This is a genomic window from Vibrio sp. CK2-1 (assembly GCF_021726515.1).
Taxonomy (GTDB): domain Bacteria; phylum Pseudomonadota; class Gammaproteobacteria; order Enterobacterales; family Vibrionaceae; genus Vibrio.
On sequence record NZ_JAKKCJ010000002.1, the window covers coordinates 344,037 to 401,707 of the forward strand.

Here is a 57,671-nt window from a genome sequence, read left to right on the forward strand (position 1 = left end):
TTAGGTTCTCATTTATATCAAAGTTATCAAATTGATAAGCCAGCCATTCCTAAAGAAGAATGGTCGGTTGCTTTGCCTTTCCTATTGAAAGATCTCATTACCGAACGTGTTAATGAGATTGTTGCCGATGGGGTTGAGCTCGCTGATAGTAATAAAATACAAGCCTATGTTGTCATTAAGCGTTTTGTTGAACAACTCAAGCAAGTACTTGATCACCGCAGTGTTAAATTATTAAACATCACTCCTGAAGATGAAGTGTGGGCGCACGCGCGTTCTGATGTACCTGCTTATATGCTGCTGCATCGTTCACAAAACAGTGAATTTAAAATTGGTGCATTTGTTAATCAAAGTTCTGCATTTCAAAGAACCGTGCGTGGCGTGGAATCACCAATAACGGGTGAATTCGCTAGTTCATTACAAATTGATGCTTTGGCACTTGAGCTACAACGCTCAATGGACTACCTATCTGCGCAGTTAAAACAAGTTCAGATTAATAAGCTGTTTCTTTGCTGTGATGATGAAAATACCGAAGAGCTACGAGAAGCGCTACAAGAACGTCTAAATGTAATGGTTGAGCCGTTACTGCTGTCTGATGTGACGCAAAAAAGCGGTGAAGTATTAGTTTATGAAGCTTATCAGTTAGGGCTGAAGGGCGTTAATTTATACCCTGCGCACTTACAACCAAAGAAAGAAGTCTTTAATTTAGATTTAGTTGCAGTGAGTTGGGCATTGCTGTTCTTGCTGATGATGGTGATTTATAGCGTTTATAACTATAAGAATAATCAGCTAGATAGCCAAATCGCCGTAGCCAATGGTCAAGCAACCGAATTAACCAATGAAGTGGCGGTACTGAATAAAAAACTTGCCGCTCACAAACCGTCGCCAGCAAAACTCGCGGCAGTTGAGCGTTTACGTGATGATGTCAAAACCAAACAAGCCTCACTTAAAGTAATTTCGAGCTTTGATTCGCAACTTCAAGTGGGTTATTCCGGCATTATGTCTGGCTTAGCGTCAATTGATAGACACGACATCTCACTTACTAGCATTGATATTAAAAATGGCAAAATGAATATTCAAGGTTTAGCGAAGTCTCCAGAAGTGATTCCAAGTTGGGTACAGCAGTTTAAAAATGAGATGAACTTAGTTGGTCGAACCTTTGAACGCTTATCGATTGGTCGTGATGAAAATAACGTAGTGATCTTCTCCTTACGTTCTAAAGATGGGGATGATAACTAATGGAGCAAATCAAACAACAATGGGCATTGCTGAGTGCTAAGTTCGACAAAATGTCTGAGCGAGAAAAATGGCTGACCACGGTTGCAGGCTGGGTCGCGATTTTATTCTTGCTCTATACCTTTATGGTTGAACCTGCTCAAGTTGATAATAACGCCAAAACAGTCCGCTTAGCCTCGTTAAAAGGACAGATTGGTCAGCTACAAGGTGATATTGAAGTTATCAAACATAAGCTTAAGCAAGATCCGGATAAAGACGTTGATAAAGAATACAGCGTGTTATTAACCGAAAGTCAGGATCTTTCACTGCGTTTATCTAATGTGGTCGATAGCCTAGTAACGCCAACGGGCATGGCCGAACTACTAGAACAAGTACTAGAGAAAACGCATAAGCTGAAATTAGTGGCGTTGACTTCACTACCAAGTGAGCCTATCACTCGTGAAGATTCCGATGAAGACATTGGCTACTACATTCACCCAGTGAAAATTGAATTAACCGGCAACTACTTCGATATTTTAGAGTACCTTGCCGAATTAGAGCAGATGAAAGTGAAGTACTACTGGCGCAGCTTTAATTATCAAGTGATTGAATATCCACAAGCTCAATTGCAATTAGTGGTGTATACCTTAGGGGCTAAAGAGGAGTTTATTGGTGGCTAGAACCTTTATATTAAGCCTTCTTTTGATCGTTTCAGGCAGTGTGTTTGCACAAGATGACGATCCAACCGCTCCATTAGATTGGATGACAGGTAAAGTATCCGCTAAGCCTGGGCCTGTGTATTACCGTGTACCATCGTTGCAAAGCATTGTTTGTAATGATGGCGGTGGTCAATGCCGAGCGATATTAAATAATAAAATAGTGAGTAAAGGAGAATCGGTAAGTGGTTACCGTGTGGCTGATATAAGCCGTGAATACGTCACTCTAACTCGAGGGTCTAAAACATGGAATTTAGAGCTCTTTTCTCAGATAAAATATTAAGGTTTCAAGGTTAACTTATGCGTAAACTCATTTTAAGTATCATGATTGCCTCGTTAGCAGGTTGTTCTATGGGGCACAGAGATCCCACAGAAATTAAGCACGCGCTAAACGAAGCAGTTAATGAGAATAATAGTAGCTCAGTTGATGACTTACCTGATTCTGTGCAAGCGGATCTTATGCCAGACGTTGATGGCTCTCGCAATAGTGCTAACTCTTCTGTTAAGCGTTTCCGTGTACAAGCACAAAACGTGAATGCCAAAACATTCTTTGCGAGCTTAGTACAAGGCACCGATTACAGCGTTGTTGTACACCCTGATGTGGCAGGCCAAGTTACTTTAAACCTTTCAGATGTCACCTTAGACGAAGTGCTTAATTCCGTTCGTGATATTTATGGCTATGACGTGATTAAAACGGGCAAAGTGATTCAAGTCTATCCAGCGGGTTTAAGAACTGAAACCATCCCTGTTGATTACTTGCAATTTAAACGTCGCGGTATGTCTCTAACCACCATTACTACCGGCTCGGTAACATCAGAATATGATGATGACGATAATGATAGTGATAGTAGTTCATCAAATTCAACCAGCAGCAGTAATAACTCTGATAGCGATGATTATGACAGTGGCGACGGTATGTCTACCGAGACTAACGCAACTGGCGGTACTCGTATTGAAAGTACTACCCAAAGTGATTTCTGGCCGCAGTTACAAAAAGCGCTTAAAACCATGGTCGGTAACGGCAGTGGTCGTAGTGTGATCGTTTCACCTCAAGCGGGTGTTGTGACTATTCGTGCTTATCCAAATGAATTACGTGAAGTGAAAGCCTTCCTAGGTGCTTCAGAAAAACGCCTACATCGCCAAGTAGTACTTGAAGCGAAAATCATGGAAGTGACATTAAGTGATGGTTACCAACAAGGTATCAACTGGTCAAATCTAAGTGGTTCGATTGGTGGTACAACCATTACGGGTGGTACATCGGGTTCAGGTATTGTTCCCGGGCTAAATACCATTGGTGATTTGCTTGGTGGCGGAACCAACATGGTAATCAGTGATGGTAACTTTAGCGCAGTCATGAACTTTATGGCGACTCAAGGCGATCTAAACGTACTATCTAGCCCACGTGTAACGGCTTCGAATAACCAAAAAGCGGTCATCAAAGTAGGTGAAGATAAATATTACGTCACTGACGTTGATGGCGAAGTCGGCAGCGGTGATAACGCTAACGTTTCTCAAGATGTTGATTTAACGCCTTTCTTCTCGGGTATTTCATTGGATGTAACGCCTCAAATTGATGATAAAGGCAACGTGATGATGCACGTTCACCCTGCCGTTATTGATGTGACGACTGAGAACACCTTAATTGACCTTGGTTCTAACGGTGGCATATTAGAGTTACCACTAGCGAAAAGCTCAATTCGTGAGTCTGATACGGTTGTACGTGCCAAAGATGGTGATGTTATCGTGATCGGTGGTTTGATGAGTACCGCTACAGTTGAACAAACCACTAAGGTTCCATTCCTAGGTGACGTTCCAGGACTAGGGCACTTATTCCGTAACACCAATCAATTAACTAAGAAAACAGAACTGGTTATTCTACTTAAACCAACCGTTGTAGGCGTGAACACTTGGTCTCAAGAAGTTGAGAAATCTCGTGACCTACTACAAGAATGGTTCCCTGATTCTGAATAATGGTTTATCAATCTTTCTTCGGTTTGAGTCAGGCACCTTTTAGCCTGACTCCGACAACAGCGCTATTTCACGGTTTAGAGCCTCATTATGAAGCGATTCAAACTGTGCTTAGTGCTGTCGAAATGGGCGAAGGGATTGTTAAGGTGACGGGTGAAGTTGGTACAGGTAAAACCTTAGTTTGCCGCATGTTGATCAACCAGCTAAAAGATAATGTTCATTTAATTTATTTACCAAACCCTGTTTTAACTGGGCATGAATTAAAACAAGCGGTAGCGCATGAATTATCGCTACCCAGTGATATTGATTCAGTCAGTTTGGTCGATGCGATTCATCTGAAATTGTTAGAGATACATCAAAGTGGTCGCACAGTGGTAGCGCTGATTGATGAAGCTCAGGCATTGAGTGATGAAGCGATAGAGACATTGCGTTTATTTGGTAATTTAGAAACTGAGCATCGCAAACTATTACAAATGGTGATTTTAGGACAACCAGAGCTTGATGAACGCTTGCAGCAGCATAGCCTACGTCAGTTTCGTCAACGTATTACGTTTAGCGCGCAATTAAGGCCGTTAAGCATGAGCGAAACCGTTGCCTACATCGAACACCGAATGATTCAAAGTGGTGGTGAAGCCGAAGTGTTTAGCCTTCACTTAAAAAAATCCATATGGAAAGCGACACAAGGCATTCCACGAATGATTAATCAAGTGTGTCATAAATCGTTATTAATGGCTTTTATGGAACAAAACAAACAGGTGCAAAATCACCATGTGTTTAGTGCGTTACATGACACCTTTGATGTTAGAAAACCAAAATATAAGACACCATATTTATGGGGTTGGAGTTAAAAATGAGTACCATTAATAACGCTTTATCAAAATTAGCGGAACAGCAGTCAGCGCAAAATAAGTCAGCACAACCTGAATCAGCAACGATTCAAAATACTACTGACTCTTTAGTTCGCGCCAAAGTTGCTCCGATTAAATCATCACGTTTAGTTTGGGCGGTTGGTGGCTTTACGCTAAGTCTAGGTCTTGGGGCTTGGGCGGTAAGCAGCGCGCCAAATCCAATTCAAACTTCGGTGATGGTAGAAAATGATACTCAATTAGTTCAACCAGCCGCGGTGACATCAACACCGACTATGCCTAGTAATACGAGCAAAGTAGTTGATCCTGTTCATACGACCATTTATGAAGCGCCAAAAGTGGCGGCAGCACCAGCTCCAACACCGAAAGCGGCTCAATCGACAGTAAAAAACGTTGCAGTAACGAAACCAGTAGCAACTAAATCTGTAGCGGCTCAACCTGCAACGAAAAAAGTCAATGCACCCGCGCCTCAGCGTACTTCTGTTGCGACTAAACCTTCTAACGATGGCATGTTGTTAGCATCAAATAATACTTCATCAGCGGCAACTCAAGAGACTGGCGAATCTTCAATGCAAGTTCACCAAGTTGAATTAAGTCACCGTCAAATGGCGGACAAAGCCATTGAGCGTGCCAATAAAGCGTTAGAAGCGAATGATTTTTCTGGCGCAAGTGCAGAGTTCCAAACGGCGTTACGTTACGTACCTGAAGATGAAAATACACGTCGTAAGTTAGCGGCCTTGTATTACGGCAATAATCAAGTTCGTAAATCTGCAGAATTGCTAGAAGAAGGCATCAAGATTAACAAAAACAGTACCGATTTACGTATGTCTTTGGCGGGGATTTTATTAAAAGAAGATCAAGCGGAAGCCGCATTAAGCACTCTAGGCTACATCCCTGATGATGTGACAGACAAGTACCTAGCGATGCGTGCAGCACTAGCACAAAAATTAAAAAATAATGAATGGGCACTGCAAAGTTACCAAATGCTGTCTCAGCGCGATCCTGAAAATGGACGCTGGTGGCTTGGGCTAGGTATTCAACAAGAACGTAGTGCACAGCTAAAAGAAGCGAAAGAGTCCTACACCAAAGCTTTAACTATGGTTGGTCTGTCATCGCAATCTCAAGCGTTTATTCGTGATCGTATCAATGTTCTGACCACTCTAGAGCAAGGAAATTAATCATGGCGCAAGTTAAATTACGCAAACGTCTTGGTGACTTATTAGTTGAAGAAAACGTTATTTCGCAAGATCAGCTCGATACCGCACTAGGCTCTCAAAAATCAACTGGCCGAAAGCTAGGGGATACCTTAATTCGTTTAGGTTTCTTGACTGAGCAGAAAATGCTGGCGTTTTTGTCTCAACAACTTGCGCTACCATTAATCGATTTAAACCGTGCGCATATTGATGTGCAAGCCGTTCAATTGCTACCCGAAGTACACGCTCGCCGTCTGCGTGCTTTAGTCATTGGCCGTAACGGTAACGCACTACGTGTTGCCATGAGTGATCCTGCTGACCTTGCAGTACAAGAATCGCTATTAACTCAATTAAATAATTACTCACTAGAGTTTGTGGTTGCCTCTGAAAAGCAACTATTGAACTGTTTTGACCGCTTTTATCGTCGTACTAAAGAAATTGCCTCTTTTGCCGAGCAATTACATGCGGAGCACCAAGGTAGTACTGCATTTGATCTTGCATTTGAAGATGATGAAAGTGAAGAAGTTACCGTAGTAAAACTGATCAACTCATTGTTTGAAGATGCGATTCAAGTCGGCGCTTCAGATATTCATATCGAACCCGACTCCGATGTACTACGCCTACGTCAACGTATTGATGGCGTATTGCATGAAACCTTATTGAATGAAGTGAACGTCGCTTCTGCTTTGGTTTTACGTTTAAAACTGATGGCTAACATGGATATTTCAGAAAAGCGTCTACCACAAGATGGTCGCTTTAATATTCGTGTACGTGGTCAATCGGTGGATATTCGTATTTCTACTATGCCAGTGCAATTTGGCGAATCAGTGGTAATGCGTTTATTAAACCAATCATCGGGTATTCAATCCCTTGATGAATCAGGTTTATCGCCAGAACTGTTAGCGCGTTTACGACAACAATTACGTCGTCCACATGGCATGATTTTGGTTACCGGCCCAACCGGTTCAGGTAAAACCACTACTTTATACGGCGCGTTATCTGAATTGAATGAGCCGGGTAAAAAGATCATTACGGTTGAAGATCCGGTGGAATACCGTCTACCTCGTGTCAACCAGGTGCAAGTTAACTCTAAAATCAATCTAGAATTCTCAACCATTCTGCGTACTTTCTTGCGTCAGGATCCCGATATCATCCTAGTGGGTGAGATGCGTGACCAAGAAACGGTAGAAATCGGCTTGCGTGCCGCATTAACCGGTCACTTAGTTTTATCAACACTGCACACCAATGATGCCGTAGATAGCGCACTCCGTATGATGGATATGGGCGCGCCGGGTTACCTAGTCGCCAGTGCGGTTCGTGCCGTAATGGCGCAGCGTCTAATTCGTAAAGTTTGCCCAGATTGCGGTGATAACCATTACCCAGATGCGGCGACAGAACAATGGATCGCGACCCGTTTTCCAAATCAAGTCGGCGCGAGCTTTAAAAAAGGCATCGGTTGTCAAAACTGTAATTTAACAGGTTACCGTGGTCGTATTGGTGTGTTTGAATTCCTAGAGCTTGACCAACCTATGATGGATGCATTGCGTTGTAATGATGCCGTCGGTTTTGCCGCCAAAGCTCGTCAAACTGAAGGTTACAAACCGCTACTTGCTTCGGCAATGGAACTGGCTCTACAAGGTATTGTGAGTTTAGATGAAGTCATGGTATTAGCAGAAGGGGATTCTTCCGCTAACCAAGAACCGATTCTGCTGTAAGGAATATTGAATGCCAACTTATCAATATCAAGGCAGAAACTCGCAAGGCAAACAAGTCAGCGGACAAGTCGATGCCCCGACCGAGGAACTGGCGGCTGAGTCGTTATTTTCTCGTGGAGTCGTGCCGACCTCGATCAGCAAAGGCGGTAAAGCGAAGAAAGAATTTGATCTTGCCGATTTATTCGCTACAGCAGTGCCACTTGAAGTGTTTATTATCTTTTGTCGTCAGTTATATAGTTTGACCAAAGCCGGTGTGCCGTTATTACGTGCGATGAAAGGCTTAACCCAAAACTGTACCAATAAGCAATTAAAAGAAGCACTAGAAGATGTAGGCATCGAATTAACCAATGGTCGCAGTTTTTCTGCTGCTTTACAGTTACACCCAGCGGTATTTACGCCATTGTTTGTTTCGCTTATTCACGTTGGTGAAAACACCGGTCGTTTGGATGAAGCACTATTGCAGCTCAGCCGTTATTACGAAAAAGAAGTCGAAACCAGAAAGCGTATTAAAGAAGCACTACGTTACCCGAGTTTCGTAATTGGTTTTATTGGTATTGCGATGGTGATATTAAACACCATGGTCATTCCAAAATTTGCTTCAATGTTTGAACGTTTTGGGGTCGATCTACCACTACCGACACGCATGTTGATCGCAACATCTAATTTCTTTGTCGATTATTGGGTACTGTTACTCGCGATTTTTGTTGGTGCGATCTTTGGTTTTAAATCTTGGGTTAGCCGCGCATCTGGACGAGAAAAGTGGGATAGATTCAAACTACGTATGCCGCTTGTTGGCAGCATTGTAAACCGTGCACAAATGTCACGATTCTCTCGAACCTTTTCTTTGATGCTTCGGGCTGGTGTACCGATCAACCAATCATTAGCATTGGCCGCAGAGGCACTCGGTAACCGCTTTTTAGAAGTACGATTATTGGAAATGAAAGCAGCGATTGAAGCGGGTGGTAATATTTCAACCGCCGCCGTCAACAGCGATATCTTCACTCCACTGGTGATTCAAATGATTGCCGTCGGTGAAGAAACCGGTCGCATCGATGAACTACTACTTGAAGTGGCTGACTTCTACGAACGTGAAGTCGATTATGATTTAAAGACCTTAACCGCCCGTATCGAACCAATTCTGCTAGTAATAGTAGCAAGTATGGTTCTAATTCTAGCATTGGGTATTTTCTTACCAATGTGGAATATGTTGGATGTGATTAAGGGGGGGTAATTTGTTATTCGAGTCTCGAGTCTCGTGTCTCGGGCGCTGCGCTGCTCGTATTTCGGAAAAGAATAAAAGCGGTTCCTAGTTGCTAGTCCCTAGTTTCTAGGAAAAGCAAAGACGTAACTCGTTTCTCGGGCGCTGCGCTGCTCGTGTCTCGGGAAAGCAAAAGCGCGGATCGAGCAACTAGAAACGAAGTGCTCGAGCTACGAGCCACGAAAAAAGAAACTAGGAATCTAATATTAGGAACTTAATAAAACCCATGAGTGATACCAACAAACGTCTAAAATTTTTCATCTGGTGTTCGGTGGTGTTTTGCATCATGGCGGCTTGGTTGTATGTGTGGGAAATTAAAACTGAACCGGAAGCGGAACGCACGGCATTTACTGTTGCGCAAAGGCAAATATTAAGTAGTGCCAATACTTATCGCCAAGATTGGATGTTAGATAAGCAGCCGGAAAGCGAAGTAATTGATAACTTTTTAGTTAATTTTACATCGTCAGGTTGGCCGATTACACTCAAAAACGGCGAGGTGAACTGTAATAAGTGGCTGCCGTTACTGTGGCCTGATAGTAAAGTCTTCGGACAAAGCTATACAGTTAATAGGGTTAATGCTGGTAAGAACCACGCACATTGTGAATATGTATTCCCTCATGGGCAAACCATTCACGTACAGTTATTGAATGGCGCACTGCATGTTGATGTGAAAGAAGTTACTCAATAAAGTTTTGTTTTATTTTATAATGCGTAAGAAATATCTGATGTATATTACGCCTCTTGATTTCAATGGTACTATTCCAACAGCGGTCTATTAAGATATGAAAAAACAGTTTGGCTTTTCTTTGTTGGAATTAATCATTGTGATTGTGGTAATTAGCCTTATCGCAATCATTGCACTACCCAAATACCTCCACATTGTAGAAGAAGCAAAAAAAAGCAGTGTAGAAGGTGTGGCAGCAGGTTATACCGCCGCAGTGATGTCGGCACGCTCGCAATGGGAAGTAGCACAAAGACCAAAGCGTCAATCTGGTCGTCACAGTTATAATTATGTCGAATTGGATGGCTCACCATTATGGTTGACCGATAACTCAGCGACAGGCTTGAGCGGTTACACCAATGGTTACCCAATGTCAGTTCGCGAAGAATCAAAAAAATACACCACCACGATGACCAATCAAGGTTGTGTATTGTTGATGGAATACTTGCTACAAAATCCACCTCTTACTCAAGCGGTAGATGTAGCAGCAGAAGACAAGAAAGAGAATGTACGCTACTTAGCGAAAGCAGACTCAAATACTTGCATCTATTTTCAGCAAGAAGGAGCAAACCACTCCTTCACGTATGAAATGAAAACTGGTCGTGTGACCGTAAACTTACAACCATAATTTTTGTGGTTGCATTGTAAACTTAAAAACATAGAGAGTAATTACTATGAAAAAACAAGGCGGTTTCACCCTAATCGAATTAGTGGTTGTAATTGTAATCCTAGGTATTCTTGCAGTAACTGCAGCACCTAAATTCCTTAACCTTCAAGACGACGCTAAAGTAAGTGCTGTTAAAGGCCTAGCTGGTGCAATGAAAGGCGCAGCTGGTATTGTTTATGGTAAAGCGGCTGTAGCTGGTGTTGATACTGCACAGGATGATGCTGTTTCTTCTGCTGATGGCACGACAGTTGAAATTGCATACGGTTACCCTAAAGCGACTTCTGCTGGTATTGGTCAAGCTGTAGATGGTCTTGATACTGATTGGGTTAATAATCCAAATGCAGGTGGTACTAACACTTGGGGTTATAAAGATTTCGATTGTTACGTAGTTTATACCCAAGCAACTGGTGTATCTAATCCTGCATCTGTAACTATATCTGGCGCTGCTGCTAACTGTGATTTCAATACTGATAACTAATCACTAATTAGTATGTGATGTGTAAGGCCAGATTTATTCTGGCCTTTTGAATTTTTATAGCTGATGTTGCTTATTTGTTGGGCAGTATTATGATGCTTTATGTTTTATCTTCTTATGTGGTGAAAGCTAAATGAAAAAGCAAAATGGTTTTACGCTAATTGAATTGGTCGTTGTAATTGTTATTTTAGGTATTTTAGCTGTTACCGCAGCACCAAAATTCCTAAACTTACAAGATGATGCCAAAGTAAGTGCAGTTAAAGGTCTTGCGGGAGCAATGAAAGGGGCTGCAGGCATTGTTTATGGTAAGGCTGCTGTTTCTGGTGTTGAAACATCTCCAGATGAAGTGGAAGTATCAGCAGCTGACGGTACTTCTGTGATGACTAAATTTGGTTACCCTACAGTTGCTGGTATTGCAGATGCGGTTGATGGTTTAGATACTGATTGGGTTTTAGTCGCTTCAGCTGCAAATTCAGTTTCTTACGGATACAAAGATTTCGGTTGTGTTGCTAAGTACACTCAAGCGAGAGCTTTAGATAAGCCGGCTACTGTAAAAGTTGAAAATACAGCTATAGTTCCTGCAAATAAAGTTGCGAATTGTGAGTTTAATACAGACGCTGAATAATTGATGACGATCTAAAAAAACAGTTCCTAGAAACGAGTACCTAATTATTGGTCCCTAGTTTCTAGGAAATGCAAAAGAATAGACGTAACTCGTCTCTCGGCCGCTACGCTACCAGTTTCTCGAAAAAGCAAAAGCGCGGATCGAGCAACGAGAAACGAAGTGCCCGAGCTACGAAACTCGAAAAAAGTATCCAAAACTCGAATCCGCTTTTCGGCTCTCGAGCGAAGCGTCCTTGTACCCCGTCCCCTTCTCTAGGGACTAGGAACCAGTAAACTAGAAACCTAAAACAAAAACAGGTGCAGCAAATGCCTAAGCGTTATTCTTCACAACGTGGGTTTACGTTAGTTGAGCTCACCATCGTTATCGTTATATTGGGAATACTTTCCGTATTTGCCGCCAGTCGCTTTCAAGGCGCATCCTCTTTTTCTCCTTATGCCGCTCAAGCACAAGCGATTTCTGTTATTCGTCAAATCCAACTTGCGCGTATGCAGTCAAATACCGCAGATGGTGAAGAAAATCCACAGTACCAACTCTATGTATCTGATACGTGTCTAGGTTCTCCTGCAGCGTGCAGTGGTAATGAATCTCTGAGCAGTAAAGTGCAAATTGATGGGCAGGACTTAAAATTTACTATCACGCCTGAATCAGATCCTGATGGTATACAATTTGATCTGCTTGGGCGTCCTTTGCCATTGACTAGCACCGGAAGTTCCGACACTGGAACCTCATATCAAATAACCATTAAAGCCACAGGCAACGATGTTGAAAGCACGACAATCTGCATTAATTCGGAAGGCTATGTTTCTGGCGGAGACTGTAAATGAACAATAAAGGCATTAAACAAAACCGCCAAGCAGGCTTTACCTTAATTGAAAGTATCGTCGCCATGGTCGTGATGGGCATTGCGATGACGATTTTATTCTCAGTCTTTTTCCCGCGCGTAGAAGACTCAGGCCGTCCACAATATATCGTTCGTGCTTCTGCGTTAGGGCAGAGTGTGATGAATACTATTCTATCGCGCAGTTTTGATGAAGCTAGCGATCCTAGTGGCAGCATAATACGTTGTGATGATGGTGATAACCCGGATCTTAATGGCGATACTGCTCCAATATGTATTGGTGCTAAGGGACGTGACTCTGAAGATAGTGCTGCAGACTTTAATGATGTCGATGACTATATAGGTTGTTGGGAAACGGATAATAAGTGTACTGATTCAGAAATAGGATCTGAAAGTGCATACCTACTTTCCGATCTTATCCCTAATACTGACCAATATCCGCACTTTAAAGTCGTCGTTGATGTGATTGATGTTGCCAATAATGGTGCAGAGTCATTGACTAGTAGTGAATTACATACCATGAAAAAAGTCACATTGACGGTGTCGGCGCAAGGCTATGAAAGCATCCGATTAGTTGGTTACAAAGGGAACTACTAATAATGTTGCATTATAAAAAACAAACTGGCTTCACCTTGATTGAGCTCATTATCACTATTGTAGTGATTGGTATTATGGTGATGGGGATTGCTGGGTTTATTGAGCTTGGTACTAAAGGTTATGCCGATACGGTCGATCGCCAACAATTACAAAATCAAGCACGTTTTGTAGTCGAAAAACTCACTCGTGAAATTCGTCATGCGGTACCCAATAGCTTTTCTGTTTTTAATAATGGAACCGGTGAATGTTTGAGCTTTTACCCTATCGACTACTCAGGTGCCTATGTCATGTTGGAACAAGGTGAAGGCGTGAGTGACCGTTTTCGTTTTGTCATTGTAAATAGTATTAGTTCACCGGGTGCAAACAACCTAGAAAATAAAAAGATGGTAATAAACCCTGCCACTCCAGATGATCTTGATACGGCAAATAGTAATCAGAGTATTGTGCTTTCTGGGGTAGCAAAAGATGAAAGCAATGATTTTTACTCTATCGAGTTTGATGAAGAGTTTAATAGCGGTAATGTCGTTCCTTCTCCAGCCAGCCGTTTGTATATCTACAGTCATCAAGTGACTTATTGCCAGCAAGGGACACAATTAACGCGTCAAATTGATACTCAAGCTCCAATTCAAGTGGGTGAAGATGTAGAACTGGCTGATTTTGCCGATGGTACTGCTGATGGTGAAGATGCTTTATCTCGTAGTGCTTTGATTCACCTGCGCTTATTGTTCTTGCGTGGTGATGAGAGAAGTAACTACGAAAACGATGTTCAAGTATTGAATGTGCCATAGGTGGATAGCAAATGAATAATATGAAAAATGCACCTTCATCATTAAAGCATCAATCAGGCAGCGTTTTGATTGTGGTGATTTTTGTTGTTGTGGTGATGGGCCTGCTGGCTGCCACAATGGCACGTTTAGAATGGTCAAACCAAGATACCCAAAGCCGTGAAATTATGGGTAACCGAGCTTGGTTTATGGCGCACTCCGTCAATGAATGGGCATTAACCCAATTATTCCCTTTAGGTGAAACTGGTGAAGATGTCGGTGTATTACAAGGCCGTTGCAGTTCTATTTCTTTCCCAGAATCTAATGGATTTTTTACTGATACCGAATATCAAAACTGTGAAATAAAATCAGTAGAGTGCACTCCACAGGTACTCAATATTGCTGGTGGTGAAGATGAACCAACAAGTTATGGCTTTTTTAAAGTGGCCACAAAGGCAAGTTGTAGTGACGCTCAAGGTTTATTTAACGTCGAGCGTTCTCAAGAGGTAGTGGTCAAAGCACTCAAGTAATACCCCTTATTGAAATTTATAGAACTAGCTTGTTTAAAATCGGCGTACCCTCTTACTCTGAACAAACAAGCTAGATAACCCTTTTTGTATGTTGTAAAAGCGGGAATACCAAATGAACCCTTTCATTCTTAGCGCGATCACGATGAAAAATCTCGTGCTTAAAAAGTTGAGTGGTGGTGTGAAAAACTCACCAATAATATTGTTTTCTCTCGGAGTAAGTTTGTTGACACAAAATGCTTGGGCAGACAATGAGCAGTATGAACAATACTTCCCTCAAGCTTTACAATCATGGAAAGGGGCAAACAGCCATGTATCTTTTGAAAACTCTATGCAAGTGCAAGGGTTTACTGATGATTATGTGGCGAATAACCAAGGTGTCTATAATGATGGCAGTGGTGATGTTCCCGTTATACTTTTAGGTTTTGATGAGGTTGGGAATGGATTTCAGACTGCACATGCTGCGAGCTGTGCTGATGGTTTCGGGTGCGCTGTTGATTCTGAATATGTCGCCCCGAGATCAACATTAGATGCTATTGAAGGTCGAAAGGCGCCAACACCAGAACCCGTATTACCTCCTGCAACATTGCCAAAGGCTACATTGTCTGTTGAAAATACTGATACACCATGTAGTGATGAATCTTTATGTCATACAGAAATCGTTGATGGAGTTGTAAACCTTTATATTGATGCTGATTTAGCGTCATTACATATAAGTGTTTATAGTGGAACATTGCCGATTAATATTATTCTGTCGGGTAATCGTTATATTGGTGATATTCATTTGGAAAGTAATGAGACTGCAACACTAGTATTCAGCGATGATATGATTTTAACCACTGATACTATGGTTTGGGGGAATGGTGCGGTCGTTTCTTCTGGTTACAATGTACTGGTAAAAGTGATTAATGAGTTTTCTGCAATAGCCACTCCACGTTTAACAACTACTCATCCTATTTTCTATTATGCTCCAACAGGAACCATTTCTATCAGCGCAACTAGTGGCGGCGATTACTATGGTTGTTTATTGGCAGATACCATTCAATTAAACAATAAACTAACGATTAATGGTGCTGTAACTGCTCGCGTATTTGATGATTCAACAGGTTCAACAATTACAGGCAATGGCGCATGTGTAGCATCTATTCCAGATCCTGACCCAGAACCAGAACCACTTGATATGTGTACTTTATTTCCGAGTGCGGTTCAAAGTAATGACTTAGATTCTGATGGAAATGCTATTGGTAAAATCACTCTTACCAATGGTGATAAGGGAAATGCAAACCGTTTATATCTTACGAATAAAAGTACAGTTTTATTTGGCTCAAAAGATATCGACTTTGATGACCCTGACCACCCCAATGGTTGTGTGTACGGTAACAATGGTTCATTTGATGGCCAACCAGTAGAAGACTGTACCATCATTGAAAACCAAGGAAGTGCATTCCCAGATGGTATTCCTGAGTTTGATGCATTTGAAGCGACAGGAGACTCTGTTAAATGGGAGAAAGGTAGTGATGAGTTGTACCTTGAACCTGGTCACTATAGTAGTTTAACTATTTCTGGTAATAACGATGGTGAAACCAAAGGTGTTACTTTAAATGAAGGGGAGTACTGGATTGGTCAGATCAAGTTTGAAAGTGGTTCCAACCATTTCTTAAGAGTGAATGGTCGTGTTGTCTTGCATTATAACAAGATGGGAGCAACGGCAGACGGGGTATATGTAAATGCTAACCCCAATCGTAGAGATATGGTTTCTGAAACACCGGATAAGCTCGATCTTGAGACTTATTCACCAGAAAACTTAATTCTTATCGGGCATGGCAGTGAAGCTAGTTTTGATGATAACCAGCCATATATGTTTTTTAATGCTCACTGGTATATTTCACCTGAATCAAAAACAGGGTTTAAAATCTATGATGATAATAATCCGGTTCAGATAGTAGGTTCTATTTCTGCGGCAAATATCGAAATTAGTGACTCATCAGAAGATAACTATATTTATGCTAAAGGGGCTCTAGAGTGTGAAGTTGACCCTGTCACCACCCAAAATATTGCCATTGATATTGATAAAAATGTTGCCTTAACTTGTCAGACACCTGTCGCAACCATCACAGTGACAGATCAAGATGGCAATCCGCAGCAAGGTAATGTGAACGTCTCCATCTCTCCAGATTCAGGCGTCACACTTGGAAAACCAGATCCAGATGCGGGCAACGGAACCTTTAATGAATCTGATGGTACTTACACTACCAATGAGCAAGGTATATTAGAAATACCGTTGGAAGGGGACTCTGCAACGTTCACTACTTATACCGTTACGGCGTCTTTAGTGGACTCAGATGTAGATTCAGTCTCGGATACGGTCGAATATGTTCCCTTTGCTTTGAGTGCTGATGAGCAACATGTCATTGCGAATAAACCACAATCTGTCGATGTTAAAGTATTGACCTGTGATAGTGGTGAAGAAGTGGCGGTTAATTACTCAGGTACACCAACCATAAGTCATGAGCTAAATGAGCCTGCTGATGGTGTTGGTAAATTAACATTTGAACCAGATTTTAAAGCGGATGATAAAGGTGAAGTATCAACGGATCTGACCTTTACTGATTCAGGAAAAGTTACGGTTACTATGACCGATGACAACTTTAAATGTACCGAAGAGCAAGAAGATTGTCCTATAGACGGAAAGGCTGAACTGAAAGGCTCATTCACTGTTTATTCACGTCCATGGACATTTGCAATTTGTGATGCTGAAGGTTCCGCTATGGATGGCAATATTGATAGTTCCGGAAGTTTAGGCTTTAAAGCAGCAGGCGAAGAGTTTGATTTACATGTTCTTCCACTGCGCTGGGTTTCTGGGGAGACAGATCCTGTTGCTGGTGCCGAAAATATTGATGTAACCGAATTATGTGATAAACCGATTACACAAAACTATTTGTCATCAGACTCGCTAGATTCGACTATTCAATTAAGCTATGAGCTTGCACAACCTAGCCCAGATATTGGCCATGAAGGCTCATTGTCCGGAACTCAGTCTTTAGCGAATACTGATAGCAGTGGTTCTGGAGAAAGTGGTTATTATGATTTTTCTCAACTTGCTTGGTCGGAAGTTGGTGTATTAAAAGTAAGCATAGATGCCGAAGATAATTATTACGAAATGAATATCAACCAAGGTTATCGTAATATCGGGCGCTTTTATCCAGATCACTTATCTATTATTGATAACCAATGGATGTATCAGTCCGGTTTAGATTCATTTGCTTATATGAATCAACCAATTCATATGGACTATACGGTTGAAGCACAAAATACATCAGGAGGAGCAACTGAAAACTATGGTGACTTTGCTGATGATCTACAAGCAAAACTGAAATTAGTTGGAACGGATACTGATAATAATACAGACTTGGTTAACCGTTTTACTGCCGATGAAAAGCAAGACTGGGATGGTGCGGATTATTTTTATAGCACAGATAGCTTTGTTTTCTATAAACAGCAAACCGCTGATGATGCTTATACTACTGAGCCTGATGGTCCATATAGTGGTGACAACTCTGATTGGGGGATAAAGGTTACCGATGCAACCACTGATAATGTCGACTTTTATGCTTTCAATAATGACGATGAGCTAAATAAAGAAGAAAACGATAACTCATTCAGTTCTTTTTCTGGCCAGCCGAACTTCCGCTACGGACGCATGATATTAGATAGTGTGAGTAGTCCAATTGGTGGCCCAGTTTCAATTCCATTACGTGCTGAATATTGGAGTGGTAATGGCTTTAACGTTAATACAGAGGACAGTGGTAGCCAATTTGAAGCCAGTGTTTATTGTGCTATAGACGAGGAAACCACAGCTGCCAATGATAGTGATTATCTCACCGATACTAAGGGAGATAAGCTAGATAAGGTTGATGAAGGGAAGTCATCAGTGGTTAGAGCTGGTCAAGAAAGTGCCAAACGAGAAACTGTGCGTATTTTCATGCGCCAAGGTAATCAAGCTTCAGGAGAGTTTAATAATCCTCAACCTGAAACGACGTGTAATTGGCACAATGATATTTCAATGGGGCAACCTTGGATGCAATACAACTGGCGCAACAAAGGTGATGAAGACCCATCAACCGTGGTTAACTTTGGTTCATACCGTGGTAATGATCGGATCATCTTCCGTGGTGAAGAGCAGTTAACCGAAAACTAAAGCCTCGCTATCGGCAGCTCGCCTTATGAAAACGAAAGCCCTGATAATTGAAAAGTTATCAGGGCTTTTTTTGTCTGATAGATGTGAAGTAAGTGATGAGAATATGTAAGATAAAGTGGTATTATTAATAGGGTTTTTAATATTTTCCCAAGCGCCAAAAATTATGGTGATGGTTTGTGGGAGGTACTAGGTAGGAATGGATGCGTTATTTAACTAAATTAGTATTGATGGTTTTGCTGCTGTTGCCTGTTTCTGTGTGGGCGGCAGAGTGTTCCGTTAAAGGAAATGAGAATTTTGATATCACCATTAAAGTGCCTAATTATAATTCTGCTCAGACTTATACCGTTTATTATCAAAAACAAGGTAATAAAGATCCTGTTTTAATTTGGTCGAATAAGTCGACGGTAGATGGGGATTCACCTGTTATCTATGAATCTAGCTTTGTTGATGGGCTTAGTTATCAAATAAAGTTTTTTTATGATTCTTCTGCTAGCACCATAACTTATTATCATAAGCAGGAATCCGATGAGTATTGGAGTGAAGGGGAAACTCGCTCCGTAGTCCTTGATAATGGTCAATCTTTTTTTGTTGCGGATCACGCGAGTGAAGATGATTTAAATTGTGATAGTGGTGAGGTGACACCACCAGAGCCTAAGCCTGATGTTGATATTTGTACTTATTTTAATGAACCTGCACAAAGTTGGAAAAGTGGTAGTGGAGCTTTCTTCGGCTCTAATCAAAACAATGCAGAGACAAATTATCATTTAGGTGGTTGGACGAGAGCTTATACGAGCCAGTATGAAAGTAGTTTTATTTTTGGTGGAAGTGGCGAACAAAAATTACTTTCCATACCATTTGATCAATTAACGGCATCTAGGGCTAATGTTTCTTATCAAGCAAGTGGTAGTGAAGCTAGTGGCAGGTTAGATGTAACGTATGAAGATGCGAAGACTTTCTACCTAACAGATCAATTTGATTCTGGATATGATGAATGGAATTATTATGGCAGTTGTAATGGTCGAGAGTGCCGCATAGCATCTGGAGAACAACCTGTACCACCCAAAGTGGAGACCCCAGATCCTATTTCTCCTCAGTTTACATCAACAAAATCGTTAATTATCGGTCCGTGGAACTTTGATAGTGAATGTCCAGTAGATGGCTCAAGCCCATACTGTAAAAGTACGATTAATGGTGATGTTCGAACGATTGAAATACTTTCGGATATTAATAACTTACAAATAAATGGAGCGTCAGGTAACTCAAGAGTTGAGCTGAAATTTAACCCAACTACCCCAGATAGTGAATACGGGATTAAAATTAAAGAGTTCAATGTTACTACCGGTAATGTGGATGTGGTATTTGACGAAGATGGCACATATACCTTCGATATATTCCATTTATCTGTCTCGACAGCTTCAATTACTATTGATGCTAAAATTTTATTTAAAATTAAGACATTGTTCCAATTGAGTAATAGTGTTCCGTTAACTCAATTAGCTTTACCTGAAAACTTCGTGATCTATGGGCCTGATGCTATTGTTGATTTTGCAGGAGGCAATAAATTTTATTATGGGATGTTTTTAGCGGAGAACATTCAATTCAATAACCCTATTACCTTTTATGGTTCTGTCACAACAAATAATCTTATTTTACCGAATGACAATACAATTGTAGGGCTTGGGGCTTGTATTGATCCCCAACCATCCACCTCTTACACCCTAGACGTCACCCCAGATAATCAATTCGCTTTACTATGCGAAGCGCCAGAGATTACCTTCACAGTACTCAACGACGATGACAGCATAGCTACCGATTACGACGGCACCATTACCGCTAACTATCCAACAGGCTTAACGCCATTAGCCCCGACTACTGGAACGCAAAACAGTGAATATGTTTATACGCCCAATCAAGGCAAGGTAGTGGTTCCTGTAGAAGCAACCTCATTACAAAAATACACTGTCAATGCAGAGTTGACGGATGATTCCGATGCGAGTGATTCGGGCAATGTCCTCTTTGGACCATATAAATTCTCCGCTGAACCGGTAAAAGCGGTGGCTGGTCATCCCACTCAGTTTGATGTGCAAGTACTGGCTTGTAAAGATGATGAAGCCACTGTAGTAGAAGGTTATAACGGTGATAAAGATTTAACGGTTAGCGAAATTAATTTAACCAAACCAACAGCTAGTGATGGCGCGGTTGATGGTGGTTTAGAAGTGAGTGCGACGCAAAGTGGCGGCTATAGTAGCAGCGATGTCACGCTTAACTTTAGTGATGATGCCAAATCGCAAGCCTACCTAAGATATAACGAGTCAGGCTCACTGAACTTTACTTTGACTGACCCTGAGTTCGTTTGTCCGCCAGAGTATGATGGTTGTGAAGTGACCAACGATGACGGCACACCTGAAAGTATCACTAGCTTGCAAGGTATCGTCAATGTTGATGTTCGCCCTTGGACATTTGCGATTTGTGATGAGAACGGTGGAAGTGATTTACCTAACGGCAACTCTGATGGTGGTGATAAGTTTATCGCTGCTGGAGATAAGTTTTCTCTGCAAGTGAAACCTATCGTTTGGCAAGATGGCGGCTCACTAACCGGTGATATTGATGTAAGCGGTTACTGTAACGCTACTGTGACGCAAAACTTTTTGTTATCAAATGCTCAACCAGCCACTGTGTTAATGGCTAGTACCTTGGCAACACCAACACAAGGTCGTTTAGGTTCAGGAATTCAAGCGGATGAGGGTGGTAGTTTAGAGCGTGCGCATGATGCAGTATCGAACTCAGGAGATGATCATTACACTTATACCGATTTAACTTGGCAAGAAGTGGGTAGCTTAAATATTACAGCTGATATTAACAGCGATGATTACTTAGGCATGAACATCAATCTAGGTTACCGTGAAATTGGTCGTTTCTACCCACATCATTTTAGATTGGAAAATGACAATGTTTGGGATTATGCCGATGGCCATCATGATTTTGCTTATATGAATCAGCCCATTCCGATGGATTATCGAGTCAAAGCGAAAAGTGCAACGGATAGTGATACTGAAAACTATGGCTATTTTGATGAAACTCTACAAGCGGCTTTTGCTGTAGAAGCGATAGAAAAAGAAGTGGTTTTTGGCAATGAAATCGACGGTGATTCTTTAAATAACCGAATCTCTCAAGGGCCGAACCAAGCGGATAATACTTGGGATAAGGCGACTTATGAGTTTGATAGTAATGACTTTATGTTTTTAAAAATATTACTGAATAGCTCGCCATATTTAAGTGTACCGGACGGGCCATATAATAACGCCAACAGTGCCTTTGGTGTGGCGGTAGATACATCAAATAGTGTCTATACCAATGATGACCAAGTTAATTTCAATGAAGATTTTGTATCTACAGATACTTTCACTGCGCCATCTGGGTTAGATAACCTAGGGGTAACCTTTATGCATCAACCAAACTTCCGCTATGGTCGAATGGTCCTCGATGCGGTGAGTGGCCCGATTAGTGGCCCAATATCGGTTCCGCTACGAGTAGAATATTGGAATGAATCAAGCTTTGTGGTCAATACCGATGATAACGGCAGCCAGTTTAAAACTGATGTTTATTACGTGATGAGTAATGTTGAGAACAGTGGTGCAAAATTGACAAGCACAGCATCGTCTTCATTTATTACTGTTGAAAATGGTAAATCCAGCCGAGTTCAAGCTACGCAACGTCCTGCACAAAGAGAACAAGTACGATTATTTTTAAGACAAGGTAATGACTCTGGTGGCTACGGCAACAACTCTGAACCAGAGGACGATGATTCTTTGAATGCTACTAATGATGGCTGGAAGAACCCAGAAGATATCGATCAACCTTGGCTACAATTTAACTGGCGTGATAAAGGCGATGAAGATCCTTCAACGGTCGTTAACTTTGGCGCTTACCGAGGGAATGATCGAATTATCTTCCGTGGAGAGTCGAATTTGACGGGGAAGTGAGAGGGGGGCGGGTTTCTAGAAGATCGTCTCTCGAGCACTTCGTTTCTCGTAGCTCGTTACGCGACCCACGCTTTTGATTTTTCGAATGACGAGCAGTGCTACGAGTAACGATATTCTTTTCCTCGAAACTAGGGACTAACAACTAGAAACCGCTCTTTGCTTTTGATCTTTTCCGAGCTACGAGCAGTGCAACGCCCGAGCACCGAGTAACGATCACCAATCTTCCTTTCCTAGAAACTAGGGACTCGTAACTAGAAACCGCTCTTTGCTTTTGATCTTTTCCGAGCTACGAGCAGTGCAACGCCCGAGCACCGAGTAACGATCACCAATCTTCCTTTCCTAGAAACTAGGGACTCGTAACTAGGAACCGCTCTTTGCTTTTGATCTTTTCCGAGCCACGAGCAGTGAAACGCCCGAGCATCGAGAACCGAATCCCATCTTTTTCCTGACCTTGAGTTAACTTTATGTAAGAATACCGCCTATTCTTACTCTGTGTACGGTTAATGCTTGCCGACAGTGCAAGGCATTGGTACATTTAGCACAATTTTATTTCCTTCTATCGCTCTTAGGATAACGAAGAATATGTTCAAGAAACTTCGTGGTATGTTTTCAAACGATCTTTCAATAGATCTAGGTACAGCCAACACCCTTATTTATGTTAAAGGTCAAGGCATTGTTCTTGATGAACCTTCAGTTGTTGCTATTCGTCAGGATCGTACTGGTTCTGCAAAAAGCGTCGCTGCCGTTGGTCATGAAGCTAAGCAAATGCTTGGTCGTACGCCGGGTAATATTTCGGCTATTCGTCCGATGAAAGACGGTGTGATTGCTGATTTCTATGTAACAGAAAAAATGCTGCAACACTTCATTAAGCAAGTGCATGATAATAGTGTTTTAAAACCAAGCCCACGTGTATTGGTATGTGTACCTTGTGGTTCTACTCAAGTTGAACGCCGTGCGATTCGTGAGTCAGCATTAGGTGCTGGTGCTCGTGAAGTGTACTTAATCGATGAACCAATGGCAGCCGCAATCGGTGCTGGCCTTCGCGTTTCTGAGCCGACCGGTTCTATGGTTGTTGATATCGGTGGTGGTACGACTGAAGTAGCCGTAATTTCTTTGAATGGTGTGGTTTACTCATCTTCTGTTCGTATCGGTGGTGACCGTTTTGATGAAGCGATCATTAACTATGTTCGTCGTAACTACGGCAGCTTAATCGGTGAATCGACGGCTGAGAAAATCAAGCACGAAATCGGTTCTGCTTACCCTGGCGATGAAGTGATGGAAATGGAAGTTCGTGGTCGTAACCTTGCTGAAGGTGTGCCGCGTAGCTTTACATTGAACTCAAATGAAATTCTAGAAGCATTACAAGAGCCTTTATCTGGCATCGTATCAGCGGTAATGGTTGCACTCGAACAGTGTCCACCAGAGCTTGCTTCAGATATCTCTGAAAATGGTATGGTTCTAACGGGCGGTGGTGCACTACTGAAAGATCTTGATCGTCTACTAACCGAAGAAACGGGTATTCCAGTTGTGGTTGCAGATGAGCCATTAACTTGTGTCGCTCTTGGTGGCGGTAAAGCGCTTGAGATGATCGATATGCATGGTGGTGATCTATTCAGTGAAGAATAATTCCTTTGGGAGTTATTTATAAGAATAGATATGACAATTTAACTGCATGAAATTGATATTTGGCCGCGGCCCTTCTTTACAACTGCGTTTATTTTTCGCACTGATCTTATCAGCCGGCTTAATGCTGGCTGATAGTCGTTTAGATACTTTTTCAAATGTTCGATATCTACTCAATAGTTCGGTAGCGCCAATTCAATATGCGGCGAATTTACCAAGAAGCATGTTTGATGGAATGTACGAACGTTTAAATAGTATGAAAACCTTGGTGCAAACCAACAGTGCTTTAAAAAACGAAGTTCTTAGCTTGAGGAGTAACTTGTTGCTACTTGAGCAATACAAAGAAGAAAATGTTCGTCTGCGAGAACTACTCGGCTCTCCTTATGTAAGAGATGAGCGTAAAGTGGTGACAGAAGTGATGGCGGTTGATTCCTCACCTTATCGTCATCAAGTCGTGATAGATAAAGGTCGTACCGATGGTGTTTATGAAGGGCAACCTGTCATTAACGAAAAAGGTATTGTCGGCCAAGTGATCAATGTATCGGCTCATAACAGTCGCGTATTGTTATTAACCGATAGTAATAGCTCTATTCCGGTTCAAGTTCTACGTAATGACATTCGCGTGATTGCATCAGGCAGTGGCGATATCGACTCGATTCAATTAGAAAACGTGCCAACCAGTACTCATATTGAAACCGGTGATTTACTGGTGACTTCGGGCTTAGCGGGTCGTTACCCTGAAGGTTATCCGGTGGCTTATGTCACAAGCGTCAAAAATGATAACCACCTTCCTTTTGCTGAAATTGTCGCGAAACCTGTAGTGGAATTTGATCGTCTACGTTATTTATTGTTGGTGTGGCCCGATCAAGAGCGTCAAAAGCAAGCTCAAACCATCGAATTAACTGAAGACGAGGCGATTGGTAATGACTAATCACTTATTTAGAAGCAAGTTAATTATTTGGGTCTCCTTTTTTATTGCTCTTATTCTGCAAGCTGTACCTTGGCCTGGACCGCTCGAAATGATGCGTCCAAGCTGGCTTATTCTGGTTTCTAGCTACTGGATATTAGCTTTACCACATCGTGTGAATGTAGGAACCGCATTAATCTTAGGCTTACTTTGGGATTTGGTGATCGGTACCACGTTAGGTGTTCACGGTATCGTCATGTCGATTACTGCATACCTTGTTGCATTAAACTTCCAAGTATTACGTAACATGGCATTGTGGCAGCAAGGTGTGGTGATTGGTGGATTAACGGTATTGGCTGAGTTCATAGAGTTCTTCGGTGAATTTTTAATAAAAGATATTGATTTTAATCCTCACCTTCTATGGTCAGGTGTAGTGAACTGCATTTTATGGCCGTGGATGTTCTTACTTTTAAGAAGAGTGAGACGACACTGGCACATGCGCTAGGATATCATTGTGATTTGAAGCTGCAGTGCTATTAGTTGCACATCTATTCGCACTGCAACTTTGATACAAATAACTTTCACTGGCGAGGCCGCATGTCTAATTCTTCTGATTCACAGCATCTTAATTTTTACCTGGCTTCAGGCTCTCCGCGACGCAAAGAACTTCTCACTCAACTTGGTTACCAATTCAATATTGTGGTGCCTAATATTGAAGAACAAAAACAGCCTAGCGAATCTCCCGTCGATTATGTAAAACGCCTTTCTCGTGAAAAAGCCCAAGCGGGTGTTAAACTGATTTCATCAATGGCAGAAGCATCAGCACTTCCTGTTTTAGGGGCTGATACCATCGTGGTTGTCGATGATCACGTTCTCGAAAAACCAAACGATTATGCTGACTGTCTACGCATGTTGCAGGCGTTATCCAATCGACAACATCAAGTCATGACTTCTGTGACTGTCGCAACTTCTACTGATCATCACACTAAAGTTGTGATAACTGATGTATGGTTTAAGTCTTTAACTGAACAAGAAATTGAAACTTATTGGCAAACTGGCGAACCGTGCGATAAAGCAGGTGGCTATGGCATTCAAGGTATTGGTGGCCGTTTTGTTTCCCGCATTGATGGCAGTTTTCATGCTGTAATGGGGCTACCTTTATATGAGACCGATGAGTTATTGAAGCGATATCTTTAGAATTTATCTTAGCTAATTCATTTTTAGCGACCAAAAATTTATGAGGCACAATCATGAGTGCAGAATTACTGATCAACGTCACCCCTAGTGAAACCCGAGTCGCGATGATCGAAGGTGGACTATTGCAAGAAGTCCACATTGAACGCGAATCACGCCGCGGTATTGTCGGCAATATTTATAAAGGCAAAGTCAGTCGAGTATTGCCAGGTATGCAAGCGGCTTTCGTGGATATTGGTTTAGATAAAGCGGCCTTTTTACACGCCTCAGATATTGTTCCTCACACCGAATGTGTAGCAGAAAATGAAAAGAAGCAATTCCAAGTAAGAGATATTGCTGAATTGGTTCGTCAAGGCCAAGACTTGGTGGTGCAGGTGGTCAAAGACCCACTAGGTACCAAAGGCGCGCGTTTAACCACTGATATTACCTTACCTTCGCGTTACTTAGTCTTTATGCCAGGAGCCGCTCATGTTGGCGTATCACAACGTATTGATGACGAAGCAGAGCGTAACCGCCTAAAACAAACCGTATTGCCTTATTGTGATGAGAATGGTGGCTTTATTATCCGAACTGCTGCAGAAGGGGCAGATAGTGAAGAGTTAGCGCAAGATGCCGCTTTTCTAAAACGTTTGTGGAATAAGATCAACGAGCGTCGCAGTAAATATAAAACCAAATCGATGCTGTATGGTGAGATCGGTTTAGCGCAGCGTATTTTACGTGATTTTGTAGGCACAGAGATCAGCCGTATTCAGGTCGACTCACGTTTAGCCTATGATACGCTGTTGGAGTTTACCGCCGAGTTTGTGCCTAACTTAACCGACAAGCTAGAGCTGTATCATGGTGATAAACCGATTTTTGACATGTATGACACCGAGAATGAAGTCCAACGTTCATTAGATCGTAAAGTGGAATTGAAATCGGGTGGCTACTTGATTATCGATCAGACGGAAGCGATGACGACGGTGGATATTAATACCGGAGCCTTTGTCGGTCGACGCAACCTAGAAGAAACCATCTTCAATACCAACATTGAAGCGACTCAGGCGATTGCTCGTCAGCTTCGTCTACGTAACCTTGGCGGTATTATTATTATCGACTTTATCGATATGCTTGAAGATGAACATCGCCGTCGCGTCATTCAATCACTAGAACTGGCATTATCGAAAGACCGAGTGAAAACCAATATTAATGGCTTTACTCAGCTTGGTTTGGTTGAAATGACCCGCAAGCGTACCCGAGAAAGTATTGAACATGTTCTATGTTCTGGTTGTCCTACTTGTAAAGGTCGCGGTTCGGTGAAAACCGTTGAAACCGTCTGCTATGAAATTCTGCGAGAAGTGACTCGAGTTAACCGTGCTTATGATGCAGACAAATTTGTGGTGTATGCTGCGGTTGCGGTTGCGGAAGCCTTGCAAGGTGAAGAGTCACATGCACTCGGTGAGCTCGAAGTATTTATTGGAAAAGAAGTTAAAATTCATGCTGAGCCTTTGTATATTCAAGAGCAGTTTGACGTTGTAATGATGTAGCGGAGAAAAGAGTGACCTTGCCTAAGCGCCTGTGGCGGACTTTATTATGGACAATATTAACGATAGCGGTGGTATGGGCGGTTAGCGTTACTTTGCTGCGTCTGTTTCTTCCTAGTCTTGATCGCTATCGTGATGAGATTGAAGCTCAAGTATTGAAATCCACAGGTGTTGAGGTTCAATTTGAATCGATTCGCGGTTACTGGGGAAATATTACGCCAGCATTAGCACTGAAACATGTACAAGTCTTTTTGCCGGGTGAGCAAATCCCAATTGTCACCGTTGATCGCGCTAATGCCGAAATCGATTTGATCCAATCCTTAATTCATCTTCAACCTAAATTAGCGGATATCAAAATTGAAGGACTGCGTGCTGATCTTAGCCGTTGGCCTTTAATTCCTGAGAAAAATCAAAAACCAACCCCACAATCTGATGCTTCAGATAAATCTCTGAAAAACGTACAAAACTTATTCTTACGCCAACTCGGTGAATTTTCTTTAGTTGATTCTAGTATTCAGTACTTAGCGCTTAATGGTGAAATTCGTTTAGTCGATATCGAGCGTTTGCGCTGGGAAAATAACGAGAATCAACATCGAGCTGAAGGTGTGGTAAGTATTGCTGGTGCCAACCTAAACAAGGTTTCTGTGATCGCTAACTTTAGTGAGCAAGGGAACTTACGTTATCTCGATGGGCAATTTTTTGTCTCAGCCGAAAATATCCGTGTGACTCCATGGATGCCTCAGTATGTTAAAGAGTCGACCACCATCGATTCTGGTCGAGTCAGCTTAAATTCATGGTTAACCCTAAAACAAGGTGAACCAACCGATGCGTTAGTTGAGTTGAAGCCTTCTCATCTCATTTGGGGTAGTGAAGAGAATCAACATCAACTCGATATTGATCATGGTGTTGTGAATCTTAAACCGAGCGCTGACGGTTGGAAGATCTTAGGTTCTAACTTTTTAATTAAGACCAATGATGGCAAGTGGCCGCAATTTCAATTTGCCTTAGACTGGCAACCAGATCATCAAGCGCTGAATTTATCTCGTTTAGACATTGAAAACTTAACCCCTTTGCTGGGTGTGTTGAAAAGCCAAAATGGCTCAATGGAATGGCTGGATAAATTACAACCCGCCGGTTCGATTGAAGATATTCGCGTCAATATTCCTAAGCAAACAGACAAGCTGACCTATTCCGCTTCACTAAACAAAGTGGCGATGAAGCAGTGGGATCTACTACCAGGCATTAATAAACTTTCCGCGACCGTGACGGGCGATGCGAATAACGCTTCAATAAAGGCGACACTGCAAGATGATGTGGTGCCTTATGGCGATGTGTTCCAAGCACCTCTTAATATCGAGCAAAGTAAGATCAATCTGGTATGGCAAAAGTATCAAACTGGTTGGAAGCTTTGGGCTGATAAAATTGAAGTCTCGAATTCAGACTTATCGGCAATTGGTGAATTTGAATTAGATTTTCCTGATGATCAATCGCCATTTTTATCTTTGTATGTTGAAGCTGACGCTAAAAAAGCTGGCGAGACATGGCGCTATCTACCAACTTTAGCGCTGGGTCGTGATCTGACCGATTACCTTTCTACTGCGATTCAAGGCGGGACTGCAAAAACGGCTCAAATTCTTTGGTATGGCTCGCTAAACGATTTCCCTTATCTCAACCATAAAGGGATTTTCCAAGCGAAAGTACCGCTACAAAATGCACGTTTCAGCTTTGATACTGCATGGCCGGCAATTACTGACTTACAACTCGATTTGTTGTTTGAAAATGCCAGCATGTATTTAAGCTCTGATTCCGCGACATTGATGGATGTACACGCAAGCCATATTGATGGTGTTATTCCTAATTTAGCTCCAGATGGACATATTGAAATCAATGCTAAAGCACAAGCGGATGGCGAAGCGGTTCGAGACTATATGACCTCAACCCCGCTGGTGGATTCGGTTGGTGCAGCTCTAACGGCGGTGCAAGTTTCAGGGCCAGTCGATGCTGAGTTTAGTTTAAACATTCCATTTGATGGTAGTGACCCGGATGTCAGTGGTTTTGCGCAATTAAAAGAGAACCCGATTGCGGTACAAACTCCGTCGATTCAACTTGAAAAAGCAAACGGAAAAATTGAGTTTAAAAATGATGTTGTGACAGGCTCTGGCTTAAAAGCTAACTTGCTAAATCAACCTATTGCATTGGATTTTAATAGTCATACCCAAGGTCAGGGCTATGCGGTGAAAATTGATGTGATAGGTGACACCGATATTCCTGAGTTGAAAAAACAAGTGGATTCGACGTGGTTGAAGCCTTTAGCGGGGAATGCGCCGTGGAATTTAGGCGTTGATTTGCACTTAAATGATATTGGCTTTACTTATCAAGTTGATGGCAATGCAGATTTAGAGTTTTTAACCAGTCAATACCCAGCACCACTAGGTAAAGCTCTAGGCATTAAAGGCCAAGGCCGCCTGCAAGCTGCCGGTAACCAAGAAACAGTGAATGCGAGAATCACGCTCCCTAATGTGAAGTATCAGGCTGATATTGATATTCGCCCTAAAACGCCCGTGTTAAGTGCCACCAATATAATTGTCGGGCGCGGAGAGTTTAAGGTTAGTCCGATTGGCGGCCATTATTTGTCGATCAATACCAATAAATTTAATGCTGACGAATGGTTTGATTTTGCCATGGATAAAGACCATGCGTTAAATATTAAACCGGCCGATGCAGATCCACTTGTTACTAAGCATTCCGCTAAGAGTTCAGCTGCAAGCATTGATATGCCAGCGATACCTGTACCAGAAGTAATTAATATTAATACCAAAACTTTGGTGCTGGGCGATTTAGATTGGCATCAGGTGAAGCTAGATGCGATCCATAAGCCGCAAGATTGGCAGCTCAATTTATCGAGTAGTGAAATTGTCGGTAGTGGTCATTACCGCAATAAAAAGGATTTAAGCCTAGATCTAAAATCAGTGCATATTTTTGTTCCTGAATGGGATAACAAACAAGACACTCAAGATGCTCAACTGATTTCCGGTAAAGCCGAAGATGAACCTTTGATCAGCGAATTTGATCGTCAGTTCCATCAATATATGCCGAACCTATCACTGAAAATTGGCGACTTATGGCTGCAAGGTTATAAGGTTGGTACGGTTGATATGCAGTTGCAGCGTGATAAAGGTAAGCTAGTCTGGAAAAACTTGGACTTTAAAACCGGTTCAAACCACTTACAGGCAAAAGGCTGGTGGGAATTATCTGGTGAGAAGAGTCATTCTAATTTTGAGTTGAGCTTAACCGGTAAGAATAACTCTGAGGTGATGGCTCGCTTTGGGATTAACTCTGGCATTCAAAAAGCGTCCTTTGATCTTTCAATGGCTTCAAATTGGGATGGCGCGCCTTGGTCGATAAAAACCGATACATTAAATGGTCATTTAAAAACTGAGTTTAAAGATGGCGTGATCACCGATGTTAATGGTGCAGCTCGTTTATTAGGCCTGTTCAGCTTAGATTCAATCGTTCGTAAGATGCAGCTAGATTTTACTGGCGTGTTTGATGACGGTATGACGTTTGATTCCATCAAAGGTAGTGGTGATATTAAGCGCGGGATCTTTGTCACTAACGATCTTGAAATGGATGGTTCTGCTGGGGACTTAATGCTAAAAGGGCAAGCGGATCTGAATACTCGTTTAGTGGATGCGGAAGTAACCTTTATTCCAGACTTAACCTCGAGCGTACCTTTGGTGGCGGCTTTTGCGGTTGCGCCTCAAACGGCGGTGGCAATTTTTGCGATTACTAAAGTGCTGTCACCCGTTGTGGATGTATTTACTAAGGTTCAATACTCGGTGAAAGGTCCATTGGACGCACCGGAAGTAAAAGAAATTTCGCGTAGTCGTGGTGAGTACCAGTTGGATAAATCGTCTAAATAGTCTGGTAGAACTAGATTTCACAAGGAGTGTGAATATGTCTAAAGTCGCGCTAATTCAAATGACCTCGGGGCCAGATCCTCAAGATAATTTGGCGTTTGTTGAACAGCAGCTACAAGCGATGCAAGACCAAAAAGTAGATTGGGTCGTCTTGCCAGAAAATTCGATTATCTTTGGTCACCGAGAAGACTACCATCAACACGCAGAAATTTTAGCTACAGGGCCGTTACAATCGGCTCTAGCGAAATTGGCCAGTGATTATGGCGTTTGGCTGGTGGTCGGCTCTTTTCCTGTTCGGGTCGGTGATGATGTCAAAACCACTTGTCTGGTGTTTTCCTCTGAGGGCGAACTACAAGCGGATTACGATAAGCTACACATGTTTGATGTGGATGTCAGTGATGGTCATCAACGTTATCGTGAATCAGAAACCTTTCTGGCTGGTGAGCGCGTGGTTGTTACGCAAACTCCTTTTGCTAACATAGGCCTTTCCATTTGCTACGATCTGCGCTTTCCTGAATTATTTCAGCAACTAAGGAGAGACGGTGCCGATGTGATTGTCGTTCCTGCTGCCTTCACTTATGTCACCGGTAACGCTCATTGGGAGCCTTTATTACGAGCGCGCGCCATTGAAACCCAATGTTGGATTGTCGCCGTCGGGCAAACTGGCACTCATCCTTGTGGTCGCCAAACGTGGGGCCACTCGATGGTGATTAATCCGTGGGGGCAGATAGTTGAATGTTTACCCGAGACAGCAGGCTATATAACCGTTACCATTGATACCAAGATCAACCAAGACATTCGACAACGCATGCCCGTGATGCAACACGCTCGATTTGTCTGTCAATTAAAACCCAAACAATAGAGTACCTATGACACTTACTAAGGTAGAAAGCGAATTATTAGCGCCGTCGGGATTAACCGATAGCGATATTCAAAAAACATTAGCGAGCATTGCCACTCGCCATATTGATTATGCGGATATTTACTTTCAGTCTAGCTGGCATGAGTCATTAGTATTAGAAGACAGCATCATTAAAGATGGCTCGTTTAACATTGACCGTGGTGTCGGTATCCGAGCGATTGCCGGTGAGAAAACTGGCTTTGCTTATTCTGATCAAATTGATATTAATGGCTTACAACAAAGTGCGATTGCAGCGCGTGGTATTGCTCAACAAGGCCAAAATGCCCAAGTCAAAGCCTTTACTCGCAGCGTAACGCCACAAACCTATCAAGCGATTAATCCACTAGAAAGCCTAGATAAGCAGCAGAAAATTGAGCTGTTAAAACAAATTGATGCCTACATTCGTAGCAAAGAGCCGTTAATTCAAGAAGTGTCGGTGAGCATTAGTGGCGTGTATGAGCAAGTGTTGGTTGCAGCAACCGATGGCACTTATGCAGGTGATGTTCGTCCATTAGTTCGTTTATCTATTTCGGTATTAGCCCAACGTGGTGAACGTCGTGAACGTGGTAGTGCGGGCGGCGGTGGTCGTTATGGCTATCAAGCTTTCATGCAAACAATGGAAGATGGTAAAACTCAAGCGATTCACTTTGCCGATGAAGCAATTCGCCAAGCATTGGTTAACTTAGAAGCCGATGAAGCGCCAGCCGGTACTATGCCTGTGGTGTTAGGTTCAGGTTGGCCGGGCGTACTCCTACACGAAGCGGTAGGTCATGGTCTAGAAGGTGATTTTAACCGTAAAGAGTCATCAGTATTCTCAGGCAAGCTAGGTCAAAAAGTTACCTCAGACTTATGTACTATCGTCGATGATGGCACTTTAAAAGATCTACGTGGTTCATTGAATATCGATGATGAAGGTGTTGAAGGTCAATACAATACTCTGATTGAAAATGGCGTATTAAAAGGCTACATGCAAGATAAGCATAATGCAGGTTTAATGGGCGTCGCTCCAACTGGTAACGGACGTCGTGAATCTTATGCTCATTTACCTATGCCGCGTATGACTAATACCTACATGTTGCCAGGTGAGCATACTCCAGAAGAAATCATTTCAACGATCAAGAAAGGGCTTTATGCACCTAACTTTGGTGGTGGCCAAGTCGATATCACTTCTGGCAAGTTTGTCTTCTCCGCCTCAGAAGCTTACTTAATTGAAGATGGTAAAATTACCCGACCAGTTAAAGGTGCGACACTAGTTGGCTCAGGTATTGAAGCGATGCAGCAAGTTTCAATGGTAGGTAATGATCTGTCGATTGATAAAGGCGTGGGAGTGTGTGGTAAAGCCGGTCAAAGTGTGCCGGTAGGCGTTGGTCAGCCGAGCTTGAAGTTAGATTCGATTACGGTTGGTGGGACGCAATAGAAGAACGTGACTCGTGACTAGAGCGCTACGCTTCTCGTTGCTCGAACGGCGCTTTGGATTTATCGAGATACTAGGATACTGCGTTAGTTAAGGGGTGGTTGCGGGTGACGTGTTGCGAGTAGCGTGTAAAAGATCGCGCAGTCTCGGGCATACTGAAGCAAGATCAAAAAAAGCAGTCTGAGGTTTCAGTACTGCTTTTTGTCTTTTTCGAGTAACGAGAAGTGAAACGCCCGAGCAACGAGCACCGTTCTCTATAGTTCTTTTAACGCTTTCAAGATCTGAAAAATCTCTCTCGACGCTTTCGGTGGCTTATTGCCGCCTTTTTCTTTTTGCGCTTGGCGTGCTAGTTGACGTAAGCGTTGACGATCCGCTTCTGGGTGTTGGTCCATAACTTCTTCAATCGCAGGATCGATTTCAGTAATGATACGATCACGCATTTCTTCTAGCTTGTGCAGTTCAGCGGTGGCTTGCGAGTGCTTATTGCGTAGGCGATCGAGTTCCGCTTGAATCGGCTCTGGATCGATTTGGCGCATTAGCTTACCAATGTATTGCAGTTGACGGCGCTTGGCTTCGTTTTTAAAACGTTGCGCATTAGCGATCGCTTCGCGTAGGTCATCACCTAATGGAAATTTTTCTAAGGAAGACGGTTTCAAACCGACTAACTCTTCGCCCAATTTTTGTAGGGCTTCCATATCTTCTTTCATCTCGGTTTTACTTACCCAGATGATTTCCTCTTCTTCTTCCCAAGGTGCTTTTTGGTTTTTACGAGCCATAATCTCTACTTACTCTTAATATGAGAATCTTATTGGGCTATTTTAGCAAGAATTATGGGGAGAAAGCGAAATTCTTGTTATCCTAGAGGTAATAATAGTGAAATAAATTAGATAAGAGTGGATATGGACGCAAAACAGCAAATCGCACAGCAAAAAATTGAATTGGAAGCCGCCGTCGCAAAAGCGTTGGAGACTGCGAAAGTCAGCGCCGATGCGGTCGAAGTTGCGATCACAAAAACCACTGGTATTAGCGTCACGACTCACGCTTGTGAAGTTGAAAATGTTGAGTTTAATAGTGACGGTGCATTAGGCATTACCGTTTACCGTGGTCAGTGTAAAGGCAGCGCTTCAACCTCTGATTTGAGTGACCATGCGATTCAAAAAGCCGTAGCCGCTGCGTTAGATATTGCTAAGTTTACTTCTCCTGATCCTTACGCAGGACCAGCACCAAAAGAATTAATGGTTAAAGAGATCCCTGATTTGGATCTGTTCCACCCTGATGAACCAAACCCTGACTATGCCTCTGAAATGGCCATTCGCGCTGAGCAAGCCGCATTAGAATATAGCGATAAAATTAAGCAAAGTGATGGCGCGAGTTACGATAGCCATTACGGTATTAAAGTGTACGGCAACAGTCATGGCTTGCTAGTGAGCAATGCATCGAGCCGTCATAGCTTAAGCTGTAGCGTGATTGGTGCAGGTAAAACCGGTGAAATGGAGCGTGATTACAGCTATACCATTGCTCGTCATAAAGATGATCTATGGACGCCAGAAAGTGTAGGTTTGCAAGCTGCTAAGAAAACCATCGACCGATTAGATGCACGCCAAGTGAAAACAGGGCAGTTTCCTATTCTCTTCCAAGCTGATGTAGCAACCGGTTTACTCGGCCACCTAGTGATGGCGATCAGCGGTGGTAATCTTTACCGTAAATCCTCTTTCTTACTTGACCGTTTAGATACCCAAATTTTACCGAGTTGGTTTAATGTCGCTGAAAAACCACATGTACTTCGCGGTTTAGCATCGGGCGCATTTGATAGTGAAGGCGTCTACACCAAAGATGCACAAATCATTAGTGATGGTGTGTTATCTACCTACCTATTAACTAGCTATGCCGCACGTAAGATGGGTATGACTCCAACCGGCCATGCTGGCGGTATCCATAACTGGTTTGTTGAATCAACCGGACAAGACTTTGGTCAACTGGTCAAAGACATGGGCACTGGGCTTATCGTGACCGAATTAATGGGACAAGGCGTTAATATGGTCACCGGTGACTACTCACGTGGCGCCGCAGGTTTCTGGGTAGAAAATGGCGTAATCCAATATCCAGTTTCAGAAATCACCATTGCTGGTAACTTGAAAGATATGTTTAACAATATCTCAGCAGTCGGCACGGATGTAGAAACCCGTTCGCAAATTCAGACAGGGTCGATTTTGATTGATTCGATGAAGGTTGCGGGGGAATAGACAAGCGATTCTCGAGTGCTCGTTTCTCGTGGCTAGGAAAAGATGAAAGAGCGGTTCCTAGTTACGAGTTCCTCGTTGCTAGGGAAAAGCCGTCATCCTGAAAAGCGACGTAGGAGCGCAGTTCAGGATCTCCAACCATTATAGGAGATTCCAAACAGCTCACCCCTCACTTTTGGAATGACGATGCTAAATTGATTCTTTCGATAGACGAGTAGCGTAGCGTCCAAGCAACGAGATCCGAAACTGCTTTTTCGAGAAACTAGCAGCGAAGCGCCCGAGAAACGAGTCTCGTTTTAAATCATATTCATCTTAATCATCAAGGTCGCTAGACCTAAGAAAGCGGATAAACCCACCATATCGGTAACGGTGGTTAGCGCCATTCCCCCAGCGAGTGCTGGGTCGATGTTCATTTTCTTCAGTAAGATTGGAATACTTACCCCAGCAATACCGGCGGCCAGTAAGTTGGCGAGCATTGCAACGGCCATGATAATGCCAAGTACTAGGCTACCTTTCCAAAGCACCACGATACCACCAATAATGCAGGCCCATAACACACCATTGAGGAAGCCGATTGCTGCTTCTTTTAATAGTAATGAGCGTTGGTTGGTGTTACCGATATGACCTAATGCTAAGCCGCGAATAACTAGCGCCACGGTTTGGTTACCAGCAACCCCGCCCATTGAAGGTACGATGGTCATTAACACGGCAACCGAAGCCATTTGTGCCAAGGTGCCTTCAAACATGTTGGATACGGAAGCGGCAGCCAATGCTGCTAGTACATTAGCACCAAGCCAAATACTACGGCGACGTACCGATTTAACTACAGGGGCAAAGGTATCTTCGTCATCATCTAGACCCGCCATACTCATCATTGAGTGCTCGGCATCTTCACGGATAACATCGACCACGTCATCGATGGTGATACGACCGACTAATTGACCTTCTTCATTCACCACCGGAGCTGATACCCAATTACGACGTTCAAACAAGCTAGCCACATCAGTCGCACTGGTATAAACCGAAATAGCTTCATCGGCATCTTCCATCAATTCGGTGATTGGTGTATCGATTTGCGATGTAATGAGTGAGGTCAGAGGTAAATGCCCAATTAACTTACTTTCACTATCAATCACATATAAAGCATCGGTAGCTTCTGGTAGTTCGCCTTTCATACGTAAATAACGCAAGACAACGTCAACATCGACATCACTACGAATGGTAATAACGTCGGTGTTCATTAACGCACCGGCACTATCCTCGGAGTAGGATAAGGCGGTTTCGACGCGTTCACGATCCTCGGAGTCCATTTGGTCAAGGACTTCACGTGATACATCATCTGGCAAGCTACGTAAGACATAGGCGACATCATCGGTGTCCATGCCTTCGGTGGCTTCGGCTAGTTTCTCTGGGGCCATTTTCGAGACGATGCTGTCTTTGATGTCTTCAGAAAGCTCATCAAGGATCTCACCGTAATCTTCAGGATCGGTCAGTTGCCAGAGTACGTCACGGCTTTTGTGCGGAGAGGCTTCTAAAAGGTGTGCAATATCCTCAGGTTCCATGTCTTGCAATTGGCGACGAACATGGACAAAGCGACCATCATCAATGGCTTCGCTTACTTCTTGGAGGGTTTGATGGGTGAGTTCAAACTCTAGTTGTTCAGCCATGACTCGCCTCCTAAATACACCTGAATGACATCTATAATATTTGAGGTGTGAATATTAGCCTAATTTTATGGTAAATGTCATAGCTTATAGTGCTTTGAGAGCGGTATTTTTGCTTTGAATGGAAGACTAGGAGGGTAGGTTAAAATTTGATGAATGGTGATTTATTCTTCTTCATCAAATTTTTGTTCAATTAATGCGCAAATCGCGCTGAGTGCTTGTTCGGCTTGGCTGCCTTCTGCGGTGATATCAATATACTGACCTTGCGCCGAATCAAGCAATAATAGCCCCATGACACTATCGGCAGTGACTTCACGATCATCAGCGCTGATGGTGATGACCGCATCAAAACTTTGCGCCAATTCAACCAATTTAATTGCCGCTCGAGCGTGTAGACCCAAGCGGTTTTGAATTAATACGGTTTGCTGGCACTTAGTCTGTTGTTGGCTCATGAGTGATGCTTCTCTAGGCTAGTATGACGAACTTGTACTTGATGACCTAGCGCTTTGAAATGCTCGCCAAGTTGTTGAGTGATATAGACAGAGCGGTGTTTGCCGCCAGTACAACCAATCGCCACAGTGAGGTAGCTGCGGTTATTTTTTTCTAATAGCGGTAGCCATTGTTTGATGAAGCCTTCAATGCTCGATTGCAATTCGAGAACATCCGACTCAGCACCAAGAAAGTCGATAATGGGCTGATCGAGTCCGGTTAGTGGTCTTAATTCTGGCACCCAGTGAGGGTTAGGTAAAAAGCGCACATCGAAGACGTAATCGGCGTCATTGGGTAAGCCATATTTAAAGCCAAATGACTCAAAGACCATGACTAATTCTTTAGAGTCTCGACCTTGCACGCGGATTCGTACCGTCTCACTTAATTCATGTAAAGACAGGTTACTGCTATCCAGCACTAAATCCGCTTCTTCTTTTAGATTAAGCAGCAGGTCTTTCTCTAATTGAATCGCTTGCTCAAGAGAGAGCTTTTCTTTATGCATTGAAAGCGGGTGCAGGCGACGAGTTTCGCTGTAACGCTTGAGCAAGGTTGATTGGTCGGCATCTAAAAATAGCACATTCACATCATACGATTGCTTAAGGTTTTGCAGTGTAGTCGACACCGCGGTTGGATCTTGCGGTAGGTTACGAATATCAATGCTTACTGCAACATTTTGCTTACTGGAGCGAACTGAGGCGACAAATTCATCCAGTAAGTTCACCGGAAGGTTATCAACGCAATAATAGCCAAGATCTTCTAATACGCGCAAAGCAACACTTTTACCTGCACCTGATTGGCCGCTGACTATGGTGATATGTAATGGTTTAGATTGGTCCGTATTCATTCAGTACCAACCATAATATTGTATAGATCTTGGTCGGTTTGAGCGTGGCGTAACTGCTTTAATGTGGCTTTGTCGTTGAGTTTTTCAGCCATCAATGACAAGGTTTTCAAATGAACTTTACATTGTTCATCTGGCACGAGTAGTGCAAAGAGAATATCGACAGGGCGGTTATCAATCGCATCAAAATCGACTGGTTGCTCGCACTGTAGTAAGACTGCAATGGCTTGTTCGCTATCTAGCATGCGGCCATGAGGAATAGCGATACCGTTACCGATACCTGTGGTTCCTACTTTTTCACGAGACAACATGCACTCAAATAAGCGATTTGAATCTAGGCCACTGTGTTGCGCTGCGATTTCACTAATGATTTCGAGTGCACGTTTTTTGCTAGTGCACTGAACTGCGGTTTTGGTGCAGTCCAGTGACAATACTTCATTTAATTGCATAGTTAATGACTACTTAGTTTCTCTTTGTGTTTATTGAGTTGTCGAGTGAGTTTATCGACTAAATCATCAATTGAGGTATACATGTTCTCACTTTGCGAGGAAGCATGAATTTCACCTTGATTGACGTGTAGTGTCGCCTCGGCGATCTGATCTAACTTTTCAACCTTTAATACAACGTGAGTGTTATTGATATGGTCAAAGAAGCGTTCTAGCTTTTGGAATTTAGTGTTCACATATTCGGTTAACGCATCGGTTAAGTCGACATGATGTCCGGTAATATTCATTTGCATAAACTTTCCTCTTTAGTTAGATACTCAAATCACTTGAGTATTGTCTATCCTAGGATCAACAATCCTAGAGTAGACGTTTCCGTTGACTAGAAGGTGCAATGCCGAGCGATTCGCGATATTTAGCGACCGTTCGTCTTGCTACTTGTATTCCTTGTTCAACTAAAAGGGCTGCAATTTTACTATCACTTAACGGCTTCTTGATGTCTTCGGCGGCGACGAGCTTTTTAATTAAAGCGCGAATCGCGGTTGATGAACATTCACCACCAGCTTCAGTGCTGACATGGCTTGAGAAGAAGTATTTAAGCTCAAAAATTCCTTTTGGTGTATGCATATATTTTTGGGTTGTGACACGAGAAATCGTTGATTCATGCATATCGACATCGAGTGCGATATCGTTGAGAACCATTGGTTTCATCGCTTCTTCACCATGTTCAAAGAAATCTTGTTGATGTTCAACTATACAACGAGCAACTTTGAGCAAGGTCTCGTTTCGACTCTCTAAACTTTTAATCAGCCATTTGGCTTCTTGAACATGGGTACGTATATATTGGCTATCGTTACTATTGCCTTTGCCTAAAGCGGCGTACTGCTGATTAACTTTCAAGCGTGGCACGCTGTCGGGGTTGATAGTAACCGTCCATTTACCTCGATCTTTAAACACTGATACATCGGGCACCACATATTCGATATCATCTCCGCCGACATGATTGCCCGGTCTCGGGTCGAGTTGCTGAATCAGGGTTAAAATTTGTTTTAGCTCATCTTCTTTCAGTTTAGCTTCTTTACAGATGAGTTTGTAATCTCGGTTACCTAGGTAATCAATATAATTGTGTAACACCATTTTAGCTTCATCGAGCCAAGGGGTGTCTTTCGGATAAATAGCCAGTTGCAGTAATAAGCATTCTTGAAGGTTACGTGAGGCGACGCCGAGTGGATCAAACTGCTGAATACGTTTAAGTACCGCTTCAATCTCATCGAGTTCAATTTCATCGTTACCAAGGCTTTGCTGAATATCGTCTAAGCTTTCGGTGACATAGCCGTATTCATCGAGACTATCGAGAATAGCCAAAGCTATGGTGCGGTCGGTATCGCTGAAAGGGGTGAGTTCTAATTGCCACTCTAGGTAGTCTTGCAGTGTTTGTGTGGTTTCACCTTGGTAGACAGGGAGCTCGTCGTCGCTATTTATTCCGGTACTGCCAGTGTTTGCGCTGTAAACATCTTCCCAACTCGCATCAATGCTAAGTTCATCGCTAATGGTGGATTGTTCAATATGCTCGGTGCTATCTGGTACTTCAAGTTCGTTTTCTTGTGCGCTAGTCGCATCTTGCTGAGTGTGTTCCGCTGAGTCGGTATTGTCGTTATTTTGATTGGCGTCGTCAGCTTGCTCTGCAAATTCATCATCGACTTCCAATAGTGGGTTGGAATCGAGCGCTTCTTGGATTTCTTGCTGTAAATCGAGTGTGGAGAGTTGCAACAAACGTATTGCTTGCTGTAACTGAGGGGTCATGGAAAGCTGTTGACCAAACTTAAGTTGTAATGATGACTTCATGCAATACTCAGTGCCTTTTGTTCTGGAATATCCCTATTCATGGTGTCTTGAATGATGCTTAGTATCTAAGTCGATAGATAGTAGCGATTCCTTCGCTCACATCATTCAAGTTGGCGCTAAAGAGCTTTTATAAGCGGAATTGTTCACCTAGGTATACTTTCTTCACTTGCTCGTTATTTAGTACTTCTTCTGGAGTACCGTTGGCGATCAAGTGGCCTTGGCTCACAATATAGGCGTGCTCACATACATCTAATGTTTCACGTACGTTGTGGTCGGTGATTAATACACCTAAACCACGGTCACGTAAGTGTTCAATGATTTTTTTGATATCAATAACTGAGATTGGATCGACCCCAGCAAAAGGTTCGTCCAATAAAATAAATTTCGGGTTTGCCGCTAATGCGCGAGCAATTTCAACACGGCGACGTTCACCACCGGAAAGTGCCATCCCCGCACTTTTACGAATATGTTGAATATGAAACTCATCGAGTAGTTCTTCTAAACGATCTTGTTTATCTGCTTTGGTTAGCTCATCACGGGTTTGTAGTACTGCCATGATGTTATCTTCGACAGACAATTTACGAAAGATCGAGGCTTCTTGAGGTAAGTAACCAATCCCCATACGAGAACGTTGATGCATCGGCAGAATACTGATGTCAGTTTCATCAATACTGATAGTACCTTCATCACGAGAGACTAGCCCTACAATCATATAGAAAGAGGTAGTTTTACCTGCACCGTTAGGCCCAAGTAAGCCGACAATTTGGCCAGATTTTACTTCTAAGCCTACATCACTGACGACTTTTCGGTTGCCATAGGTTTTAGCCAGTTTTTCTGCTTTAAGAGTCGCCATAATTATTTCTGTTCCAATTGCGCAGGTTGAATAACCGTTGATACTCGCTCGCCATCGCCACTACTTGCTTTTAAGTTTTGGCTGGAAATATGGTAAGTGATCACTTTACCTCTGATAACGCTATCGTCTTGGTGTAGTTCAGCATTGGTAGTCATCACAAGTTGGTCGCTGGCAACGGTATATACGAGAGTATTCGCCTGACCTTTTAACAATTTACCTTCATCGGTTTTTTGTGAAAAGTGAGAAGGTTTGCCATAGCCTTGTAATTCAGTCAGCTCGCCTGTTTTTGCATCACGGAAAGCGATCAGCTTATCGGCAGTCAGTACAATACTGCCTTGAGTCAGTTTTACATTACCAATAAACGTCACTTTGTTGGTCTTCATATCCAAATCTTGGCTATCAGAGCTGATATGGATCGGTTGTTCTTGATCGCTGGTCAGTGCCCATGATGAAGCTGAAGCGAGTAAGCAAAACAATACACTAAGGTATAAAGAGCTACGGTGTAATATTTTCATAGGTACCTTGAACTTGATTAAAAAGCGTCGCGAGGTTGGTATCAAAGTTACCTTTCATCGCGTTGCCAATATTTGTAAATTGTGGCCCAACCATTGTGACAGTGGTGTCGGTTGAAAAATCCTTGCTATTCAAATCAATGAGCATTTTTTCTGTGGTCATGCGATCAAAGCTTGCGCCTTCAATCACATTACGTGCCACCACATTATGTTGTAGGGTTAATATATGATCTTTCGATAATACTGCGCTATCTGAAGTGACAACCCATTCTTCTGTGCTGCCTTCGCGGTAAACCACTAACTTAGGTTTATAGAATACCGTGTGGCCATCTTGCGCAAAGTGCTCTAAAGAGTCCGAGTACATTTTATAGTTGCGCAGTCCATCAATATCATAAGTGGTGTTAGTGAGATTCTTACCGGTAAACAATGGCGCTTCTAAACTCGGTGCAATAAGTTGTACGTCATCTGCCGATTGCTCATAAAGATAATAAGCCGACCAAGATGCCACAAAAATTAGCAGTAAATAAATGAGTCTAGATAAGCTCATCATATACTGAGTCCTTGATACGCTTCGAGTTCATCTCTCGCCTGTAAAATTAAATCACACACTTCACGTACCGCTCCGTGACCGCCTTTAATATGGGTAACGTAATTGGCACGTTGTACTAGCAATGGGTGGCCATCAGCAACAGAGACTTGTAAGCCTACTTTTTCCATAACAGGCCAATCAATCAGGTCATCCCCAATATAACCAACTTGCTGTGGCGAAACCTTTAGCTTGCTCAAAATATCTTCATAGGCGATAAGTTTGTTATCTTGGCCTTGGTAGATAAGCGTGATGCCTAAAGCTTTCATACGGTTTTCAACGATTTGAGATTGTCGACCGGTAATAATGGCGATCTCAATCCCAGCTTGCATCAATGATTTAACGCCATAGCCATCGCGAGTGTGGAAGGTTTTGAGCTCTTCACCTTGATTTCCCATGTACACCAAGCCATCTGAGAATACGCCATCGACATCACAGATTAGTAATTTGATGTTTTTCGCTATATTCATTATAGCGGTTGGAGCTTGTCCGTATGGGGTAGGTGTCATTTGGCTCATTACATTACTCCAGCCTTTAATAAGTCATGCATATTCAGTGCACCGACTAATTTACCATCTTGGCATAGCATTAAGCCATTGATACTTTTTTCTTGCATGATATTTAACCCTTCCACCGCCAGTAGATTCGGCGTTGCAACGGTTGGGTTCTTGGTCATTACTTGGCTAATTGGCGTGGTGTGCACATCAATACGTTGATCGAGTAAGCGGCGTAAATCCCCATCGGTGAAAATGCCAAGCAGTGTCATATCTTTATCGACAACCGCTGTCATTCCGAGTCCTTTTTGTGACACTTCTAGTAAAGCATCACGAATTAAAGCATCTTGGCCGACCGTTGGTAGTGCGGCACCTGAATGCATAATATCAGACAGTTTAAGTAATAATTTACGGCCTAACGCACCACCTGGGTGCGATAGTGCAAAATCTTCAGCGGTGAAACCACGTGCTTTCATTAGTGCGACCGCAAAGGCATCGCCCATCACTAAGGTAGCAGTAGTACTTGAGGTCGGAGCAAGATCCAGTGGGCAAGCTTCTTCTGGTACTGTGATTTGTAGGTGTACATCAGCCAGTTTGGCCATGTTAGATTCTGGTTTTCCCGTCATGCCAATAATACGAATATGACGACGTTTCAGTACTGGGTAAAGCGCAAGAATTTCTGAAGACTCACCAGAGTTTGAAATCGCCAATACAATGTCATTAGAGCCAATCATACCGAGATCGCCATGACTTGCTTCTCCTGGGTGAACGAAGAATGCTGGAGTACCTGTACTGGCTAAAGTGGCGGCAATTTTGTTACCAATATGACCCGATTTACCCATGCCCATGACCACAACTTTACCTTGGTTGTTTAAAACCATATCGCAAGCGTGTTGGAAGTCGTCATTAAAATACTGCGCTAGCTGTTGTAGGCCTCGCATTTCAATTGATAAAACATCTTGGGCAACAGAGCGGTAATCAAAAGAAGTCGACATCAATGTTATTCCTAGTCTGGGGAGATTGTTGCTTAACTGCACTCGTCAGTTAACGATCATTCAATAAAAAGGCGACTGTGTGGTCGCCTATTCGCAATTTCTTGTTTTAGGCACTGATATTGTAAAACAGATAGCCTTGATAAGCTAAAAAGCACAGTAATAATATCCCGCCTTCAGTGCGGTTGATACTACGAGACTTGCCTAGAGCCATTACAACAAGTAGTAATGATACGCCTAGCATGACCCAAAAGTCTCGGTTCATGGCGTATTCACTTAATACCGATGGGTTTAGGATCGCGGGGATGCCCATCACAGCTAAAATATTAAAGATATTCGAGCCGATAATGTTACCTACCGCCATGTCATCTTCGCCTTTTAGAACACCGGCAAGTGATGCGGCAAGCTCAGGCAAACTGGTACCAATGGCGATGATAGTCAAACCGATAACCAGATCGCTCATACCGAAGTATTTAGCGATGATCACCGCGTTATCGACTAATAAATCGGCAGCTATCGGCAATAGAATTAAACCGACGACTACCCAAAAAATCGCAATTTTATTATCAACACCCTCTGGGATTTCAGATTCTTGTTGTTCTAACAAGATATCTTTTGCGCCTTTTTCATTCTGGCTAATTTTAAGCATACCCAAAATAAAGGCGGCAAATAAAGCGATTAACACAAGACCTTCAGTAAAGCCTAGGTAGTCATCCCACATTAACGCACCCGCGACTAAGGTCACGATGATCATCAGTGGTAGCTCGCGGCGCAAAATGGTTGAGCTGATTGATAACGGCTTAATCATGGCGGTAATACCTAAGATCAATGCAATGTTGGCAATGTTTGAACCTAGTACGTTACCAATCGCGGTATCGGTTTTGCCTTCCAGCGCCGCCGTGGCAGATACCATCATTTCTGGTGCCGATGAGCCCATTGCCAGAATAGTCATACCAATGACTAATGGGGAAATGCCCATGTTCTTTGCAACGGCTGCTGAGCCATAAACCAGCTTATCAGCACTCCATACTAATAGTGCAAGGCCAACAACGAGTAATACAACAGCAAGTAACATGATGATTCCTGTTTACTAAAGTGAATTAAAAAGTGACGAAATATTGAGTAGATTAAGGGACAAGCTAGCTATCCTCAATATAAGGGGCGCAATTTTGACGTTTCAAGCAACAAAAAGAAAGTCTCTTGACATATTTATTAATGAATTGTCTCTATTTACATGAAAAGGCAGATAAACAATGCGGATTTTCAGCTTATTTGATGCATTGTTTTGAACTCAAGATGTAATGTGCTTATTATGCGATAATGTATTGCTTTTGTTAGTGATTATAAAGGGAAGTTATGACAGCGGAATTGGTATCGATAAAATCTCTGACGTTTCAGCGTAATCAAAGAGTGATTTTTGATGATGTGAATTTGTCGATCCCGAAAGGAAAGATCACCGCCATCATGGGGCCATCGGGGATTGGTAAAACGACATTGCTGCGTTTAATCGGTGGCCAAATTTCACCAGACCAAGGTGAGATATGGTTTGATGGTGACAATATTCCTGCTTTAAGCCGCCAGCGTTTGTATCAAGTTCGTAAGAAAATGAGCATGCTATTTCAATCTGGTGCCTTGTTTACTGATATGAATGTATTCGATAACGTCGCTTTTCCTTTGCGAGAACATACCGAACTGGATGAACCTTTAATTGCCACTCTAGTAAAACTCAAATTGGAAGCGGTTGGGTTACGAGGGGCGGCACAATTAATGCCAAGTGAACTTTCTGGCGGTATGGCTCGGCGAGCGGCGTTGGCGAGAGCGATTGCGCTGGATCCCGATTTAATTATGTATGATGAGCCGTTTGTTGGACAAGATCCTATCACCATGGGCGTGCTGGTGGAGCTAATCAAAAACTTAAACCATGCGCTTGGCGTGACTTCGATTGTTGTTTCCCATGATGTACCGGAAGTAATGAGTATTGCCGATTACGTGTATTTATTGTCTAACGGTAAGGTCATTGCTCAAGGCTCTCCTGATGAGCTTAATCAGAGTACCGATGAGCGTGTACAGCAGTTTTTAACTGGAAAAGAAGATGGCCCAGTTCCGTTCCATTTTCCTGCTTCGCCAATTGAAAAGGATATATTGGGTTGTGAATAAACCAGAGCAAAACCGTGATCCTATAAAAGACAGTCACCCTATAATCAATAAGGTCGCCCGAATTGGCGCTCGTACTATTGGCTTAGCTGAAGCTTGGGGAAGAGCTTCTTTGATGTTGTGGGGCGCACTTGTTGGTAAGCCTCAATTAAGCAAAAACTTCCCTTTATTTATCAAACAGCTCTACGCCGTGGGGGTGCAATCTCTGGCGATTATTATTGTGTCAGGCTTATTTATTGGCATGGTGTTGAGCTTACAAGGCTACATTATATTAGTGGACTACGGTGCAGAAGGCAGCTTAGGTCAAATGGTGGCACTGTCGCTATTGCGTGAGTTAGGCCCTGTGGTGACCGCATTATTGTTTGCTGGGCGAGCGGGTTCGGCGTTAACCGCTGAAATTGGTTTGATGAAAGCAACTGAGCAATTATCTAGTTTAGAAATGATGGCGATTGATCCACTGCGTCGAGTGGTTGCGCCACGTTTTTGGGCTGGTGTCGTCTCAATGCCGATACTGGCTATGATTTTTATGGCGGTTGGTATCTGGGGCGGGCAGATCGTTGGCGTAGAATGGAAAGGCATCGATGCGGGTAGTTACTGGTCGGCGATGCAATCTTCAGTCAGCCTTGGTTACGATATTGGTAACAGTGTTATTAAGAGTATGGTGTTTGCGATAACTATTATCTGGATTGCGTTATTTAATGGCTATGATTGTATTCCTACATCAGAGGGCATTAGCCGCGCCACTACTCGCACAGTTGTACATTCTTCATTAGCGGTATTAGGGCTAGATTTTATTCTGACTGCCTTGATGTTCGGACATTGATTTTGAATTTATATTGGAAGTAAATCATGCAAACAAATCGTCGTTTAGAATTTATGGTAGGCAGCTTTGTCTTATTGGGCGTTATTGCGATTTTAGTGATGATGTTTAAAGTGGCGAATGTCACCAGTATTGGCCCAAGTGACAGTTATACCTTGAAAGCGCGCTTTGATAATATTGGCAACCTAAAGGTTCGCTCTCCGGTAAAAGTGGGGGGTGTAGTCGTTGGGCAAGTCACTGACATCAGCTTAGATACTCAGAACTACATTCCAGTTGTTAGTATGTCGATTGGGCGAAAATTTGGCGAATATCCAGATACCTCAAGCGCGCAGATCTTAACTTCAGGTTTAATTGGCGAACAATATATTAGCCTAGTACCAGGCTTTGTGATGGAAGGAATGAGCAGTACCTTAGTGGATGGTGATTTTATTGAAGACACTAAGTCTGCGTTAGTGTTAGAAGATTTAATTGGCCAGTTTTTATATAGCAGCAAAGAGTCTGAGTAATACAAGGAGTTAGGTATGTCTTGGTTAAGAAAAACAGCATTACTGTTGGCGTTTATGGGGTTTGCTTTTGGTGTGAATGCCGCAACCGTTGATAGCAGCAATCCTTATAAAATGATGCATTCGGTTGCAGAGCAAACTTTTGATCGCCTTAAAGCCGAACAGCCGAAAGTACAAGCGGATCCGAACTACTTAAAAACCATCGTAGAACAAGAAATGATGCCGTACGTCAATTATCAATATACGGCACTGAAATTATTAGGTCCGAACTTGCGAGGGGCTGATAAGAAAGAAGTCGGCGAATTTATTCAAGAGTTTCGAGCTTATTTAATTACTTCTTATGCACAAGTCTTGACGCAATATACCGATCAAACCATTCAATTTGCACAAGAAAAAACGGTTAACGATGATGTTCGTATTCTCTCTATTCCAGTTGAAATCATTGATAACGGCCGCCCAAATATTAAACTTGAGTTTACCTTATTGAAAAATACCAAGACTGGTGAGTGGAAAGCTTACGATATGGTAGCAGAAGGGATCAGCCTACTTTCAAGCAAGCAATCGGAATGGAATACGAAAATTCGTCAAGATGGCATTCCAGCGGTGACCAAAGAGTTAACTCAATTGGCACAGAAAGACATTGTTTTTGAAGGTAAAAAATAGTGCAGAGTCGTCATTGGCGAGAGGAAAGTGAGCAGCGCGCCTCTATCATTGGTCAATTGACTCGTGATACTGTACCTGAGCTGTGGTCTCAGCTACAAGGTTGGCAGCCACAAATTACGCAATATGAAGTATGCTTAAAAGAGCTCGAAAGAGTGGATTCTGCAGGCATGGCAATGCTTATTCATTTATTACAGCATGCAAAAAATCAAAATTGTCATATAATGCTGACCTTTATGCCAAGTCAGCTATACACATTATTTAAACTTAGCAATATTGATGAACTATTTGCTGAGCATATTCAAGTTACCGACGGTTAAAAAATTAGAGGGTTACGTGGACATTATCCAAGTAAAACAAATATTAGATGACGCCTTGTCATTACAAGAAATTCACGTGAAAGGTGAAGGCAGCCACTACGAAGTCGTTGCGGTTGATTCATCTTTTGAAGGTATGAGCCGAGTTAAAAAACAACAATTAATTTACGCGCCTCTGATGGAATACATCCAAAGAAATGATATTCATGCCGTGTCAATTAAAGCGTATACACCCGAAGAGTGGGCGCGCGATAAAAAGCTGATGTCACTATAGATTCAACAGCCTCTATAGACTCAATCGCTTTTGCTTACTTTTTGTCTAAAGAAGTAAAGAATAAAAATAAAGAAGCAAGGTTCTTATACTAATGGAAAAATTTAGAGTACACGGCTCAGGCCCGCTACAAGGTGAAGTCACCATTTCTGGGGCTAAAAATGCAGCGTTACCAATTTTGTTCGCCGCTATTTTATCGGAAGGTCCGGTTGAAGTTGCGAACGTTCCTGCATTGCGTGATATCGATACTTCAATTGAATTACTTAAGCGCCTTGGTGCAGAAGTTGAGCGCAACGGTGAAGTGCTAACCGTTAACTCTGGCCCAATTCACGAATATTGTGCGCCGTATGATTTAGTAAAAACCATGCGTGCTTCCATTTGGGCTCTAGGTCCATTAGTGGCTCGTTTTGGTCATGGTCAAGTTTCTCTACCAGGCGGTTGTGCTATCGGTGCACGTCCGGTTGATTTACATATTCATGGTTTAGAGCAACTCGGTGCCACCATTACTCTTGAAGATGGTTACGTAAAAGCGGAAGTTGATGGTCGCTTGAAAGGCGCACATATCGTGATGGATAAAGTGTCAGTAGGCGCAACCATTACCGTTATGAGTGCAGCAACCTTAGCAGAAGGTACTACGGTATTAGAAAACGCCGCTCGAGAACCTGAAATTGAAGACACCGCGGCATTTTTAAATGCGATTGGTGCGAAAATTACGGGTGCAGGTACGGGGACTATTACCATTGAAGGCGTTGATCGTCTTGCTGGTGGTAAGCATTCAGTGGTTGCTGACCGTATTGAGACTGGTACATTCCTAGTTGCGGCTGCCGTTTCTGGCGGTAAAGTTGTGTGTCGTAATACTAAAGCCTCTTTACTTGAAGCGGTTTTGGCTAAGCTTGAAGAAGCGGGCGCGAAGGTAGAATCTGGTGAAGATTGGATTAGCCTAGATATGACTGGCCGTGAATTAAAAGCGGTAACGATTCGTACTGCTCCACACCCAGGTTTCCCAACGGATATGCAAGCGCAGTTTACTTTGCTGAACATGATGGCGAAAGGCGGCGGCGTGATCACAGAAACGATCTTTGAAAACCGCTTTATGCATGTACCAGAATTAATGCGTATGGGCGCTAAAGCTGAGATTGAAGGTAACACTGTTATTTGTGGTGATGCTGAAAGCTTAACTGGTGCTCAAGTGATGGCAACGGACCTTCGTGCTTCTGCGAGTCTTGTTATTGCCGGTTGTATTGCTAAAGGCGAGACTATTGTTGATCGTATTTATCATATCGACCGTGGCTATGACCGCATTGAAAATAAACTCAATGCGCTTGGTGCGAATATCGAGCGTTTTAAATAATAGCCAGAGAAAGTGAGCGTTTAACCCGCTTACTTTTTTGGCAATGGAAGCTGAAGTCCTAGCGATTTCGGCTTTTTTATTGTGTAGTGTATTAGGTACATTACGTGATTGGAGAAACTGAATGATTGCTTTACTACGCATTATTGCTGTCGCGATATTTGCTGTCTTCATGTTTATTTTTGGTTGTGGTTACTGTTTATTCAGCCCACGTAATCCTCGCCATGTGTTTACTTTTGGCCGTATGTTTGCCCGTATGGCGAAAGTGTTCGGCATCAAGCTTGAGCTGAGAATTCCAGACAATGCTTATGATCGTGGCCAACATATCTATTTAGGCAACCATCAAAATAACTGGGATTTATTTACCATTTCAGCTGCGGTGACGCCAAATGTAGTTACGGTCGGTAAGAAAAGCTTAGTTTGGCTACCTTTATTTGGTCAGCTTTATTGGCTGACGGGCAACATCTTGATTGACCGCGCTAATCGTAGCAAAGCGATGGATACTATTAGCCAAGTTGCCGATCAAATTAAGAAGAGCAAAGTCTCGGTGTGGATGTTCCCCGAAGGGACACGTTCTCGTGGTCGTGGTTTACTGCCGTTTAAAACCGGTGCTTTCCATGCGGCGATTGCTGCGCAGGTGCCAATTGTGCCAATCGTATGTAGCTCAACCGATAATCTTAAGTTGAACCGCTGGAATAACGGCCATGTGATTGTTGAGATGCTGCCACCGATCAGTGTTGAAGGTTACAATAAAGAAAATGTTCGAGAGATACTCAAACTATGCCGCAATCAAATGAAAGCTAAGTTAGAAGAACTTGATGCCGAAGTACTAGAGCGTAACGCTAAGTAAGCTTTTTTTTATTAAAATTAAACTTAGCTGCGTATAACTAGAATTCAGCTTAGTAGAAAAGCCAATGAATAATTTTGTTCATTGGCTTTTTTGCCATTCGGCTATTGGCTATTAGTGAATAGGTATTACAACCAACCTTTACGTTTAAAGTAAAAGTAAGGGGCAAAGCCTGAAGCCACCATTAACACTAAGGCGGCTGGGTAACCAAAGGTCCAATCTAGCTCAGGCATAACATGGAAGTTCATTCCATAAATACTGGCAATTAATGTTGGTGGTAAAAACACTACCGCGGCAATTGAGAAGGTTTTGATGATCTGGTTTTGCTCGATGTTGATGAAGCCTTGCGCAGAGTCCATTAAGAAGTTGATTTTCTCAAATAAGAAGGTGGTGTGAGACATCAAGGTTTCAATATCACGCACAATCTCACGCAATGTTTCCAGCTGCTCTGGTGTCGATTTTAAGTGACGCAGTAAAAATGAAATGACGCGCTGAGTATCCATCAAACATAAACGAATCTTACCATTACTGTCTTCGAGTCGTGCGAGGCGGCTAATGCATTCTTCCCAATCTGCTTCCTCCTCTTCCAGTACGGTATAGCTGATCTTTTCTAATTGATGGTGAATATCCTCAATGGTATCGGCATGGTTCTCAACTTTTTGCTCCAAGATGGTGATAAACAATGATTGAACATCATCAGACTGAACCTGACCTTTACGAGCCCGTAAACGCAGTAAACGAAAATCCGCAATGCTGCCTTCACGAATGGTGATTAATCGGTCTTTTTGCAGAATAGATGCAATGTTGACAGTAGTGTGACGACCTTCGCTCGGAGAGAGAAACAGTGAGTGGACGTGCAATCCTTCATGATCGACAAAGTAACGAGAAGACGCTTCGATTTCTTCTACATCATTCGTGCCGGGAATTTGAATGCCAAGTTGTTGTGATAAAAACTGACGATCTTCATCGCTAGGATCGTGGGCATCTATCCAGTCAGCTTGTTCGATAAGAGGCTGTAGATCTTGTTGTTTGTCATAGCTTATTTCTTGAATAAAGCCGTTATTGATTTTGAAAAATCGCATCGTTAGAAAGTCCTTTTTGATGATGGACGAATATCTCTATCTTATACCTAACCCACCTCAAGATGCGAACTTCAGCGTAAGCTTGTTATTAAATATCAATGTTACATTTTAAGTTACATTTTGAAATATTTATTGACACTTTGTTGCCTAGGCAAGTAAAATCCACCAAAGTACTTGCCTAGGCAAATAGTTGAAAGGTTATTTATGACGACTCCTCCTTATATTCATGCATCGAGTATTCCTTTAGGGAAGCTAATTGGTTTGGTTAACCATCATAAAGAGCGGTTACTTTCGCAATTCTTTATGCCACTTGATGTCACACCTGCTCAGTTTAAAGTGCTTGCTGCCATTGAGTTTGAGAAAAAAAACTCACCGGCTGAAATTAGCAAATTACTGGCTATCGATTGTGGCTCTATGACTCGTATGGTTGAGCGTTTGCTTAAAAAGTCGTTGGTAGAAAAACTGCCTAATCCAGAAGATAAAAGAGGCGTTATCTTGATTTTAACGCCTTCTGGTCAATCACTATTAACTGAGTGTATTGAGGTGATAGAAACTCAAGTGAGTCCTTTATTGGTCGGTGATTTATCTGCAGATGAAGTGAAACAGTTGAGCGGTTTATTAGAGCGATTACTCCCTTAAAAAATTTTGCTTACATAATGCTGCTTTAGCGTTGATATGGGCAAGAATACATAATTATATTAATGATCAAATGGTTGAATCATGGAAAACAAACAAAATATTGAAGCTGCTGTAAAACCAAAAAGTAAACGCAAAGCCTCTTTTCTGATCCTGTTAGTTGCGTTGTTGGTGATTGGTGGTGGTTGGTTTGCTTATTATCAAATGTATGCAAAATTCGTAGAAGAAACGGATGATGCTTATGTGAATGGCAACCTTGTGACGGTTTCACCACAAATTGCGGGCACAGTGACTAAAGTCATTCCTGATGCTGGTGATTATGTGGAAAAAGGGCAAGTGTTAGTGACATTGGATTCTAACGATACCCAAATCGCACTGCAAAATGCTGAAGCTAAATTAGCCAGCAAAGTTCGCGAAGTTCGTAGTATGTATGCCGCGGCGGATAACTTTAAAGCGAAAGTTGAAACCAGCAAAGTGGAATATCGCCAAGCCTTAAATGACTACAACCGTCGTAAAAATTTAGTATCGAAAGGCGCGATTTCGAAAGAAGACTTGATTCACTATCAAGACACTCTAGAAGCTGCGAAAAGCCAGTTAGAAGCGGCTGAGCAATCATTACAAATGACGGTAGCCTTAGTTGATAACACGGTATTAGAAACGCACCCAGGTGTGAAATCAGCGGTTTCAGCATTACGTAAAAGCTACTTAGATAATATGCGTACTGAAATTGTTGTCCCTGTTAGTGGTTATGTAGCTAAACGTGCAGTGCAATTAGGTAGTCAAGTACAACCGGGTAGTCAGTTAATGGCAATCGTTCCATTACATCAAGTATGGGTTGATGCCAACTTCAAAGAAAGCCAAATGAAAGATATGCGTATTGGCCAGCCAGTTACTTTAACTTCTGATCTTTATGGTGAAGAAGTGCAATACACAGGTGAGATTGAAAGCTTAGGTATTGGTACGGGTAGTGCGTTTTCTCTACTCCCAGCGCAAAACGCTAGCGGTAACTGGATCAAGATTGTTCAGCGTTTGCCTGTAAAAATTCATTTAGATAAGCAAAACCAAGATAAGTACCCATTACGTATTGGTTTATCTATGGTGGCTAAAGTCGATATTAAAGATACTGATGGTAAATTATTGGCTAAAGAAGTGAAGAAGCAAGCACGCTATGACACTGATGTTTACCATAACTCTTTGGAAGAAGTGGATAAGCTTGTCGCTAAAATCTTGCATGAAAATGTTGGCGTTTCTAATGTTGAAGCAACCAGTGTTGGCACAACAGCGACCGCGCAATAGAGGCGTTTATGAACGATCAAACCTATACGCCACCTAGTTTGCCACTGGCAGTTATCGCCCTCGCATTAGCAACGTTTATGCAGGTGCTAGATAGTACGATTGCCAACGTAGCATTGCCGACGATCGCAGGTAACTTAGGGGTAAGTTCAGAGCAAAGTACTTGGGTTATTACTTCGTTTGCGGTGTGTAATGCGATTGCACTGCCGTTGACTGGGTGGTTTTCTCGCCGCATAGGCCAACTTCGGTTGTTCATTATATCGGTGGCATTATTTACCTTTTCGTCATTCCTTTGTGGAATTGCGACTAGTATGCCTGAGCTTATCGTATTTCGTGCTCTACAGGGCTTTTTTGCTGGCCCTATGTTTCCGATGTGTCAGACGTTATTGTTGGCGATTTTCCCATCGGTTAAACGGGGAGCCGCGTTAGCGCTGATTTCGATGGTGACGGTAGTTGCACCGATTGTCGGGCCGATTACCGGTGGCTGGATAACCGATAACTACTCTTGGCCGTGGATCTTTTTCATCAACTTGCCGATTGGTATTTTTTGTTGCCTAGTGGTTTGGCAGCAATTGAAAGATCGCGTTGATGTGACAGCCAAAATGCCGATTGATTTTATTGGTATCGCTTTGTTAGTACTTGGGGTAGGTTTACTGCAAGTTGTGCTTGATTTAGGTAATGATGCCGACTGGTTTGCTTCAACTCACATTGTGGTAATGACGTGTATTGCAGCTGTGGCTCTGATTTCATTTGTGATTTGGGAGCTAACCGATGAGCACCCAATCGTAAATTTATACCTATTCAAAGATCGTAACTACACGGTAGGCACGTTGGCACTGGTATTAAGTTATTCGGCTTTCTTTGCCATTAATATTATTTTGCCGCAGTGGTTACAGATTTACATGGGATACACTTCTATTTGGGCAGGCTTAGCTTCTGCGCCAATGGGAATATTGCCATTTCTGCTAACGCCGTTAGTGGGTAAATATGCGCATAAAGCGGACATGCGAGTATTGGCGACGATTTCCTTTGTGGTAATTGGCTTGTCATGTTTCTTACGCTCTCACTTCAATACGTTTGTTGATTTTAACTCGATTGCTCAAGTGCAGTTATTTATGGGAATTGGTATCGCCTTTATGTTTATGCCACTAACCACCATATTTTTATCGAACTTGAACGGTCAACAAATTGCCGATGCTTCTGGCTTAACCACTTTCTTGCGTGTATTAGGCGGTAGTTTTGCATCGTCATTGACTACATGGTTATGGACTCGTCGAGCTGATTTCCATCATGCGACAATGACGGAACATGTGAGTAATTATGAGCCTGCAGCGGTAGAGTACTTACATAAGATGGGTGGAGAGACACAAGCTAATTTAGCGGCTGTGGATCACATCATCACCACTCAAGCTTTTATGAACTCAACGATTGATTACTTCTATATGCTAGGTTGGTTGTTCTTCGCGTTAGTTGTGATTATTTGGTTTGCGAAAGGGCCATTTATTAAATCAAGTTCAAATTCATCAGCGGCGGCAGCTGCGCATTAACGAGTTTGTTAACTGAGTCGTAATAATAAAGGAGCGAATGATATCGCTCCTTTTGCTTTTTTAGGGGGCGTTTAAGTTGATGAAGCCGGCATATGATAAAAAGCATAATCTTTATTGGTTGCTTGTTTAGTTTCATCTAGCGCTAAGATCGCTTGGTCGAGTAATTGCTCTGCCTTAGGTTTACTCTTTTTATTTGAGTAGGTAATACCAAGGCGAACACGAACCGGAATTTGATGATCTTCGGACTGGTAATCAAACTCGAGTTGTTGTTGTAATTCTTTAACTCGATCAACTAAGTTGCTTGGTGTATCTGATTTAGTACAAATAAGTACAAATTCATCACCACCAAGTCTAAAAGCTTTGCATTGCTTTATTGCAGCAAGTCTTTGAGCAAATTCCACTAAAACTAGATCACCGACTTGATAACCAATTTGATCATTGATTTGTTTAAAACGTTTTAGGTCAATTGCGTACAAACTGACGGTTGAGGAGCGTTTTAATTGTTTCTTTAGGTAGTCTGACAAGGCGCGTCTATTGCCTAATTGAGTTAGTGGGTCGAGTTGTGCAAGTTCTGCTGAGCGTCGACTCATTCGAAGTAAAGCAGTCGAAAGTAATACCGTAATAATAAAAACAGACAACTGCCAAAACTGAATGAGATCGTTATTGCTACGTGTACCTTCGCTGATACTACTTGTGAGTACTCGGCTCAATGAATAATTTAGGTTCAGTAGGTCATCCTTCACTTTAGCAACTTTGTCGGTGAATGCCTTTGAGTGAAGTTTGCTTGGCTCATTAAAGTCATTATCTAGCGCTTTGATACTATTAAAAAGTGTTTCTACGTCTTTAGTTACCTGTGGGTGACGAGTGCGTAAAAGCTCTGTAGTACTCGCTTCTAAAAAGAGTTGTAGCCGGTTCCAAACGAGATCGTAACTTTGGGTTAGGTCTGATAAGGGAATCGCATCTAATTGGTATAATTCGGCTTTGTATAAAAACTTTTCCGATTGGTAGAGTATTCGATTGGCGTACCAATTGGTCGAGCGATAGAAGCGATCGATATTGTGGTTATTTTCTTTTTGTAAGTAGAAGCTCCACAAAAAGCCGCTGGTAAATATTGATAGCAGCAAGATAAACGAAATATTGATCATTATGTGTCGCGAGAGATGTAGGCGCATTAAAAAGCCTTAATTTTTTCTATCTGCCAAACCAATTGATTTTGTAGTTTATCGTGAGAAAGTAATTTGGGATTCTGGTCAAAGGGTACCAATAACCAAAAAGGTCCTTTATTACGTAGTGATAGCACTTTCTCGTCTTGTCGAAGGGCCAATATAAATGGATATCTTTGTAAATCGTGAGTATTGATGTCATAAGAATAGCCATTTAAAGCATAGATTCGAATGCCATTGATGGAAGACGAAAATTTGTCAGTAAT

54 protein-coding genes (2 of these 54 cut by a window edge) are annotated in these 57,671 nt (G+C 42.5%); 38 read left to right on the forward strand and 16 right to left on the reverse strand.

The annotated features are described in order from the left end of the window. The 26 genes from L3V25_RS06420 to tldD form a co-directional block, all read left to right on the forward strand. A protein-coding gene (locus L3V25_RS06420) for an MSHA biogenesis protein MshI (RefSeq protein WP_237294617.1) crosses the window boundary here: on the forward strand, positions 1–1,236 show its 3' portion. The gene continues 132 nt to the left of window position 1, outside the view; the window shows 1,236 of its 1,368 coding nt (coding positions 133–1,368); its start codon lies beyond the left edge, outside the window; its stop codon occupies positions 1,234–1,236. After that, complete coding sequence (gspM, locus tag L3V25_RS06425) at positions 1,236–1,892, forward strand: type II secretion system protein GspM (protein WP_237294618.1); 657 nt, start codon at positions 1,236–1,238, stop codon at positions 1,890–1,892. The genes L3V25_RS06420 and gspM overlap by 1 nt, the downstream gene beginning before the upstream one ends. Beyond that, positions 1,885–2,211, forward strand: coding sequence for an MSHA biogenesis protein MshK (locus tag L3V25_RS06430; protein WP_237294619.1), 327 nt, complete (start codon positions 1,885–1,887; stop codon positions 2,209–2,211). The genes gspM and L3V25_RS06430 overlap by 8 nt, the downstream gene beginning before the upstream one ends. Before the next feature lie 17 nt (positions 2,212–2,228). Further along, positions 2,229–3,899, forward strand: a complete 1,671-nt coding sequence (gene mshL, locus L3V25_RS06435; protein ID WP_237294620.1) for a pilus (MSHA type) biogenesis protein MshL — start codon at positions 2,229–2,231, stop codon at positions 3,897–3,899. Then, a complete protein-coding gene (locus tag L3V25_RS06440; protein ID WP_237294621.1) occupies positions 3,899–4,744 on the forward strand; it encodes an AAA family ATPase in 846 nt (281 codons plus the stop codon). Before mshL ends, L3V25_RS06440 begins: the two co-directional genes overlap by 1 nt. 2 nt (positions 4,745–4,746) lie before the next feature. Further along, positions 4,747–5,940, forward strand: a complete 1,194-nt coding sequence (locus tag L3V25_RS06445) for a hypothetical protein (protein WP_237294622.1) — start codon at positions 4,747–4,749, stop codon at positions 5,938–5,940. A gap of 2 nt (positions 5,941–5,942) precedes the next feature. Continuing rightward, on the forward strand, positions 5,943–7,670 hold the full coding sequence (locus L3V25_RS06450) for a type II/IV secretion system protein (RefSeq protein WP_237294623.1): 1,728 nt from the start codon (positions 5,943–5,945) through the stop codon (positions 7,668–7,670). 10 nt (positions 7,671–7,680) lie between these two features. Continuing rightward, on the forward strand, positions 7,681–8,901 hold the full coding sequence (locus L3V25_RS06455; protein WP_237294624.1) for a type II secretion system F family protein: 1,221 nt from the start codon (positions 7,681–7,683) through the stop codon (positions 8,899–8,901). A gap of 253 nt (positions 8,902–9,154) precedes the next feature. Continuing rightward, positions 9,155–9,616: a hypothetical protein gene (locus tag L3V25_RS06460; protein WP_237294625.1), complete on the forward strand. Its 462-nt coding sequence runs from the start codon at positions 9,155–9,157 to the stop codon at positions 9,614–9,616. 94 nt (positions 9,617–9,710) lie between these two features. Continuing rightward, the gene (locus L3V25_RS06465; RefSeq protein ID WP_237294626.1) at positions 9,711–10,277 is read left to right on the forward strand and encodes a prepilin-type N-terminal cleavage/methylation domain-containing protein; all 567 of its coding nucleotides are present in this window, start codon (positions 9,711–9,713) and stop codon (positions 10,275–10,277) included. A 46-nt stretch (positions 10,278–10,323) separates the two neighbouring features. Next, on the forward strand, positions 10,324–10,794 hold the full coding sequence (locus tag L3V25_RS06470) for a type II secretion system protein (protein WP_237294627.1): 471 nt from the start codon (positions 10,324–10,326) through the stop codon (positions 10,792–10,794). Between the two features lie 130 nt (positions 10,795–10,924). Beyond that, on the forward strand, positions 10,925–11,416 hold the full coding sequence (locus L3V25_RS16540; RefSeq protein WP_276574034.1) for a type II secretion system protein: 492 nt from the start codon (positions 10,925–10,927) through the stop codon (positions 11,414–11,416). 305 nt (positions 11,417–11,721) lie between these two features. Next, positions 11,722–12,240 carry a prepilin-type N-terminal cleavage/methylation domain-containing protein gene (locus tag L3V25_RS06480; RefSeq protein ID WP_237294628.1) on the forward strand — a complete coding sequence of 173 codons (519 nt, stop codon included), beginning with the start codon at positions 11,722–11,724 and terminating at the stop codon, positions 12,238–12,240. Then, positions 12,237–12,851 (forward strand): type II secretion system protein, encoded by a 615-nt coding sequence (locus tag L3V25_RS06485; RefSeq protein ID WP_237294629.1) that lies wholly within the window; start codon positions 12,237–12,239, stop codon positions 12,849–12,851. The genes L3V25_RS06480 and L3V25_RS06485 overlap by 4 nt, the downstream gene beginning before the upstream one ends. A gap of 2 nt (positions 12,852–12,853) precedes the next feature. Then, a complete protein-coding gene (locus L3V25_RS06490) occupies positions 12,854–13,639 on the forward strand; it encodes a prepilin-type N-terminal cleavage/methylation domain-containing protein (protein ID WP_237294630.1) in 786 nt (261 codons plus the stop codon). Positions 13,640–13,650: 11 nt separating this feature from the next. Further along, on the forward strand, positions 13,651–14,145 hold the full coding sequence (locus L3V25_RS06495) for an MSHA biogenesis protein MshP (protein WP_237294631.1): 495 nt from the start codon (positions 13,651–13,653) through the stop codon (positions 14,143–14,145). A gap of 220 nt (positions 14,146–14,365) precedes the next feature. Beyond that, complete coding sequence (locus tag L3V25_RS06500; RefSeq protein ID WP_237294632.1) at positions 14,366–18,340, forward strand: DUF6701 domain-containing protein; 3,975 nt, start codon at positions 14,366–14,368, stop codon at positions 18,338–18,340. 200 nt (positions 18,341–18,540) lie between these two features. Continuing rightward, positions 18,541–22,323, forward strand: a complete 3,783-nt coding sequence (locus L3V25_RS06505; protein WP_237294633.1) for a DUF6701 domain-containing protein — start codon at positions 18,541–18,543, stop codon at positions 22,321–22,323. 582 nt (positions 22,324–22,905) lie between these two features. Beyond that, a complete protein-coding gene (locus L3V25_RS06510) occupies positions 22,906–23,949 on the forward strand; it encodes a rod shape-determining protein (RefSeq protein ID WP_089122281.1) in 1,044 nt (347 codons plus the stop codon). 46 nt (positions 23,950–23,995) lie between these two features. Next, on the forward strand, positions 23,996–24,877 hold the full coding sequence (mreC, locus tag L3V25_RS06515) for a rod shape-determining protein MreC (RefSeq protein ID WP_237294634.1): 882 nt from the start codon (positions 23,996–23,998) through the stop codon (positions 24,875–24,877). Beyond that, complete coding sequence (mreD, locus tag L3V25_RS06520; protein ID WP_237294635.1) at positions 24,870–25,358, forward strand: rod shape-determining protein MreD; 489 nt, start codon at positions 24,870–24,872, stop codon at positions 25,356–25,358. Before mreC ends, mreD begins: the two co-directional genes overlap by 8 nt. A gap of 92 nt (positions 25,359–25,450) precedes the next feature. After that, positions 25,451–26,050 carry a Maf family protein gene (locus L3V25_RS06525; RefSeq protein WP_237294636.1) on the forward strand — a complete coding sequence of 200 codons (600 nt, stop codon included), beginning with the start codon at positions 25,451–25,453 and terminating at the stop codon, positions 26,048–26,050. A 53-nt stretch (positions 26,051–26,103) separates the two neighbouring features. Continuing rightward, entirely contained in the window at positions 26,104–27,573 is a 1,470-nt protein-coding gene (rng, locus tag L3V25_RS06530) for a ribonuclease G (RefSeq protein WP_237294637.1), read from the forward strand. 11 nt (positions 27,574–27,584) lie between these two features. Next, positions 27,585–31,493, forward strand: a complete 3,909-nt coding sequence (locus tag L3V25_RS06535; protein ID WP_237294638.1) for a YhdP family protein — start codon at positions 27,585–27,587, stop codon at positions 31,491–31,493. Positions 31,494–31,527: 34 nt separating this feature from the next. Continuing rightward, positions 31,528–32,352, forward strand: a complete 825-nt coding sequence (locus L3V25_RS06540; protein ID WP_237294639.1) for a carbon-nitrogen hydrolase family protein — start codon at positions 31,528–31,530, stop codon at positions 32,350–32,352. 7 nt (positions 32,353–32,359) lie between these two features. After that, the gene (gene tldD / locus L3V25_RS06545) at positions 32,360–33,808 is read left to right on the forward strand and encodes a metalloprotease TldD (RefSeq protein ID WP_192999968.1); all 1,449 of its coding nucleotides are present in this window, start codon (positions 32,360–32,362) and stop codon (positions 33,806–33,808) included. A 251-nt stretch (positions 33,809–34,059) separates the two neighbouring features. On the opposite strand, the gene yjgA is transcribed toward tldD, so the two are convergent. Continuing rightward, positions 34,060–34,581 carry a ribosome biogenesis factor YjgA gene (gene yjgA, locus L3V25_RS06550; RefSeq protein WP_237294640.1) on the reverse strand — a complete coding sequence of 174 codons (522 nt, stop codon included), beginning with the start codon at positions 34,579–34,581 and terminating at the stop codon, positions 34,060–34,062. 123 nt (positions 34,582–34,704) lie between these two features. Here yjgA and pmbA point away from each other — a divergent pair, with 123 nt between their 5' ends. After that, a complete protein-coding gene (pmbA, locus tag L3V25_RS06555) occupies positions 34,705–36,048 on the forward strand; it encodes a metalloprotease PmbA (RefSeq protein ID WP_237294641.1) in 1,344 nt (447 codons plus the stop codon). A 293-nt stretch (positions 36,049–36,341) separates the two neighbouring features. Here the strand turns inward: pmbA and mgtE are convergent, their stop codons facing one another. From mgtE to L3V25_RS06615, 12 genes are all read right to left on the reverse strand, one after another. Further along, on the reverse strand, positions 36,342–37,712 hold the full coding sequence (gene mgtE / locus L3V25_RS06560) for a magnesium transporter (RefSeq protein WP_237294642.1): 1,371 nt from the start codon (positions 37,710–37,712) through the stop codon (positions 36,342–36,344). Positions 37,713–37,873: 161 nt separating this feature from the next. Then, positions 37,874–38,161, reverse strand: coding sequence for an HPr family phosphocarrier protein (locus L3V25_RS06565; RefSeq protein WP_237294643.1), 288 nt, complete (start codon positions 38,159–38,161; stop codon positions 37,874–37,876). Then, complete coding sequence (rapZ, locus tag L3V25_RS06570; RefSeq protein ID WP_237294644.1) at positions 38,158–39,042, reverse strand: RNase adapter RapZ; 885 nt, start codon at positions 39,040–39,042, stop codon at positions 38,158–38,160. The genes L3V25_RS06565 and rapZ overlap by 4 nt, the downstream gene beginning before the upstream one ends. Then, the gene (gene ptsN, locus L3V25_RS06575; RefSeq protein WP_237294645.1) at positions 39,039–39,488 is read right to left on the reverse strand and encodes a PTS IIA-like nitrogen regulatory protein PtsN; all 450 of its coding nucleotides are present in this window, start codon (positions 39,486–39,488) and stop codon (positions 39,039–39,041) included. The genes rapZ and ptsN overlap by 4 nt, the downstream gene beginning before the upstream one ends. A 2-nt stretch (positions 39,489–39,490) precedes the next feature. Beyond that, positions 39,491–39,778: a ribosome hibernation promoting factor gene (hpf, locus tag L3V25_RS06580; RefSeq protein ID WP_237294646.1), complete on the reverse strand. Its 288-nt coding sequence runs from the start codon at positions 39,776–39,778 to the stop codon at positions 39,491–39,493. Between the two features lie 64 nt (positions 39,779–39,842). Next, on the reverse strand, positions 39,843–41,327 hold the full coding sequence (locus L3V25_RS06585) for an RNA polymerase factor sigma-54 (RefSeq protein ID WP_237294647.1): 1,485 nt from the start codon (positions 41,325–41,327) through the stop codon (positions 39,843–39,845). 127 nt (positions 41,328–41,454) lie between these two features. Next, entirely contained in the window at positions 41,455–42,180 is a 726-nt protein-coding gene (gene lptB / locus L3V25_RS06590) for an LPS export ABC transporter ATP-binding protein (RefSeq protein WP_027697736.1), read from the reverse strand. Between the two features lie 2 nt (positions 42,181–42,182). Further along, positions 42,183–42,695 carry a lipopolysaccharide transport periplasmic protein LptA gene (gene lptA / locus L3V25_RS06595; RefSeq protein WP_237294648.1) on the reverse strand — a complete coding sequence of 171 codons (513 nt, stop codon included), beginning with the start codon at positions 42,693–42,695 and terminating at the stop codon, positions 42,183–42,185. Then, complete coding sequence (gene lptC, locus L3V25_RS06600; protein WP_237294975.1) at positions 42,676–43,239, reverse strand: LPS export ABC transporter periplasmic protein LptC; 564 nt, start codon at positions 43,237–43,239, stop codon at positions 42,676–42,678. Before lptC ends, lptA begins: the two co-directional genes overlap by 20 nt. Next, the gene (gene kdsC, locus L3V25_RS06605; protein ID WP_237294649.1) at positions 43,239–43,796 is read right to left on the reverse strand and encodes a 3-deoxy-manno-octulosonate-8-phosphatase KdsC; all 558 of its coding nucleotides are present in this window, start codon (positions 43,794–43,796) and stop codon (positions 43,239–43,241) included. The genes lptC and kdsC overlap by 1 nt, the downstream gene beginning before the upstream one ends. Next, positions 43,796–44,767 carry an arabinose-5-phosphate isomerase KdsD gene (gene kdsD, locus L3V25_RS06610; protein ID WP_237294650.1) on the reverse strand — a complete coding sequence of 324 codons (972 nt, stop codon included), beginning with the start codon at positions 44,765–44,767 and terminating at the stop codon, positions 43,796–43,798. The genes kdsC and kdsD overlap by 1 nt, the downstream gene beginning before the upstream one ends. 106 nt (positions 44,768–44,873) lie before the next feature. Further along, on the reverse strand, positions 44,874–45,839 hold the full coding sequence (locus tag L3V25_RS06615) for a calcium/sodium antiporter (RefSeq protein ID WP_237294651.1): 966 nt from the start codon (positions 45,837–45,839) through the stop codon (positions 44,874–44,876). 281 nt (positions 45,840–46,120) lie between these two features. Between L3V25_RS06615 and mlaF the strand changes: the two genes are divergently transcribed. The 8 genes from mlaF to L3V25_RS06655 all read left to right on the forward strand — a co-directional run bounded on the left by mlaF (position 46,121) and on the right by L3V25_RS06655 (position 51,687). Then, positions 46,121–46,921, forward strand: coding sequence for a phospholipid ABC transporter ATP-binding protein MlaF (gene mlaF / locus L3V25_RS06620; RefSeq protein WP_237294652.1), 801 nt, complete (start codon positions 46,121–46,123; stop codon positions 46,919–46,921). A 43-nt stretch (positions 46,922–46,964) separates the two neighbouring features. After that, positions 46,965–47,741 (forward strand): lipid asymmetry maintenance ABC transporter permease subunit MlaE, encoded by a 777-nt coding sequence (mlaE, locus tag L3V25_RS06625; protein WP_237294976.1) that lies wholly within the window; start codon positions 46,965–46,967, stop codon positions 47,739–47,741. Between the two features lie 26 nt (positions 47,742–47,767). Continuing rightward, positions 47,768–48,244, forward strand: coding sequence for an outer membrane lipid asymmetry maintenance protein MlaD (mlaD, locus tag L3V25_RS06630; RefSeq protein ID WP_237294653.1), 477 nt, complete (start codon positions 47,768–47,770; stop codon positions 48,242–48,244). A gap of 15 nt (positions 48,245–48,259) precedes the next feature. Further along, entirely contained in the window at positions 48,260–48,904 is a 645-nt protein-coding gene (mlaC, locus tag L3V25_RS06635; protein WP_267135430.1) for a phospholipid-binding protein MlaC, read from the forward strand. After that, a complete protein-coding gene (locus L3V25_RS06640) occupies positions 48,904–49,221 on the forward strand; it encodes a lipid asymmetry maintenance protein MlaB (RefSeq protein WP_237294654.1) in 318 nt (105 codons plus the stop codon). Before mlaC ends, L3V25_RS06640 begins: the two co-directional genes overlap by 1 nt. Before the next feature lie 16 nt (positions 49,222–49,237). Then, entirely contained in the window at positions 49,238–49,492 is a 255-nt protein-coding gene (ibaG, locus tag L3V25_RS06645) for a BolA family iron metabolism protein IbaG (RefSeq protein ID WP_027697725.1), read from the forward strand. A 91-nt stretch (positions 49,493–49,583) separates the two neighbouring features. Continuing rightward, positions 49,584–50,840, forward strand: coding sequence for a UDP-N-acetylglucosamine 1-carboxyvinyltransferase (murA, locus tag L3V25_RS06650; protein ID WP_237294655.1), 1,257 nt, complete (start codon positions 49,584–49,586; stop codon positions 50,838–50,840). Positions 50,841–50,961: 121 nt separating this feature from the next. Then, positions 50,962–51,687, forward strand: coding sequence for a 1-acylglycerol-3-phosphate O-acyltransferase (locus L3V25_RS06655; protein ID WP_237294656.1), 726 nt, complete (start codon positions 50,962–50,964; stop codon positions 51,685–51,687). 125 nt (positions 51,688–51,812) lie between these two features. Here the strand turns inward: L3V25_RS06655 and corA are convergent, their stop codons facing one another. Beyond that, positions 51,813–52,766: a magnesium/cobalt transporter CorA gene (gene corA / locus L3V25_RS06660; protein WP_237294657.1), complete on the reverse strand. Its 954-nt coding sequence runs from the start codon at positions 52,764–52,766 to the stop codon at positions 51,813–51,815. Positions 52,767–52,970: 204 nt separating this feature from the next. On the opposite strand from corA, the gene L3V25_RS06665 reads away from it, so the two are divergent. The 3 genes from L3V25_RS06665 to L3V25_RS06675 all read left to right on the forward strand — a co-directional run bounded on the left by L3V25_RS06665 (position 52,971) and on the right by L3V25_RS06675 (position 56,242). Further along, complete coding sequence (locus L3V25_RS06665; protein WP_237294658.1) at positions 52,971–53,405, forward strand: MarR family transcriptional regulator; 435 nt, start codon at positions 52,971–52,973, stop codon at positions 53,403–53,405. 81 nt (positions 53,406–53,486) lie between these two features. Continuing rightward, the gene (locus tag L3V25_RS06670; RefSeq protein WP_237294659.1) at positions 53,487–54,698 is read left to right on the forward strand and encodes an efflux RND transporter periplasmic adaptor subunit; all 1,212 of its coding nucleotides are present in this window, start codon (positions 53,487–53,489) and stop codon (positions 54,696–54,698) included. Between the two features lie 8 nt (positions 54,699–54,706). Beyond that, positions 54,707–56,242 (forward strand): DHA2 family efflux MFS transporter permease subunit, encoded by a 1,536-nt coding sequence (locus L3V25_RS06675; RefSeq protein ID WP_237294660.1) that lies wholly within the window; start codon positions 54,707–54,709, stop codon positions 56,240–56,242. Positions 56,243–56,313: 71 nt separating this feature from the next. On the opposite strand, the gene L3V25_RS06680 is transcribed toward L3V25_RS06675, so the two are convergent. Both L3V25_RS06680 and L3V25_RS06685 read right to left on the reverse strand, forming a co-directional pair. Next, on the reverse strand, positions 56,314–57,387 hold the full coding sequence (locus L3V25_RS06680; protein WP_237294661.1) for a GGDEF domain-containing protein: 1,074 nt from the start codon (positions 57,385–57,387) through the stop codon (positions 56,314–56,316). 26 nt (positions 57,388–57,413) lie between these two features. Continuing rightward, positions 57,414–57,671, reverse strand: partial view of a hypothetical protein gene (locus L3V25_RS06685; protein WP_237294662.1) — the 3' portion only. Its footprint extends 225 nt past the window's final position; 258 of the gene's 483 nt are visible here — the last part of the coding sequence; its start codon lies beyond the right edge, outside the window — the gene reads right to left on this strand; its stop codon occupies positions 57,414–57,416.

Excerpts from the sequence above, each read along its gene's own strand:
- L3V25_RS06455 (WP_237294624.1), top strand. The coding sequence starts at position 7,681 with ATGCCAACTTATCAATATCAAGGCAGAAACTCGCAAGGCAAACAAGTC.
- L3V25_RS06445 (WP_237294622.1), top strand. The coding sequence starts at position 4,747 with ATGAGTACCATTAATAACGCTTTATCAAAATTAGCGGAACAGCAGTCA.
- L3V25_RS06510 (WP_089122281.1), top strand. The coding sequence starts at position 22,906 with ATGTTCAAGAAACTTCGTGGTATGTTTTCAAACGATCTTTCAATAGAT.
- L3V25_RS06470 (WP_237294627.1), top strand. The coding sequence starts at position 10,324 with ATGAAAAAACAAGGCGGTTTCACCCTAATCGAATTAGTGGTTGTAATT.
- L3V25_RS06670 (WP_237294659.1), top strand. The coding sequence starts at position 53,487 with ATGGAAAACAAACAAAATATTGAAGCTGCTGTAAAACCAAAAAGTAAA.
- mlaF (WP_237294652.1), top strand. The coding sequence starts at position 46,121 with ATGACAGCGGAATTGGTATCGATAAAATCTCTGACGTTTCAGCGTAAT.
- L3V25_RS16540 (WP_276574034.1), top strand. The coding sequence starts at position 10,925 with ATGAAAAAGCAAAATGGTTTTACGCTAATTGAATTGGTCGTTGTAATT.
- lptB (WP_027697736.1), bottom strand. The coding sequence starts at position 42,180 with ATGGCGACTCTTAAAGCAGAAAAACTGGCTAAAACCTATGGCAACCGA.
- mreD (WP_237294635.1), top strand. The coding sequence starts at position 24,870 with ATGACTAATCACTTATTTAGAAGCAAGTTAATTATTTGGGTCTCCTTT.
- ptsN (WP_237294645.1), bottom strand. The coding sequence starts at position 39,488 with ATGCAATTAAATGAAGTATTGTCACTGGACTGCACCAAAACCGCAGTT.
- L3V25_RS06505 (WP_237294633.1), top strand. The coding sequence starts at position 18,541 with ATGCGTTATTTAACTAAATTAGTATTGATGGTTTTGCTGCTGTTGCCT.
- L3V25_RS06495 (WP_237294631.1), top strand. The coding sequence starts at position 13,651 with ATGAATAATATGAAAAATGCACCTTCATCATTAAAGCATCAATCAGGC.
- L3V25_RS06665 (WP_237294658.1), top strand. The coding sequence starts at position 52,971 with ATGACGACTCCTCCTTATATTCATGCATCGAGTATTCCTTTAGGGAAG.
- rapZ (WP_237294644.1), bottom strand. The coding sequence starts at position 39,042 with ATGAATACGGACCAATCTAAACCATTACATATCACCATAGTCAGCGGC.
- L3V25_RS06675 (WP_237294660.1), top strand. The coding sequence starts at position 54,707 with ATGAACGATCAAACCTATACGCCACCTAGTTTGCCACTGGCAGTTATC.
- mreC (WP_237294634.1), top strand. The coding sequence starts at position 23,996 with ATGAAATTGATATTTGGCCGCGGCCCTTCTTTACAACTGCGTTTATTT.
- L3V25_RS06565 (WP_237294643.1), bottom strand. The coding sequence starts at position 38,161 with ATGAGCCAACAACAGACTAAGTGCCAGCAAACCGTATTAATTCAAAAC.
- mshL (WP_237294620.1), top strand. The coding sequence starts at position 2,229 with ATGCGTAAACTCATTTTAAGTATCATGATTGCCTCGTTAGCAGGTTGT.
- L3V25_RS06525 (WP_237294636.1), top strand. The coding sequence starts at position 25,451 with ATGTCTAATTCTTCTGATTCACAGCATCTTAATTTTTACCTGGCTTCA.
- pmbA (WP_237294641.1), top strand. The coding sequence starts at position 34,705 with ATGGACGCAAAACAGCAAATCGCACAGCAAAAAATTGAATTGGAAGCC.
- corA (WP_237294657.1), bottom strand. The coding sequence starts at position 52,766 with ATGCGATTTTTCAAAATCAATAACGGCTTTATTCAAGAAATAAGCTAT.
- mgtE (WP_237294642.1), bottom strand. The coding sequence starts at position 37,712 with ATGGCTGAACAACTAGAGTTTGAACTCACCCATCAAACCCTCCAAGAA.
- kdsC (WP_237294649.1), bottom strand. The coding sequence starts at position 43,796 with ATGAGCCAAATGACACCTACCCCATACGGACAAGCTCCAACCGCTATA.
- L3V25_RS06615 (WP_237294651.1), bottom strand. The coding sequence starts at position 45,839 with ATGTTACTTGCTGTTGTATTACTCGTTGTTGGCCTTGCACTATTAGTA.
- L3V25_RS06450 (WP_237294623.1), top strand. The coding sequence starts at position 5,943 with ATGGCGCAAGTTAAATTACGCAAACGTCTTGGTGACTTATTAGTTGAA.
- L3V25_RS06490 (WP_237294630.1), top strand. The coding sequence starts at position 12,854 with ATGTTGCATTATAAAAAACAAACTGGCTTCACCTTGATTGAGCTCATT.
- kdsD (WP_237294650.1), bottom strand. The coding sequence starts at position 44,767 with ATGTCGACTTCTTTTGATTACCGCTCTGTTGCCCAAGATGTTTTATCA.
- mlaC (WP_267135430.1), top strand. The coding sequence starts at position 48,260 with ATGTCTTGGTTAAGAAAAACAGCATTACTGTTGGCGTTTATGGGGTTT.
- L3V25_RS06440 (WP_237294621.1), top strand. The coding sequence starts at position 3,899 with ATGGTTTATCAATCTTTCTTCGGTTTGAGTCAGGCACCTTTTAGCCTG.
- gspM (WP_237294618.1), top strand. The coding sequence starts at position 1,236 with ATGGAGCAAATCAAACAACAATGGGCATTGCTGAGTGCTAAGTTCGAC.
- tldD (WP_192999968.1), top strand. The coding sequence starts at position 32,360 with ATGACACTTACTAAGGTAGAAAGCGAATTATTAGCGCCGTCGGGATTA.
- hpf (WP_237294646.1), bottom strand. The coding sequence starts at position 39,778 with ATGCAAATGAATATTACCGGACATCATGTCGACTTAACCGATGCGTTA.
- L3V25_RS06465 (WP_237294626.1), top strand. The coding sequence starts at position 9,711 with ATGAAAAAACAGTTTGGCTTTTCTTTGTTGGAATTAATCATTGTGATT.
- L3V25_RS06485 (WP_237294629.1), top strand. The coding sequence starts at position 12,237 with ATGAACAATAAAGGCATTAAACAAAACCGCCAAGCAGGCTTTACCTTA.
- murA (WP_237294655.1), top strand. The coding sequence starts at position 49,584 with ATGGAAAAATTTAGAGTACACGGCTCAGGCCCGCTACAAGGTGAAGTC.
- lptC (WP_237294975.1), bottom strand. The coding sequence starts at position 43,239 with ATGAGCTTATCTAGACTCATTTATTTACTGCTAATTTTTGTGGCATCT.
- L3V25_RS06680 (WP_237294661.1), bottom strand. The coding sequence starts at position 57,387 with ATGATCAATATTTCGTTTATCTTGCTGCTATCAATATTTACCAGCGGC.
- yjgA (WP_237294640.1), bottom strand. The coding sequence starts at position 34,581 with ATGGCTCGTAAAAACCAAAAAGCACCTTGGGAAGAAGAAGAGGAAATC.
- L3V25_RS06460 (WP_237294625.1), top strand. The coding sequence starts at position 9,155 with ATGAGTGATACCAACAAACGTCTAAAATTTTTCATCTGGTGTTCGGTG.
- rng (WP_237294637.1), top strand. The coding sequence starts at position 26,104 with ATGAGTGCAGAATTACTGATCAACGTCACCCCTAGTGAAACCCGAGTC.
- lptA (WP_237294648.1), bottom strand. The coding sequence starts at position 42,695 with ATGAAAATATTACACCGTAGCTCTTTATACCTTAGTGTATTGTTTTGC.
- L3V25_RS06585 (WP_237294647.1), bottom strand. The coding sequence starts at position 41,327 with ATGAAGTCATCATTACAACTTAAGTTTGGTCAACAGCTTTCCATGACC.
- L3V25_RS06540 (WP_237294639.1), top strand. The coding sequence starts at position 31,528 with ATGTCTAAAGTCGCGCTAATTCAAATGACCTCGGGGCCAGATCCTCAA.
- L3V25_RS06655 (WP_237294656.1), top strand. The coding sequence starts at position 50,962 with ATGATTGCTTTACTACGCATTATTGCTGTCGCGATATTTGCTGTCTTC.
- mlaD (WP_237294653.1), top strand. The coding sequence starts at position 47,768 with ATGCAAACAAATCGTCGTTTAGAATTTATGGTAGGCAGCTTTGTCTTA.
- L3V25_RS06480 (WP_237294628.1), top strand. The coding sequence starts at position 11,722 with ATGCCTAAGCGTTATTCTTCACAACGTGGGTTTACGTTAGTTGAGCTC.